Annotated in this window: 47 protein-coding genes and 4 pseudogenes (2 of these 51 running past the window's edge); 30 read left to right on the top strand and 21 right to left on the bottom strand. The window is 71.1% G+C overall.

Annotation, left to right across the window (positions count from 1 at the left end):
• Positions 1-307, top strand: partial view of a MazG-like family protein gene (locus tag RVR_RS16245; RefSeq protein ID WP_237404779.1) — the 3' portion only. Its footprint begins 41 nt before the window's first position; 307 of the gene's 348 nt are visible here — the last part of the coding sequence; its start codon lies off the left edge, out of view; it ends in the stop codon at positions 305-307.
• Positions 308-564: 257 nt separating this feature from the next.
• Here RVR_RS16245 and RVR_RS16250 read toward each other — a convergent pair whose 3' ends face one another.
• Both RVR_RS16250 and RVR_RS39150 read right to left on the bottom strand, forming a co-directional pair.
• On the bottom strand, positions 565-2,277 hold the full coding sequence (locus tag RVR_RS16250; RefSeq protein WP_202234545.1) for a LacI family DNA-binding transcriptional regulator: 1,713 nt from the start codon (positions 2,275-2,277) through the stop codon (positions 565-567).
• Positions 2,186-2,632 (bottom strand): helix-turn-helix domain-containing protein, encoded by a 447-nt coding sequence (locus RVR_RS39150; RefSeq protein WP_430393138.1) that lies wholly within the window; start codon positions 2,630-2,632, stop codon positions 2,186-2,188. The genes RVR_RS16250 and RVR_RS39150 overlap by 92 nt, the downstream gene beginning before the upstream one ends.
• Before the next feature lie 380 nt (positions 2,633-3,012).
• Here RVR_RS39150 and RVR_RS16260 point away from each other — a divergent pair, with 380 nt between their 5' ends.
• The 5 genes and pseudogenes from RVR_RS16260 (at position 3,013) to RVR_RS16280 (ending at position 8,095) form a co-directional block, all read left to right on the top strand.
• Positions 3,013-3,387, top strand: a complete 375-nt coding sequence (locus RVR_RS16260) for a hypothetical protein (RefSeq protein WP_202234546.1) — start codon at positions 3,013-3,015, stop codon at positions 3,385-3,387.
• 276 nt (positions 3,388-3,663) lie between these two features.
• Positions 3,664-4,581, top strand: a complete 918-nt coding sequence (locus RVR_RS16265) for a hypothetical protein (RefSeq protein WP_202234547.1) — start codon at positions 3,664-3,666, stop codon at positions 4,579-4,581.
• Positions 4,582-4,718: 137 nt separating this feature from the next.
• Positions 4,719-5,576, top strand: a complete 858-nt coding sequence (locus tag RVR_RS16270; protein ID WP_202234548.1) for a DUF2637 domain-containing protein — start codon at positions 4,719-4,721, stop codon at positions 5,574-5,576.
• A gap of 276 nt (positions 5,577-5,852) precedes the next feature.
• Complete coding sequence (mobC, locus tag RVR_RS16275) at positions 5,853-6,389, top strand: plasmid mobilization relaxosome protein MobC (protein WP_237404780.1); 537 nt, start codon at positions 5,853-5,855, stop codon at positions 6,387-6,389.
• Positions 6,390-8,095 (top strand): annotated as a pseudogene (locus RVR_RS16280) (relaxase/mobilization nuclease domain-containing protein).
• On the opposite strand, the gene RVR_RS16285 reads toward RVR_RS16280, so the two are convergent.
• The 7 genes from RVR_RS16285 to RVR_RS16315 form a co-directional block, all read right to left on the bottom strand.
• Positions 8,070-8,330 (bottom strand): helix-turn-helix domain-containing protein, encoded by a 261-nt coding sequence (locus RVR_RS16285; RefSeq protein ID WP_237404781.1) that lies wholly within the window; start codon positions 8,328-8,330, stop codon positions 8,070-8,072. The pseudogene RVR_RS16280 and the gene RVR_RS16285 overlap by 26 nt on opposite strands.
• Before the next feature lie 62 nt (positions 8,331-8,392).
• A complete protein-coding gene (locus RVR_RS16290) occupies positions 8,393-8,569 on the bottom strand; it encodes a hypothetical protein (protein WP_202234550.1) in 177 nt (58 codons plus the stop codon).
• Positions 8,566-9,144 (bottom strand): DUF6907 domain-containing protein, encoded by a 579-nt coding sequence (locus RVR_RS16295; protein ID WP_202234551.1) that lies wholly within the window; start codon positions 9,142-9,144, stop codon positions 8,566-8,568. The genes RVR_RS16290 and RVR_RS16295 overlap by 4 nt, the downstream gene beginning before the upstream one ends.
• A 35-nt stretch (positions 9,145-9,179) precedes the next feature.
• Entirely contained in the window at positions 9,180-10,061 is an 882-nt protein-coding gene (locus tag RVR_RS16300) for a helix-turn-helix domain-containing protein (RefSeq protein ID WP_202234552.1), read from the bottom strand.
• Positions 10,058-10,573 carry a DUF6907 domain-containing protein gene (locus RVR_RS16305; RefSeq protein WP_202234553.1) on the bottom strand — a complete coding sequence of 172 codons (516 nt, stop codon included), beginning with the start codon at positions 10,571-10,573 and terminating at the stop codon, positions 10,058-10,060. Before RVR_RS16305 ends, RVR_RS16300 begins: the two co-directional genes overlap by 4 nt.
• Positions 10,570-11,076 (bottom strand): hypothetical protein, encoded by a 507-nt coding sequence (locus tag RVR_RS16310; RefSeq protein ID WP_202234554.1) that lies wholly within the window; start codon positions 11,074-11,076, stop codon positions 10,570-10,572. The genes RVR_RS16305 and RVR_RS16310 overlap by 4 nt, the downstream gene beginning before the upstream one ends.
• A gap of 247 nt (positions 11,077-11,323) precedes the next feature.
• Positions 11,324-11,683 (bottom strand): ATP-binding protein, encoded by a 360-nt coding sequence (locus RVR_RS16315; RefSeq protein WP_237404782.1) that lies wholly within the window; start codon positions 11,681-11,683, stop codon positions 11,324-11,326.
• Between the two features lie 237 nt (positions 11,684-11,920).
• On the opposite strand from RVR_RS16315, the gene RVR_RS16320 reads away from it, so the two are divergent.
• The 6 genes and pseudogenes from RVR_RS16320 (at position 11,921) to RVR_RS16340 (ending at position 15,019) form a co-directional block, all read left to right on the top strand.
• Complete coding sequence (locus RVR_RS16320) at positions 11,921-13,186, top strand: helix-turn-helix domain-containing protein (RefSeq protein ID WP_202234556.1); 1,266 nt, start codon at positions 11,921-11,923, stop codon at positions 13,184-13,186.
• 28 nt (positions 13,187-13,214) lie between these two features.
• Positions 13,215-13,691 (top strand): hypothetical protein, encoded by a 477-nt coding sequence (locus tag RVR_RS16325; RefSeq protein WP_202234557.1) that lies wholly within the window; start codon positions 13,215-13,217, stop codon positions 13,689-13,691.
• A gap of 15 nt (positions 13,692-13,706) precedes the next feature.
• Positions 13,707-14,471 (top strand): creatininase family protein, encoded by a 765-nt coding sequence (locus RVR_RS16330; RefSeq protein ID WP_202234558.1) that lies wholly within the window; start codon positions 13,707-13,709, stop codon positions 14,469-14,471.
• An 86-nt stretch (positions 14,472-14,557) separates the two neighbouring features.
• Positions 14,558-14,650: pseudogene (locus RVR_RS37610) on the top strand (LLM class flavin-dependent oxidoreductase); the annotation flags it as partial.
• 6 nt (positions 14,651-14,656) lie between these two features.
• Positions 14,657-14,776 (top strand): annotated as a pseudogene (locus RVR_RS37615) (NUDIX domain-containing protein); the annotation flags it as partial.
• A 93-nt stretch (positions 14,777-14,869) separates the two neighbouring features.
• The gene (locus RVR_RS16340) at positions 14,870-15,019 is read left to right on the top strand and encodes a hypothetical protein (RefSeq protein WP_202234560.1); all 150 of its coding nucleotides are present in this window, start codon (positions 14,870-14,872) and stop codon (positions 15,017-15,019) included.
• A 130-nt stretch (positions 15,020-15,149) separates the two neighbouring features.
• Here RVR_RS16340 and RVR_RS16345 read toward each other — a convergent pair whose 3' ends face one another.
• The 3 genes from RVR_RS16345 to RVR_RS16355 form a co-directional block, all read right to left on the bottom strand.
• Positions 15,150-18,725, bottom strand: coding sequence for a DEAD/DEAH box helicase family protein (locus RVR_RS16345; RefSeq protein ID WP_202234561.1), 3,576 nt, complete (start codon positions 18,723-18,725; stop codon positions 15,150-15,152).
• Positions 18,726-18,911: 186 nt separating this feature from the next.
• Positions 18,912-20,111, bottom strand: a complete 1,200-nt coding sequence (locus tag RVR_RS16350; RefSeq protein ID WP_202234562.1) for a restriction endonuclease subunit S — start codon at positions 20,109-20,111, stop codon at positions 18,912-18,914.
• Positions 20,108-21,628, bottom strand: a complete 1,521-nt coding sequence (locus RVR_RS16355) for a type I restriction-modification system subunit M (protein ID WP_202234563.1) — start codon at positions 21,626-21,628, stop codon at positions 20,108-20,110. Before RVR_RS16355 ends, RVR_RS16350 begins: the two co-directional genes overlap by 4 nt.
• A gap of 538 nt (positions 21,629-22,166) precedes the next feature.
• Between RVR_RS16355 and RVR_RS16360 the strand changes: the two genes are divergently transcribed.
• From RVR_RS16360 to RVR_RS16370, 3 genes are all read left to right on the top strand, one after another.
• Positions 22,167-23,108: a DUF3800 domain-containing protein gene (locus tag RVR_RS16360; RefSeq protein ID WP_202234564.1), complete on the top strand. Its 942-nt coding sequence runs from the start codon at positions 22,167-22,169 to the stop codon at positions 23,106-23,108.
• A 509-nt stretch (positions 23,109-23,617) separates the two neighbouring features.
• The gene (locus RVR_RS16365) at positions 23,618-24,295 is read left to right on the top strand and encodes a hypothetical protein (protein WP_237404784.1); all 678 of its coding nucleotides are present in this window, start codon (positions 23,618-23,620) and stop codon (positions 24,293-24,295) included.
• 243 nt (positions 24,296-24,538) lie between these two features.
• Positions 24,539-25,510 carry an EcsC family protein gene (locus RVR_RS16370; protein ID WP_237404785.1) on the top strand — a complete coding sequence of 324 codons (972 nt, stop codon included), beginning with the start codon at positions 24,539-24,541 and terminating at the stop codon, positions 25,508-25,510.
• Between the two features lie 368 nt (positions 25,511-25,878).
• On the opposite strand, the gene RVR_RS16375 is transcribed toward RVR_RS16370, so the two are convergent.
• Positions 25,879-27,303 (bottom strand): hypothetical protein, encoded by a 1,425-nt coding sequence (locus RVR_RS16375; protein WP_202234566.1) that lies wholly within the window; start codon positions 27,301-27,303, stop codon positions 25,879-25,881.
• A 387-nt stretch (positions 27,304-27,690) separates the two neighbouring features.
• On the bottom strand, positions 27,691-30,276 hold the full coding sequence (locus tag RVR_RS16380; protein WP_202234567.1) for a GmrSD restriction endonuclease domain-containing protein: 2,586 nt from the start codon (positions 30,274-30,276) through the stop codon (positions 27,691-27,693).
• Positions 30,277-30,587: 311 nt separating this feature from the next.
• Here RVR_RS16380 and RVR_RS16385 point away from each other — a divergent pair, with 311 nt between their 5' ends.
• A complete protein-coding gene (locus RVR_RS16385) occupies positions 30,588-31,070 on the top strand; it encodes an MSMEG_6728 family protein (protein ID WP_202234568.1) in 483 nt (160 codons plus the stop codon).
• Between the two features lie 224 nt (positions 31,071-31,294).
• Positions 31,295-31,843 (top strand): SMI1/KNR4 family protein, encoded by a 549-nt coding sequence (locus tag RVR_RS16390; protein ID WP_202234569.1) that lies wholly within the window; start codon positions 31,295-31,297, stop codon positions 31,841-31,843.
• A gap of 90 nt (positions 31,844-31,933) precedes the next feature.
• Here the strand turns inward: RVR_RS16390 and RVR_RS16395 are convergent, their stop codons facing one another.
• A complete protein-coding gene (locus tag RVR_RS16395) occupies positions 31,934-32,512 on the bottom strand; it encodes a hypothetical protein (protein WP_202234570.1) in 579 nt (192 codons plus the stop codon).
• 114 nt (positions 32,513-32,626) lie between these two features.
• Between RVR_RS16395 and RVR_RS16400 the strand changes: the two genes are divergently transcribed.
• A complete protein-coding gene (locus tag RVR_RS16400) occupies positions 32,627-33,109 on the top strand; it encodes a DinB family protein (protein ID WP_202234571.1) in 483 nt (160 codons plus the stop codon).
• A gap of 96 nt (positions 33,110-33,205) precedes the next feature.
• On the opposite strand, the gene RVR_RS16405 is transcribed toward RVR_RS16400, so the two are convergent.
• Positions 33,206-34,342, bottom strand: a complete 1,137-nt coding sequence (locus RVR_RS16405) for a chitinase (protein ID WP_202234572.1) — start codon at positions 34,340-34,342, stop codon at positions 33,206-33,208.
• A gap of 472 nt (positions 34,343-34,814) precedes the next feature.
• Positions 34,815-36,101, bottom strand: a complete 1,287-nt coding sequence (locus RVR_RS16410; protein WP_202234573.1) for a Dyp-type peroxidase — start codon at positions 36,099-36,101, stop codon at positions 34,815-34,817.
• Between the two features lie 89 nt (positions 36,102-36,190).
• Here RVR_RS16410 and RVR_RS16415 point away from each other — a divergent pair, with 89 nt between their 5' ends.
• Positions 36,191-37,546, top strand: a complete 1,356-nt coding sequence (locus RVR_RS16415) for a right-handed parallel beta-helix repeat-containing protein (protein WP_202234574.1) — start codon at positions 36,191-36,193, stop codon at positions 37,544-37,546.
• A 174-nt stretch (positions 37,547-37,720) separates the two neighbouring features.
• On the opposite strand, the gene RVR_RS16420 is transcribed toward RVR_RS16415, so the two are convergent.
• A complete protein-coding gene (locus RVR_RS16420; RefSeq protein WP_237405321.1) occupies positions 37,721-38,533 on the bottom strand; it encodes a hypothetical protein in 813 nt (270 codons plus the stop codon).
• A 158-nt stretch (positions 38,534-38,691) separates the two neighbouring features.
• Here RVR_RS16420 and RVR_RS16425 point away from each other — a divergent pair, with 158 nt between their 5' ends.
• Together RVR_RS16425 and RVR_RS16430 are read left to right on the top strand one after the other, a co-directional pair.
• The gene (locus RVR_RS16425; RefSeq protein WP_202234575.1) at positions 38,692-41,166 is read left to right on the top strand and encodes an SdrD B-like domain-containing protein; all 2,475 of its coding nucleotides are present in this window, start codon (positions 38,692-38,694) and stop codon (positions 41,164-41,166) included.
• A gap of 347 nt (positions 41,167-41,513) precedes the next feature.
• Complete coding sequence (locus RVR_RS16430) at positions 41,514-43,115, top strand: alpha-amylase family glycosyl hydrolase (protein ID WP_202238702.1); 1,602 nt, start codon at positions 41,514-41,516, stop codon at positions 43,113-43,115.
• Positions 43,116-43,365: 250 nt separating this feature from the next.
• Here the strand turns inward: RVR_RS16430 and RVR_RS16435 are convergent, their stop codons facing one another.
• Positions 43,366-44,580, bottom strand: a complete 1,215-nt coding sequence (locus tag RVR_RS16435; RefSeq protein WP_202234576.1) for a LacI family DNA-binding transcriptional regulator — start codon at positions 44,578-44,580, stop codon at positions 43,366-43,368.
• 398 nt (positions 44,581-44,978) lie between these two features.
• Between RVR_RS16435 and RVR_RS16440 the strand changes: the two genes are divergently transcribed.
• The 9 genes and pseudogenes from RVR_RS16440 (at position 44,979) to RVR_RS37625 (ending at position 55,933) form a co-directional block, all read left to right on the top strand.
• Positions 44,979-46,631: an ABC transporter substrate-binding protein gene (locus RVR_RS16440; protein ID WP_202234577.1), complete on the top strand. Its 1,653-nt coding sequence runs from the start codon at positions 44,979-44,981 to the stop codon at positions 46,629-46,631.
• A 31-nt stretch (positions 46,632-46,662) separates the two neighbouring features.
• Positions 46,663-47,643, top strand: a complete 981-nt coding sequence (locus tag RVR_RS16445) for an ABC transporter permease (RefSeq protein WP_202234578.1) — start codon at positions 46,663-46,665, stop codon at positions 47,641-47,643.
• A gap of 5 nt (positions 47,644-47,648) precedes the next feature.
• Entirely contained in the window at positions 47,649-48,626 is a 978-nt protein-coding gene (locus tag RVR_RS16450) for an ABC transporter permease (protein ID WP_202234579.1), read from the top strand.
• Positions 48,623-50,467 carry an ABC transporter ATP-binding protein gene (locus tag RVR_RS16455; RefSeq protein WP_202234580.1) on the top strand — a complete coding sequence of 615 codons (1,845 nt, stop codon included), beginning with the start codon at positions 48,623-48,625 and terminating at the stop codon, positions 50,465-50,467. The genes RVR_RS16450 and RVR_RS16455 overlap by 4 nt, the downstream gene beginning before the upstream one ends.
• Entirely contained in the window at positions 50,464-51,429 is a 966-nt protein-coding gene (locus RVR_RS16460) for an alpha/beta fold hydrolase (protein WP_202234581.1), read from the top strand. Before RVR_RS16455 ends, RVR_RS16460 begins: the two co-directional genes overlap by 4 nt.
• A gap of 38 nt (positions 51,430-51,467) precedes the next feature.
• Entirely contained in the window at positions 51,468-52,643 is a 1,176-nt protein-coding gene (locus tag RVR_RS16465; protein ID WP_237404786.1) for a glycoside hydrolase family 1 protein, read from the top strand.
• Between the two features lie 159 nt (positions 52,644-52,802).
• A complete protein-coding gene (locus RVR_RS16470) occupies positions 52,803-53,312 on the top strand; it encodes a hypothetical protein (RefSeq protein ID WP_430393236.1) in 510 nt (169 codons plus the stop codon).
• Positions 53,313-53,413: 101 nt separating this feature from the next.
• A pseudogene (locus RVR_RS37620) lies at positions 53,414-54,814 on the top strand (alkaline phosphatase family protein); the annotation flags it as partial.
• Between the two features lie 318 nt (positions 54,815-55,132).
• On the top strand, positions 55,133-55,933 hold the full coding sequence (locus RVR_RS37625; protein ID WP_237405322.1) for a YVTN family beta-propeller repeat protein: 801 nt from the start codon (positions 55,133-55,135) through the stop codon (positions 55,931-55,933).
• Positions 55,934-56,046: 113 nt separating this feature from the next.
• Here the strand turns inward: RVR_RS37625 and RVR_RS16480 are convergent, their stop codons facing one another.
• Both RVR_RS16480 and RVR_RS16485 read right to left on the bottom strand, forming a co-directional pair.
• On the bottom strand, positions 56,047-56,865 hold the full coding sequence (locus tag RVR_RS16480; protein WP_202234584.1) for a DUF4232 domain-containing protein: 819 nt from the start codon (positions 56,863-56,865) through the stop codon (positions 56,047-56,049).
• Positions 56,866-57,093: 228 nt separating this feature from the next.
• A protein-coding gene (locus RVR_RS16485) for a cytochrome P450 (RefSeq protein WP_202234585.1) crosses the window boundary here: on the bottom strand, positions 57,094-57,671 show its end. The gene runs 853 nt beyond the window's last position; the window shows 578 of its 1,431 coding nt (coding positions 854-1,431); the start codon falls outside the window, past its right edge; the stop codon is at positions 57,094-57,096.

A 57,671-nucleotide genomic window follows, 5' to 3' on the forward strand; every position in this document is an offset into this window, starting at 1 on the left:
GAGCATCCGTGAGGGCCTGGACGAGAAGACCGGCGACCTCTCGCCGCGGGAGCGGATTCTGTTCCGCGTCCTGAAGATCGGCGAGGAGTTCGGGGAGGTGGCCGAGGCTCTGCACGGGGTGAACGGCACGAACCCGCGCAAGGGGAAGTCGCACACGATGGATGACGTGGTGAAGGAGCTGGTGGACGTCGCGGTCACGACGCTCATTGCGCTGGAGTCCGTCACGCCGGATGCCCGGAAAGAGTTCGAGGCGCGGCTCCAGCACCTCGTGGACCGGCCTCTGCGGCCGTCCGGCGGAGCTGGCTGATTCTGGGTGTGACACCCGGATTCGTCGCCCACACCCCGGGTGTGGGGGGTACCGTTGCACGGGCCCTGACCTGGACGTACTTGTCGGGTACTTCTCCCGATTCTGGGTGTGAGCTGGGTGTGATCTTGAAGAAGCGAGAAGAGATCGGAAGGTGTGTCAGGAGTGCGTGAGAAGTCGCCTCGTTGGGCAACAGCCCCACCGACACCCCTCTGACCTGGCCCTTTGAGGGCCTAAAGCGCAGGTCAGGGCCCCGTGGATCAGCCCTGATTTCGCCGCCGTCCTAATTCGGGACGAAGAGGCCGTGGGTTCAAATCCCGCCACCCCGACTGGTGAACACGCAGGTGAGGGGCGGTCTTCCGATCAGGAAGACCGCCCCTCACGGCGTTCCGAGGGGGTCTTGGGAGAAAATTGGGAGAAGATCTTGGTCGGGGGCTCTCTTCTTCCACCTTCTGGCCTGGTCTTTCCCCCGATCTCAGGAGCGCGTCGAGCGCCCCGACCGGGGAGCCGGGATTCATTGCGCGGCGCATGTCGAGTGCCTCCTCCCACTGCTCGGTGAGCGCGTCCATGAGGCGGTCGCGCATGCGCGGGGTGACGTGGGAGTAGCGGGCCTGGACGGAACCGTCCTCGTGCCCGAGACGTTCGTCCATGAGCTTGGGCGGGGTGCCGGCCTCTTCCATGATCGTCCGGTGGGTGTGCCGGAGGCCGTGGGGCGTCAGGCCCGGGGCGATCGGCACCCAGCAGGCCTGGGCGCGCTGGGCGGCGCCACGTCCCCGGGCCGGGATGCCGGGCCAGGGTTCGGCGAGCAGGGGGACGGGGTGGGCGTCGTAGGGGGCCCGGGTCGGGTACGAGCCGGTGGTCGCCGGATAGAAGAGCCAGGAGGCGAAGCCGCTGCGCCGCCAGTGGGCCGCGAGTTCCCCTGAACTGGCGTTGCGGACGTAACCGAGCTCGGCGATGGCAGCCTCCACCCGCGCCCGCCTATCCTCCGAAACGCTGTCGGGCCGGTTGAGGACGTTGGAGACGGTCCCGGCCGAGACCCCGGCCTTGCGGGCGACGTCCACGAGCTTCGCGCCGGGGCGGCGGGCGGCTCCGTTGGCGGCGCTGTAGCCGTTGAAGGCGTAGCGCAGTCCGTGGCAACGGCAGGGCTCCGGCCGCTTGGCGGCGACGTGCCGCGAGAGCAGCCCCGTCAGGAAGTCCGGGGTGTCGATGGTCCGGTAGGAGTCGTCCTTGGGCGGGCACCGGTGGAACTCGCCGCCGTCCAGCTCGTAGAGCTGCCACTCGACACGGAGTGAGCCGGGCCTGATGAACTGCGTCTCCAGGCCCATGAGTTCGCCCCACCGGACACCGGTGTAGCCCTTGGTGACGACAGCGACGAACTCGTCGTCCCGCCCGGTCAGCAGCGCGGCGCGCTCGGCGATGAGCAGGATGCCGAGCGCGTCCGTGATCACCTTCTCCGGCCCGCGGTTGCGCGAACGCCCGGCGCGCTTGCCGCGTCCCCTGCGCCTGGCGGCGGGGTTCGTCTCGCGCAGCCCGTCGTCCACGGCGTCGCCGAGGATCAGGTGCAGGGTGCTGCGCCAGGTCTTGAGGGTGGCAGGCGCGTATCCTCGCCCTCGCTCCTGGCGTTCCCACTGCTCGACGTGGTGCCGGTTGATCTCGCCGACCTCCAGGTCGTTGAAGTACGGGAGCAGGTGCTCCTCGATGTGCCGCCGGTAGTTCTGCATGGTGGAGAGGGCCAGGTCCTGGGCCGCGTACCAGCGGTTGGCGTACTCCCCGAAGGTGATCCGCGCCGCCGCCGGGTCATGCCACCGCCCACCACGTACCTTCGCCTCCTCCTCGTTGGCGGCCTGCTCGGCAGCCCGCTTGGTGCGGAAGCGCAGCAACTCACCGTTGGCGTCGGCGAGGGTGCGGTACTTGCCGGGCGCGATCTTGTAGCGGGCCCGCCAGTAGTCGCCGCGCTTCTCGCCGTATCCCATGTCTGGCTCCTTCTGGGGTGGTGGTCGTAGGTCCTGCGGGCGCCCGCCGTCGGCGCGGCGGGCGGGCGTTGAGCCGTGGCTCGGCGTCGACAGGCGCGGCGCGGGCCGGCCGGTGCGCCGACCGGGCGGAGGGCAAGGCGCCGGCGTCGGGCGGGGAGAGCGGCCGTTCCTCGAAGATGCGGATGATCTCCGCGAGGTGGTCGGCGGTGAAGCGGTAGCTGCCGCCGAGCCGGGTGAACGGAATCCGGCGCCGCCGGGCCTGCTCCTTGACCCACCACTCCGAGCAGCCGAGGACGTCGGCGATCTGGGCGGGCCGGTAGAGGACGGGCAGGTTGACGGGATCGGGAGGAGGCATGGTGGGGTCCTCGTGAGGGCGTGCGGATGCGTGCCGTGGGCCCCGGCGACCGGACGCGTGGGCGCGGCGCGGTCGGACCGGGTGATTACTCAGGCTGACGAAGTGTCAGTGCATCGCTCTACGAGACCGGTTGAGGGCCCAGCGGCGCGCGACTGGCGAATGCATGAGCCCTCCTCTCTCGGCTGGTCGGTCGCGGAGGTCAGGTGGCGGAGGTGCTGTTGTACCTCGTCGTCGCGGCCCTGCGGAAGCGTATTCATGTACGACTTCGCCCTGGTCGGGCGACTGCGCCGGGACGTTAGCACGGAATCGCGGACGCATCCTGGCGGACCATGACGAGAAGTCGGTTGAGCGCCAGGACCCCGGCTCGGCATACTCGCGCGATGACCGACGATGCGCCTTCCGAGGCAGCCGAGGGCTGGTGGGACGAGCCCTGGTACCGGGTCCGCACGGATCGCTTCGTGGCGTCCTTCCTGCCGAGTGCGGGCGAGGATCTGGACGCGGTGTGCAACGTCGACACCGAGGTCCGCCTGACGGACGGCTCACGCTGGAGCGCCACCGTGTTCACCGTCGCCGAGGTGCAGCGTCTCATGGAGAGGTGGGCTCAGACCGGCGAGGAGACAGGCGGCCGCTACTTCTGGTGCCCGGACGGGCTGATCGTCCGCGAGGCCGACATCGCCAACATGACCGAGGCGATCAGCGGCGTACTCGACGAAGGCGACTTCGAGCAGATCCTCCAGCGACTGGAGGATGAGTGAGCGCAGCCGAGGCTCATCCGGGAAAAGGGTGTACCGTCCGCTCCCACCGCCGGGCTCAGCTCGGACCGCTGACAGAGGGAGGACGCCGTGCGTACGCACCACGCCCGCGCCGACTTCCCCGTCCTCGGGAGGACCGTTCCGCCTGATCGCAAGTCGCCCAAGAGCAGTCGATCTTGGGCGAACCGCGTGGTACGTTCTGTCACCGACGAACTTAATAGGGTGACCCCGGCAGCGCGCCAACGCTCCGGGGTCCGGCACAAGGAGCCAGAACTCCCGATGCAGATTCATCGTAGCCGCCATGCGCGCGGCTTCACGGTCCTGCCCAACGCGGTGTTGCAGGACCGGCGGCTGTCCTACACCGCCCGCGGCCTGCTGGCCGACCTCCTCTCCCGCCCCGACGGCTGGCGCGAGGACGGCCGCCACATGGCCGACACCAGTCCGCAAGGCCGCCTCGCCGTGGCGAAGGCCCTGCGGGAGCTGACCGCCGCCGGGTACTACCGGGTCGAGCGGGTTCGGCGCCCGGACGGCACTTTCGTCAGCGAAAGTCACGTGTACGACACCCCGCACACCGCGTACGCGACCGCCCAGGTGGTGCCGGGTGCCGTACTCCCGGGCTCCGGTCGACCGGCCGACGGCGCGCGTGGCGCCCACCCCGTAAAGGACCGTGGGAAAGAACCCACCCTCCCCGCCCGGCGGATGGCCCAGGGCGGGCGGCGGGAGACCACGCCCGCACCCCTGAGCCCGGCACTCGCCGAGGCGGCAGCAGTGCTCCACACGGTGACCTCGGCGGAGCCCCGCCTGCGCCTCGGCGCGGCAGAGGCGATGACGCTCGCACCTCTCGTGGCACCCTGGCTGGAGCGTGGCCTGGGTCCGCGCGATCTCGGCTTCGCCCTGCTGGGCGGCCTGCCCGAACGGATCCACAGCGCGTCAGCCCTCCTGCGCGACCGCCTGACCCGCAAGCTGCCCCCGGCCGTCGAACCGGCCGCCGTATCGTCGCGGCCCCGCCGGTACGAGTGCACGGCGTGTGCGCGCCCGACGCCGTACGAGGGCGTCTGCCGCACCTGCGCAGGCGCGGACGCCGCACCGCCCGACGCCGTCGACGAGCGTGCCCGTACCGCCGTCCGAGGCCGCGCCTTGGTCCGCGCCGCCCTCAGCGACCGCCACCCGCGCCCGCTGGCCGGCGCGAGAGCCTGACCTCGTCTTTCGCGGCTGACGCCGCTCCGCGCCCGTCCCCGTCCTGACGCGCGCCCCTCCCCCGACCCACCGGGTGATGCCGCCTGCCCGCGCTGACGCGCGCGCCGCGCCGCCCACCGCCACGCCTGGAGCTCCGCATGCCCACGTCCACCCCGTCCCAGCCCGAGCGCCCCGCGCCGATACCAGACCAGCCCCGCCACCGTTCGCTCCCCTTCGACCGCCTCGTGATCCTCCTGCTCGGCGCCTGCGGATGCGTGCTGTCCTTCGACTCGCTGCGCCAAATCGCCCTGGCCACCCACGTCCGCCCAGACCTGAGCTACCTCTTCCCCGTCGTGATCGACGGCTTCATCGCGTACGGCGTCCGCGCGATCCTGCTTCTCCGCGACGCTCCGCGAAGCGCCCGCCTGTACGCCTGGACCCTCTTCGGCGCCGCCACCGCCGCCAGCCTGTGGGCCAACTCCCTGCACTCGGTACGGCTCAACTCCCCCGGCACCCACGTCCTGGTCCTGGGCAACCACACCGTCGCCGTCCTCTCGACGATCGCCCCGATGGCACTCGGCGGCGCCACCCACCTCCACATCCTGGTCACCCGCCACGGCCGCACGCAGCGGCCGGAATCGGCGACAGCCGGAACGCCGAGCGTGGCGCCGCCCATGCCGGACGGGCTTCCGGCCGCCGAACGGACCACGTCTCGCCCAGCCGTACCTCCGGCGGCCCCGGCCGCCGAAACCTCCGGCCGGAAAGCGCCCACGAGCCGTACGGGGCCGGGCCGTTCAGGTGCGCGGACCAGCACCGGCCGCCCCGGCCGCCGAGCCGACGCTTCCATCGACGAGCTGGCCGCCGTCATCGCCAGCGCCCACCCGGATTCCGGCCAGGTGAGCCGGGCCGCCGCCCGCGAAGCGATCCAGGCCGCGGGGTTGTCCGCCGGCAACGACCGCATCGCCCAGGCTCTCGCCCAGCTCGCCCAGGACCAGTCTCCGTCCGACGAGGGCTGAGCCGACGAGGCGGCGGGGGGTGCCCGTAGGCCCGGCGCAACCAGCCCGCAGAGCACTCCCGCCGCCGACCGTGCCAACGCCCCGGAGCCGCCCACAGCCACGGAGTCCGCCATGCCGACCCCTGCCAGCAGCCACAGCCCAGCCTCCTCCGCACAGCCCGTACCCACAGCTGCGTCGACGTCCGTCGACCACGGCGACAGGCCGCCGTCCGGCGGAGCAAGGTATGGCGCTGGACCGTCCAACGGCCGGTCCCGCGCAGGCTCCTCCGCCCCGGGGGTGGCGGAGGAGGAGCTCCGGCGCCAGGGGGCACCGGAGGGAGGAGCCGCAGGCGCGTCCGCCGTCGAGACGCCCACCGAACCGCCGAGCCTGACGCGCGCCTCCGCCGAAGCCGCCGTCCACCGCGTCGCCCGCCGTCGCCGCCGCGAACACACCCAGCGCACGTACCGCGTCGACGTCCGCTACAGCGCAGCCGAACACCACGCCATCAAGACCAAGGCGAAAACGATGGGAATCGCCGGCGCCCACCTCGTCGGCGCCGTCGTCATGGCGTTCGTCGAAGGAGCCCAACTCCTCCCCGGCCACCGCACGGCCACCGACGACCTCATCGACGAACTGGTCGCCCTGCGCACCCAGGTCGCCAAAATCGGCGGCAACGTCAACCAGATCGCCCACCGCCTCAACTCCGGCGGCACCCCACACCCCAGCGACCTCCCCCTCCTCGCCCAGACCCAACGCACCCTCGACACCGCCCGCGCCGCCGTCTCCGCCATCGAAACGGCCGCCCACCAGACGACCCGCCGGAAAGCCGCCTGAATGATCGCGAAGATCACCCGAGGCAAGACCATCCGCCGCCTACTCGGCTACCTCTACGACACCGTCCGCTCCCAGGACCACACCGACCCCCACCTCGTCGCCTCCTGGGACGGCTTCGCCCCCGACCCCGGCCGCGACACCAACCCCCAAGCCGCCATGCGCCAACTCACCCAATCCCTCGAACTCCGCCTCAACCAAGCCCGCCACAACGACGACCGCAACATCCCCGACCGGCCCGTCTGGCAGTGCTCGATCCGCGCCGCCCCCGAAGACCCGAACCTCACCGACGACCAGTGGGCCGCCATCGCCCGCCGCATCGTCCACGCCACCGGCATCGCCCCCAACGGAGACCCCGACGGCTGCCGCTGGGTCGCCGTCCGCCACGCCCCCGACCACATCCACATCGCCGCCACCACCCTCCGCGGCGACCTCCGCACCGCCCGCCACTGGAACGACTACCTCCGCGCCGACAGAGAACTCGAAGCCGTCGAACACGACTACCACCTCCGCACCGTCATCCGCGGCGACCGCACCGCCGCCAAACGCCCCACCCGCGCCGAAACGGAGAAGGCCCACCGCGCCGGCCGGCCCCGCACCCCACGCGAGCAACTCCGCACGATCGCGCGGACCGTCGTCGCCGTGTCCACCAGCCCCGAGGAATACCTCCACCTCCTGGCCGACAGCGGCGTCCGCATCGAGGTGCTCCGCTACCCGTCCGGGGACGTTCGCGGCTACAAAGCCGCCCTCGACGGCGACACCAACGCCGCGGGCGAACCCGTCTGGTTCTCCGGCTCCACCCTCGCCCCCGACCTGTCCTACCCCCAGATACGCGACCGCCTCACCACGACCGAACCCCCAGCACTTGTTGGCCCTGGCATCCGCCGCACCGACCCGTGGCACCAGGCCACCGCCGCCATCGAACGCATCCCCCACCACCTGGACGGAACCGACGACGCAGCGTCCCAAGCCCACATCGCCGCCTTCGCCGAAGCCCTCGACGCCCTCCCCCTCACCGCACCGGTGAACCTGCGGCCCCAACTCCGGCAAGCCGCCCTCGCCTTCGAACGCGCCAGCCGCTCCCGCATCCAAGCCGACCACCAGCACGCCCGCGCCCTACGAACAGCCATCCGCGCCATCGCCCGGCAGCCCACCACCAGCGACAGCACCGGCCTCGCGATGTTCCTCGACGCCGCGATCCTCGCCGTCATCGCCATCCAGCGCTGGCACTCCACCCGCCACCACAACCAGCAAGTCACCGCCGCCCACCAGGCCCCCGCACATCTGCAAGCCGCCTACGACCACGCCGCCGCGACACCCCTGACCACCCTCACCCACCGCACCCCCGCGCAGCCGATCGCCGACCGCCACGCCCACCGCATACGCCAAGCCATCCCCACCCACGCCGACCAGATCCTGGCCGACCCGGCCTGGCCACCACCCTCACCGACGCCGAAACCGCCGGCCACGACCCCACTCGGCTCCTCCAACTGGCCGCCGACGAACGCGCCCTCACCGACGCGCGCTCACCCGCCCACGTCCTGATCTGGCGTCTCCAGCGCTTGGCCCAACGTCCAGCGCCGAGCCCGCGGGCCCGAGCCGCGATGGCCCGCACCACCCTCACCGCCCACCGAACCCCGCCCACACCCAGCACGACACCAACCTCCACCGGCACGAGCGACGTCAACCACCAGAACCGGCGTCGTTGAGCCCGCGCTTGCGTTCCAGGACCACCAGGGGGCAGTTCAATGCCGCAGCGATCTTGACCAGGTTGGTGGGTGTGGCGTTGCGCCAGCCCGACTCGATGTCTCCCATGAGCTGCTCGGAGATCCCCACCCGCCCGGCCAGGGCCCGCTTGGTCAGCCCTGCCTTCTCGCGGGCCCACGTGACGGCCTCCGGTTCTTGGCACAGCCTTCTGGGCCGAGCCCGAGCACGTGACGGCATTCCTGCTCCCCCGGTGATCGATCGCGGACCCACGCGCAGCCGGTCTGCCGTGCGGAACAGGATCACGGCGTGGGCTGGCTGGCGATGGCCAGGCCGAGGACGAGGCCGCAGGCGAGGGCCAGGAGCGCGATGAGCGCGATGAGCGCGATGAGCGCGATGAGCGCGATGAGCGCGATGAGCGCGATGAGCGCGATGCCGGTCCAACCGGCGACGATGGCGGTCTTCCAGTGGCGGATCACGGCGGCTCGGCCTTGCTCGGGCTGCTCGCGGGGGCCGCGGGATGACGGGCGGCCCAGTCCTCGCGGGCGGTGATCAGGTCGGGGAGAACGGTGCTCTCGAAGTAGTCGGCCTGGGTGCGGATCTGGGTGGCGAAACGCGCCAGGTCGGCGGGGGTCAGGCCCTCGAAGTCCCACGCGTCGACGATCGTCAGCGAGGCGGTGGGCACTCGTTCGTGCGGCTGCTGGGCGTAGGGGTGGCAGGCGATCTGGGCGGCGAACATCATGCTGGTCGACTCGCGGACGCGGGTGCCGTTGATGTCGGTGTCGAGGGTGGCGGGCGGGAGGACCGGGTCGACGGGCAGCATCGTGTAGTGGGCGTAGCCGCGCAGGTAGTCGATGGCCTGGGCGAGCGTCATGCCGGTGTCGCTGGGGTTGTCCATGGACCAGTCGGGCTGCGTGCCGGTCAGGGTGATGCCCTCAACCGTGGTGACCGTCCAGGTGCACGGCGCGTGTTCCGCCGGTGGCGGCGTCATGGTCGAGTCCGGTTCGGGGGGCCGTGTCGTGGTGGGGTTGGTGAGCAGGGTCGTGGGGCTCATGGGCGGCGGCTCCTGGGCGCGGTGGCGTTGGTTGGTCAGCGGGTGGTGTTGCGGAGGGTGTGGAGGTGTTCGATGGTCTGGGCGGGGGTGAGGGCGAGGTCGCGCACCTGGTCGTACTGCTGGCTGAGCTCCTCGATGTCGTCGGGGTCGTCGGTGATGTGGTCGGTGAGGGTGCCGTGCACGTACGCGAGGGTGGTGCCGACGCGGAAGGACAGCAGCTGAAGCGAGCCGCGCAGGTCGTAGGGGCCGGCATGCAGGGGGAGGAGTTGGAGGGTGATCGCGGGCTCGTGGGCCGTGGCGATGAGGTGGTCGAGTTGGCCGTCCCAGGTCGCCTTGTTGCGGGCGCCGCGGTGGAGGACCAGTTCGTCGAGGACGGCCCGGTAGCGGACCGGATGAGGCACGGTCCCGGTGAGGCGGGCCTGCCGTTCGCGGAGCACGTTGACCTGGGCGGCCAGCACCTCCGGTGACTGCGGGTGGGTGGTGGCGAGGTGCTCTTCGGCGTACGCGGGCGTCTGGAGCAGAGCAGGGACGGTGGTCAGGGCGTATGCGCGGATGCTGGTCGCGGCCGCCTCCAGGGCGGTGAGTCCCCCGGCCGCGCGTTTGGCTTCGCGCTTGGCCAGCAGCCACAGCCCGGCGAGCAGGTCCCCGGTGCCGTAGAAGCGGTCCAAGGTCTCGGCGACGAGCATGTTGCCCAGCCGCCCACCAGTCTCCAGGCGGTGGAGATAGGACTGCTCGTAGTGACACCGGTCGGCCAACTCGACCAAGGACAGACCGGCCTTCGCACGCAGGAACGCGAGATGGTGGGCATACAAGGCGCGAGCGCTCACCTGCCCGGAGGCGATCGCGACCCGGAAGGCAGCGAGCCGATCAGCGCTGGTCGTCACGGAGTCCACGACGGGCGTGGCGTCGGTGCTCACGGGCGCGCTCCCGCACTGTGGTGGGCGGTCCATTCGGCGCGGACGGTGTTGAGCTGGGGAATGACGACACCGTCAAGCCGATCGGCCACCGCGCGCAGGCCCACGACCAGGCCCGCCACTCCCGCCGGGTCGAGGTCGGTCATCCAGTACTCACCGGCGACCCGCACCGTGACGACCGGGACAGCCAGTTCGGGAGCCGGGGCGTAGGGCGTGCAGGTGATGCTGGAGGACATGACCTCCAACTCCTCGGGCTCGTCCGTCACGTTGCCGGGCGAGTACGCCTGCAGGACCTGCCCCGGGAACTCGGTGTAGTGACAGACGTCGGCCAGCCGCGCGGCCAACTTCTCCGGCTGCACGTCCGCCTCGCTGGGGTCCTCGGTGGCCCAAGGAGGCAGGTATCCGGTGACCTTCTCGCCGGTGGTCGTAGTGATCGCCCACCGCCGGGCCGGGCGGGCAGCGTCGTCGGGCTCGGTGGCGGGTAAGGCGGCGGGCGAAGGGACTGCGGGCTTCATCGTGCGGGGTTCCTGTTCGTGGTGGGGCGGTGGAATCGGGTGGCGGCGTCGAGCACGCGTCCGTCGAGCGGCCGGTCCTGCTGCGCGAGGAGCGGAGCGAATGCCGCGAGGAGGGCGGGCGGCAGGGCCGGGTCGGCCAACTCCCAGCTGTGGACGCCGGGGTGCCCGACGAACTCGCTGCACGCCTCGTCACCGTCGGCGGTGGTGACGGGGCAGTCGGGAAGCAGGAGGGCGAGGCAAGGCTCGATGCCGTCGCGCCAGGCCGCCCAGACGGCACCGGCGTCCGGACCCCGCAGGTTCAGCACCACGCCGTGATGCACCGGCCCACGATGGGCCTGGAGCGTGCAGACCAGCAGCGTCGCCGCGTCCTCCGCCACGTACACCAGCCCGTCCCACGCCGGTTCGATGGCGTTGGCCATGCCCAGGGCCACGGTGACGAGGTGGACCGGCACCACGGTCCGGCAACCGCAGATGAACCGCTGGGCGCGGGTAAACACGTTCATCAATTCCTCCCCTCTCAGGGGATCGTCGATATGCGCTGAACAAGTGGCCTGCTCCTGCTCCGACCAGCAGCGAGTCCGCCGTGAGTCCGTGCGGAGAGGGCCAGATCAGCGCGAGCGGCAAGGGGCGTCATCGAGAGCTGTCGGCCACAGAGAAGGTCACGTGCAAGACCTCCCATCAACGTCGGCACGAGCGCGTGACGATTCCGTTCCGGCAGCTCGCGAGCACCGTGTCCGGGGCGTGGATCGTTCAGTCGCCGCCGCCGAGGACGGCCCACACGCTTTTGCCGGAGGGCAGTTGGGTGACGCCCCAGCACTGCGCCAGGACGTCCACGACAGCCAGGCCACGGCCGTGCTCGTCGTCCGGCACCGAAACCCGAGGTACGGGAAGGACGCGCGAGCGGTCCACGACGCCGATCCGCACCGTTCCGGGGCCCGGGCGAACGACCGTGACGCGTACCGGCTGACCACCCGCGTGCTCCACAGCGTTGGAGACCAGTTCGGTGACGACGATCTCGGCGTCGTCCGCGAGTGGCTCAAGTCCCCACGCGCACAGGGCGATACGTACCAGCCGCCGAGCGGTACCGGCACTGCCGACAACAGAAGGCAACTGTGCGGAGTAGCCAGGGTGTCCTCGGGGGCGTGCGACGGTTCTCACGGTCATCACCGGGCCTCGTTGGGTAGCGGGCTGCCTTGTGGCCGCCCTTCCGTAAGGTGACTTGACTTAACCGCGGGTCACCGTTGCAGTACCAGGAGTCATCCGGCAGGCGCATACCGCTATGCATGCGCTGCATAGAAGTGGAGGATCAGAGCGAATGGCGAGGTACCAACAGATGCGGGAGCGCCGGTGAACTGGACAGCTGCGGCAGTTCGGGAAGCCTCCAACAGCGGCAACTACGGGCAGGTGGTGAAGCTCGCCAGGATCGATGCCCGGCTCTCCCAAGCACAGTTGGGCGACGCATGCGGTCTGAGCCAGTCGGCCGTCTCCAGACTGGAGGGCCGCGGCGTCGCCACCTACGACATGAGCCTCTTGGCAAGGGCGGCCACCCACCTCAAGATCCCTATGCGGATGGTCGGCCTCGCCGACCAATCGGCGGTCGCTGCCGCCCAGGTGGGAACAGACGTGGAACGACGCAGTTTCGTGAAGGGCGCGGCGGCCGTGGCGGTCGCGCCGGTGCTCTCCCCGGCCCTCGCGGCTCAGCCCGCCCAGGCCGGAGACGCCCAGACCGCTCCTCTGCGCCTGGCTACCACCGCATTTCGGCGGCTCGACGGTTCGACGCCTTCCCGCCAGTTGCAAGAGGCGGTCCTCGCCCACTTGCGGCTCGCTCAGACGATCGCCGGCGAAGCGGAGGACCGGGCGGTCAAACTGCGCTTGGCCGCCGTCGGGAGCGAGGCCGCAAGCCTGGCCGGTTGGCTGGCATGGGACATGGGCGACTACGGCTCGGCCCGTACCTGGTACGGCAACGCCGTCAAAGCAGCCCGGTCCTCGGACGACCGCCTTCTGACCGCCTACCAGATGGGCAGCCTCGCGCAGTTCGAGGCGAACACCGGCAACGTCGTGCAAAGCCTCAACCTCCTCCACCAGGCCCGTCGACAACTGCCCGGTGACCGCCCCTTGGCCATCGCCGATGCCTGGCTACTGTCGGCCGAAGCCCTCGCCCACGCGGTGGCCGGCGACGCGCGGTCGAGCGACCGCGCTCTGACGCAGGCGGCCCGCGCCGCCGAACTCGTCGCCCACGAGGACCCCGCACCCTGGCCGTGGCTCTTCACGTTCAACGGTGCCAAGGTCGCAGCAGCCCGCATCTCCTGCGGGGCCCGCCTCGGTCTCCCACAGTGGGTGCAAGCCGCCCAGGACGAAGCAGGGGAAGCGCTCTCCTCCGGTCACGCGAAGCAGCGCGCGCTCCTTCAACTCGACCTCGCACAAGCACGTTTGGCATCCGGGCGGGTCGATGGCGCATTCGCCCTCGCAACCCGGGCGTTGGAGACAGGCGTGCGCTACCGTTCCGGTCGGATCGTGGAGAGGGCGCGAGCTGTACGCCGCTCCCACACGTCGTCCACCCCGCCGAAGGTCGTCAGGGATTTCGACGAACGACTCCACGGCGTCTACCTCTGATCAGCGACGAACGTAAGGGCAGGTCAACGTGCGATTGGGCATCACCGGCCACCGCGGGCTGCCGGACCATGCGGCGCGGCTCGTCCGGGCCGCACTCACCACGGTGATCGAGCAGTACCCGCCGACCGACCTGATCGGGGTCAGCTGCATCGCCGACGGCCCCGACGCATGGTTCGCGGAAGCGGTACTCGACCACGGCGGGCAGATCGAAGTCGTCATCCCGGCCGAGGAATACCGCGAGAACCTCCCCGAGTCCCATCACGCCACCTACGACGCGCTTCTCCGGCGAGCCTGCGAAGTCCACGTCACCGGGCTCAAGGAGTCCACCTCCGAAGCCCACCAGGCCGGCAGCGAAATCCTCGTCGGCGTCGTCGACCTGCTCCTGGCCGTCTGGGACGGCCAGCCCGCCCGCGGCTACGGGGGCACCGCCGACGTCGTCGCCTACGCGAAACGCACCGGCGTGCCCTACTCCGTCATCTGGCCCGAGGGCGCCACCCGGGACTGACGCCAACCGAACGCGATGCGGGCAGCAGCTGAGTCGTACGCGAGGAGAACCGTGAACCTGCTCCCCACCCTGACCACCACCGACGTCCAGCAGCAGGCACCGCAGGTCGCCGTCCTCCCCGTCGGCTCGTACGAACAGCACGGCTCCCACCTGCCGCTCGTCACGGACACCGCCATCGCCTGCATCCTCGTCCGGGAGATCGCCGCCGCGTACCCCGTCCTGCCGCTCCCACCGGTCACCATCGCGTGCAGCCACGAACACGGCACCTGGCCCGGCACCGTCAGCATCAGCGCCCGCACCCTCCACGCCGTGATCACCGACATCGCCCAATCCCTCGAAGCATCCGGCATCCGCAAACTCGTCGTGGTCAACGGCCACGGCGGCAACTACGTGCTCTCCAACGTCGTCCAGGAAGCCAACCTCACCGAACCCCGTATGACCCTCTTCCCCACCGCGGCCGAATGGACCCGCGCCCGCGAACACGCGGGCCTTGCCACCAACTCCCACGACGACATGCACGCCGGCGAGATAGAGACCTCGATCCTCCTGCACGCCGAACCCGACCTCGTCCGCCCCGGCTACGAAACCGCCGACCACGCCGCCCCCGAGCGCCCCTTCCTCCTCACCCACGGCATGCGCGCCTACACCGACACCGGCGTCATCGGCTTCCCCTCCCACGCCACATCAGCCAAGGGCAAAGCCGTCCTGACCAGCCTCACCCACGACTTCGAAACCCACCTCCACGCCCTCAACGAAACAGGGCCGACCACCAACGCGTAGGAGGTCTACCGGCATCAAGCCCGCCACGCAGCGCGAAGGACAGCTGGACAGGTGCTGGCGGCCATAAGCTCCCGGACATGAGTCCGCGCCTGAGCACCGTGATCCTGCCGATCTACCGTTGGGCCGAGGGTCGAAAGGTATGGCAGGGAGCCGAGGAACTCGGCTCCCACACCGCCTACAAACCCGGCTGGGAGATCCCCGGCGGCTACCTCCACCCCGGGGAGACCCCGAGCGAAGGTGCCGCCCGCGAGCTCAAGGAGCTGGGCCTCACCACCCCCATCGGCCGCCTCCACGTCGCCGATTAGGAACCCCACCCGAGCGAGGGCGACAAGCTCCTCTTCGTCTTCGACGGCGGCCTTATCACCGACGCGGACCGCGCCCGGATCACCCCGGACGGCGTGGAGATCGGTGAGTACGCCTTCCACGAAGAGAATCAGCTCGACGCCGTCCTGATCCCTCGCCTTGCTCGTCGGATTCACGCAGCATTCGCGGCGAAAGCAAACCGAAAGACCGTCTACCTGGAGCACGGCAGCATGAGCGGATCATGACGTTCGCCGGTCTGCAATCGAGCGAGCGCAAGCCATCCCCCAGTCCGAGTGCCACGATCATCGAAACTCGGCAGCAGGACACGTTCTAATCGACGTTCAGGCGCCGTTCTTGATCGCCGCGGCGCCGAGCCTATGCCGCGAGGGTGATGGGCTTGGCCGTCTGCTCCAGTTCCTTGAAGATGACCTTGAGCCGTTCGAGTTCGTCACCCGTGAACAGGTCGTCCGGCCCCCCGGGGGCGAGGTCGGCAAACGAGTCCTCGTAGAGATCTCCCAGGCTGAGGATTCCGCGCCTGACAACCGCGTCGATAACCAGTGTCAGGAAGTCGAATTGGCGGGAGCTGAGCTCCTTGCCCGCGCAGAATGCCTCGAATGCCTTCTGCGCGGCCTGCCGATCCAACCCGCACAGCCCGCGCACGAAGAGACCAAGCCCTCCGGATGAGCGCACCTCGTCCAGGTCTTCGGGTGAGGCGACAGCCTCCGCGAGGAAGACCTCCTCCAGACTTGCAAGATCGAGCTCGGTGATCTGCTCGTTGAGACGCAGTTTGCGCACCACCGGCTGATCTTCATGGCGAAGGAGATAGGCCCGCGCCTTCTGCTTGAAGCGCTGCTCGTCCGTGCCTTGGGGCATGCCCTCGATCTCCGCCTCACTGATGTCGCCGAACTCGTCGACGAAGTCGGTGTAGACGATGTTTCGCTTGACAGCGGGGTCGGTGAGCCGAGCGAGCTGGCGCAAACGACGCCGCATATCCTCCAGCATCGGGAGCGTCACGTCGTTCCACCACTCCTCTCCGGACACCGCTTCCAGAAGTTCCGCTTGCTCGCGGACCACGGGGATGTTGGTCTTGGTCAGCAGGTTGGAGGCGATGTCCTGGATCTTCGTGCGCAGCTTGGCGAACTCATTGCCGCCTTCCAGCGCGGCGAGCTGGAGACCATACGCCATCAGGTCGAACCGCCTGGCCTCCTCGCCCGTCTCTTCATCGGGACGGAACTCGCTGGGGAGACCGAGCAGGTGGTCACGGATCTCGGTGTCCGCGGCGTCGTCCACCCGGTGCCAGCTGCCGAACTCGCCGAAGGTCTCGATCTCCCTACGGTGCGGGCGCACCAGGAAGTTGTCCAGGTTCATACCGGTGACAGTCCGATGCAGCCGGTGGGCGAGCGCCCAGCGGATCTCGGCCTCAGTACTGATCGCATCGGGGCCAGCATCGCGTGCAGGATCGGGCTGCTGCCGCTTGTCCAGGACCCGCACCAGGTCAAGCTGGCGCCGTAGGAGCTGTTCGGTGAGGGTGACGGCTCTGCGTCCCTCTGACCGGTCGAGTTGGCTGTTGAAGAAGTCGATGTTGCCGCAGAAGTCGAAGACGTAGAAGTTCTGCTTGTTGTGCGCGGGGTTGGTGGAATCGGGACCATAGAGGGCCGGACGCAGGCGGGTGCCGCGACCGATCATCTGCCAGAACTTGGTCCTGGAGAAGACCGGCTTGGCGAAGACCAGATTCACCACCTCGGGCACGTCGATACCGGTGTCGAGCATGTCGACGGAGATGGCGATGTCGGGAGCGTTCGGCGGGTTCTTCGGGTTGGAGAAGGCGTCAATGAGGGACTGTGCGTAGGTCTCTTTGTACGTGATCACACGCGCTGTATGGCCGGCACCCTTCGGATAATTGGCGTTGTAGCGGGCCTCGATGTAGCGGGCGTGTTCGTTGTTCTTGGCGAAGATGATCGTCTTGCCGAGCCGGTCACCGCCCTCGACGCGGTGACCACGCGTCATGAGCGTCTCCAGCATCTTGTCCACGGTGTTGTCGTTGAAGAGGTACTTGTTCATCTCGTCACGGCTCACCGCGTCCGGGATGTCACCGTCCTCGGTCCACTCCATGGCGTCCCACTCGGCCTTCTCCTCGTCCGAGAGGTCGGCGTAACGAATGCCGTGCTCCATGAACTTCAGCGGTACCTTGACCGCCTTGGGCAGGACGAGATAGTGCTCGGCGGCCGCTTCCTGGAGGTCGTACGAGTCGGTCGGGACCCCGTCCTCCATGGCGAACAGCTTGTACGTGTTGTGGTCGATCTCGTTCTTGGGCGTGGCGGTCAGGCCGAGCAGCAGCGAGTCGAAGTAGCGGAACAGCTCGCCGTACTTCGCGTACACGGAGCGGTGTGCCTCGTCGATCACGATCAGGTCGAAGTGGCCGGGACCGAAGCGGCGACGGCCCGCGCCGTCGATGACATCGATCTGCTTCATCATCGTCTGGTACGTGGAGAGGTAGACACGGGCCGCCGCACCCCTGTCGTCGAGGAGGCTGGCCACCGGGGTGTTCGGCAGGTTCTCCTTGAACGCCTTCATCGCTTGGGTGACCAATGCCTGCCGGTCGGCGAGGAACAGCACCCGCTGCGCCCACCCCGCCTTCATCAACTGGTCCACGAGGGCCACGGTGGTACGGGTCTTGCCAGTGCCAGTCGCCATGACGAGCAGCGCCTGCCGCCCCCGGTCCCGCTCGAAGGTCTCGCCCACACGCTTGATCGCACGAAGCTGGTAGGGACGGCCGGCGATCTTCTCGTTCACCGGTGTGGTCGTCAGGGAGAGGCGCCCGGCACGCTGCCGGATGTGCCAATGCAGCTCGTCCCTCGTGAAGAAACCCTGCACCTGGCGGGGCGGGTAGCCAAGGCCGTCGTCCCAGAGATAGGTCTCGTATCCGTTGGTGTAGAAGATCACCGGGCGGCGGTTGAACTGGCTTTCCAGCGCGTCCGCGTACAGCTTTGCCTGCTGCTGCCCGTCCCGGGCGTCACGCCGGGTCCGCTTGGCCTCGATCACGGCGAGAGGCTTGCCATCGTCGCCCCAAAGTACGTAGTCGACGAAGCCCTTGCCGCTCTTGGTGGGCATACCGGAGGCGATCGGGTACTCCGTGTCCTTTCCGGGAGTGAGGAGGTCCCAGCCCGCTTCTTTGAGGAGCAGGTCTATGAACGCGTCGCGGGTCGCCTTCTCGTCGTAGTCGTGAGTGTCCTGCACAGCCTGGTTGGCGGCCTTCGCGGCGGCGATCTGTGCCTTGAGCTCTTCGAGTTGCCGGGCCAGGTCCGCGTTCTGGGCGCGTTCAGCCGCAAGTTGCTCGGCTTGCTGCTTAAAGCGCGCCTCGTCCTCTGCCTCTTTGGCCTTGAGCTCGGCCTGCCTTAGGGCGCGCGCCTGAGGGGAGAGGGGACGCGGTACAACGCTGGTGTCGAATTCCAGGCCGGCGGGGGGCAGTGCGGCGGGCCGGAGTGCATAGGTCCGGGCGAACCAGTAGAGGGAGTGGAACAGCTCCCTGACACTTGCCTCAGCGATGGACTTCGGGACCGGGGCGGCCTTGTGCACGGCATTGTTCCCATGCCGGCGGATGAGGTCCATCTTGGCGTTGACCCTCGGCCCCACGAGCTGCCGAAAGGTCGGCTCGTGGAGCATCGCCGCGAGGTCCTTCTTGTAGGGCTGGCTGAGGCTGCTGTCCTTGTCATACATCCAGCGGGCCGCGATCTCGATGGCGCGGCGGGCGTAGAAGCAGGCGGCTCGGGGATCGTGATGGATCAGCCGCTCGGCGCGGGTCGCTTCATCGTAGAGGGCGGGCCATTCGGCATAGAGGAAGGCGAAGTTGCCACCTGCGGCACGGCCGATGCTACCGGCGGCGGCGCGGTCGCGGGCGGCCCTGTCCTGCTGGGTCCGTCCCTGGCCGTCGCAGTTCTGCAAGTCACCCATGCCGGTGCCCCTCCCCTGTTACGCAGCTCAATCGTACGGGTCCGGGGAGCCCCGGACCCGTACGAGGTCGACAGATCTTGTCCGTCTCCTACGGCAGAGCCGCCCCTGGACCCGGGCTCCCCTGCTCGACCGCAGGGGCGGCGTGTGGTGCGGTCGGCGCTATGCACCGGGTACACCGGAGGCGGCTTACGCCGCGCCGCCGGTCGCCTCATGATCCCAGAGGGCGCCGGAGAAGGCACGGTGTTGCAGGGAGGTGAAGAGTTCGTCGAGGGTGGCGAGGTGGGTCAGGTGACACTGTTTGACCTCCTGCAAACGGTTCAGCCGGCTCAAGAACGCGTGCTGCCGGCCCAAATCCGGCACTGCAATCGGGCTTTCCTTCACAGCGCCCGTACTAATGGTATTGAGTCCAGAAGTCGTGTTCGCCGACCTCAGCAAGTGACGTCTACCCACCGCAGAATTCAGATACATCTCCACATATTCGGGAACGAGATACTGACGATCCACTCGAATCCGGATCAAGTGGTTCTGGTGCGTACAGACATCAATTGAACCGTCCCATAGCGCAACACGTCCAACTTCGGAAGGATTTCCGTGCCCTTCCACAACTAGCAGATCGCCAGCCGCAAGGCGAGTGCGCTCGATTTCTTGCGGACTCGCCTGCAGCGTTTTGATCACATCCAGTTTCAAATAGCCCCTGTAAACATTCGCTACGCGAAGGTAGGGCACCTCCTGAGGCTTGGAAGTCCGGGCGCTTGAAAGCTGGAGTCCTCCCTGCACTTGAGCGAAGTCGGCCAACCTTGCCGACTTCGGCAGATCGCCGAACGTGTCGAGGAAGATGGACTGGGCGAGGTCGTCGAGGAGGTCGATAGCCTCGTGGCGCTTGATACGGAGGGCGTCCACCTGGTCGAAGAAGGCGGCGATGCGCTTCTGCTCCGCAAGTGGGGGCAACGGGACCATAAGGCGTCGCAAGTAGGATTCTGGAACCCGCCTCTGACCGCCACTGCCAGTCATCCGAAGCTCACCCTCGACACGGATCCAATGCTGTCGAAGAAATCTCAGCAAGTATCGTGCGTCCGCGTCTTGCTTAGGCCGAATAACATGGAATTCCGTAGAACCTGCACCGATTTCGTGCTCAAGCCGCGCCTGCGCGATCTTGCCATTTTGGAAACATGGCGTGATTTTCGCGACAAGAATATCTCCGGTGCAGAAAGGCGTGTAACCGGTACGCACTTCACCGTACCGCCGCGTCACACCAGGAGCCGTAGTTCCGAGCTCAGAAACATCCGCCATACCCAGAAATGACACCTCGGTTTCAGGATCGATGGGTTTTTTATGCGACGGATTAATCTCAGCAATATCACCCAACGGCAGGGATGCGAAACTCATGCGAACATCCCTTTCAGCTCCGCCGTGCCCTTAGCGATTTCTTCGTTGAGTTGCTCCAAATCAGCCAGGACCTCCACCGGGGTCCGCGTCACGATCTCCTGGTAAACGATTTCCTTGTATCGGTTCAGGGAGAGGTCGTAGCCCTGGGCCGCGATATCCGCCTTGGGTACGCAGAAACTCTGCTCGGTCCGTGCCCGGCCTCGCTCCGCGCCATCCCGTTCCTGCCAGCGGGCCAGGATGTCGGGGAGGTTATTCCTCAAGAGTTCGTCGGCCGTCAGCGGGTCGCCCTGCGGGCGGACTCCTAGGCGCTCCTCGGGAAGCAACGGGTTCCGCTTGTCATCTAGACTCAGACCGTCCGCTTGCATGTCGTAGAACCAGACATGGTCCGTGCCACCCGAGTCCGTCTTCGTGAAGAACAGGATCGCCGTCGATACACCCGCGTACGGCTTGAACACTCCGCTCGGTAGCTTGACTACCGCTTGGAGCTGCTGCTCCTCCACCAGGATGCGGCGCAGTTCCTTGTGTGCCTTCGTCGAACCGAACAGCACCCCATCGGGGACAATGACGGCCGCCCGGCCACCGGGCTTAAGGAGCCGCAAGAAAAGGGCCAGGAACAGCAGTTCCGTCTTCTTCGTTTTGACGATGCGCTGGAGGTCCACCGCCGTGGACTCGTAGTCCAGGCTCCCCGCGAAAGGTGGGTTCGCGAGGATCAGGGAGTAGCGTTCGGCCTCGTCGGCCGCGCTCTCCGCAAGCGAGTCACGGTGCCGGATGTCCGGGTTCTCCACGCCGTGGAGCAACATGTTCATGGAGCCGATGCGGAGCATCGTGTTGTCGAAGTCGAAGCCGTGGAACGTCTTCTCGTTGAAGCGCTTGCGCTGCTCGGCACCCAGCAGCGACTCGCGGTGTACCCGCTGCATGTACGACGCCGCCTGCACCAGGAAGCCAGCCGTGCCGCACGCCGGGTCGCAGATCTCGTCGCGAGGTCCAGGCTGGGTCATCTCGACCATCAGGTCGATGATGTGCCGCGGCGTGCGGAACTGACCGTTCTGGCCTGACGTGGCGATCTTAGCGAGCAGGTACTCGTAGATGTCGCCCTTAGTGTCGCTGGTGTCCATGGAGATGCCGTCGAGGAGGTCGACGACCTTCGCCAGCAGGTTCGGCCCGGGAATCGTGAACCGGGCGTCCTTCATGTGGTGGGAGTATGTCGATTCGTCCCCGCCCATGCGGCGCAAGTACGGGAAGGCGCCATCGGCGACGACCCCGTACATGATCTCGGGATCCTTGACCTTGAAGTTCTGCCAGCGTAGATCCTGCTGGTCGTCCGTGAAGAAGGGGTCCGGGTCAGGCTTGCCCGTTGCTGTCGCCTTGCGGTCCTTACGGGTCTGGATCTCGTCCAGCCGCTTGATGAAAAGCAGATAGGTGATCTGCTCCATCACCTCCAGTGGGTTGGAGATACCGCCGGACCAGAACGCGTCCCAGACGCGCCCCACCTTGCTCTTCAGTTCGCCCGTAATCACACCGTGGATCCTACGACCACCAAGCCCCCGGGAGGACCATCTTGCGGTCTCCCAGACAGCCCCCGCCCGTTCAGACCCCAACGTCCGCACGCCCGGTCGTGCCCGAACCGCCAGCCAGACGCGGCCCCACCGCAGAGCCGCCAGCCAGGGCCGATACCAGGCGCAGGCCGTACAGCCGGGCTCCGCGCTCCAGCTCGGGCGGCAGCGAGGGTGACTTCGGCAGGATGCCGCCGTCCCGGGTGTCCGTCATTTCCGCCTGCACGAGTCCTACAGCTGGTCGAACCACGGGCAGCTCAAGATCTTCCGCAGACCGGCCCAGCACACTTCCAGGCCGCCGTGCACTTGGATGGCGTTTTCGGCTTCGCCGCCAGAGCAGGCTGAAACCCGCTCACCAATCAACCGACGGTGACGCCCGTCTTGACTGCCCGTCGCTACCTTGGCAGGATCGGACTCAGCAAGCAAAACATCGCGCATATGGCTGCGCAGACCCTGTGGCCGTCCCTTCGGGGGCGGCCACAGACGTGTTTACGGAGGTTCGGTGCATCTTTGCTACATCGACGAGGCGGGCAACGGGCAAACACTTGATCCCGCGCGGCCTGATGCCCCTCCGGTCCTCGTCGTCGGCGGATTCACCGTGCCCCGGAACCACATCAAGTCCCTCACCTGGGCCTTCCTCGACGTCAAGAAGCATTACCGACCGCAGCTTCGGAACGCGGACCAGCTCTCGGACGTGATCCAGCACGAGATCAAGGGCGCGGACGTTCGCAAGAACCTGCGCGCCGGCAACCACGGCTGGCGGCGTGCGGCCATGGAGTTGATCGCTTCACTCCTCGACATGCTGGAGGCTCACGAAGCGCGTCTCCTCGCTCGTGTGTGGATCAAGGAAGAGAGGCTGGCGTTCGACGAGTCCGGAGTCTACCCGGCCTCCGTCGCCGCGCTGAACGAGACCTTCCAGGCGCAGCTCGCCCACGAGCACTCGCGCGGCATGATGGTGCTCGACAGCCGTACGAAGGTGAAGAACGCCCCCAACGTGCACTGCGTGACCACCCGCAAATACCGCACGGGTGGGGACAGCCTGCGCGGGGTCATCGAGTCCCCGGTCTTCGGGCACAGCGACACTCACACGCTCCTCCAAGTCGCTGATTTGGCGGTGTCCTCCCTCCTGTTTCCGATCGCGTGTCATGCCTACCTGAGCGACGTGACGTGGAATGTGCACTGCGACGATGCTTATCGGCCACTGCGAGAGCAGTTCGGTCAACGGCTGAAGAAGCTGCAGTTCCGTTACCAGGACGCCGGAGGGAAGTGGCGGGGTGGGATCGTGGTGTCCGACCGACGGACGCAGCAGCCGTCGAATCTCATGTTCGGCCCCCGCAAGACTCCTGCCCTTCCTTCGGCCTCCATCCCCTACCAGCAGGGCATGCGGTACGGCGATACTCTGCCGGGGGCAGGAGCAACAGAGGGTCTGCCATCCGCGCCCTGATCGAAGCATGTGAACGAAGACGAGGAGACGGGGTGGTAGCCGCGTCAGCTGCCACCCCTGTCGAGGCAGCGCAGCGTTGCTGCAGGAAGAGCCCGCCTTCTCTGGGAGAAATTTGGGAGACGATCATGGAAAAACGGCCTCCCGAGACCCGCTCAGACCAACCCCCACCCCACCCCCTGACCTGCGGTTTCCCGAATCCCGCAGGTCACGCCAGGGCCTCAACTGCCTTCGGGACGAAGAGGCCGTGGGTTCAAATCCCGCCACCCCGACTCCAAAGCAACAGGTCAGGGCCCTGATCTTTTCGAGGATCGGGGCCCTGAGTCGTTCCCGGGGTGGCTTGGGGGCCATGTGGAAGCCAGCCTCGGCATCCCGCTTCCGGGCGGGAACAACCCGACTCGGGGGAACGCCTGAGACGGGCCCCCGGACGGCGCTACCGTCGCCTCGACGGATTGCCGGCCCGGGGGGGACGCCACATGCAGGAAAGATCAGCGGAACAAGGCTCGGAGGCCGTGCCGACGTCCGGACCTCTCATCGCCGGCGAAGTCTCGCTGCCGGAGGTCATGGCCCGGCTCCGGCACGATCGCCCGGTCTTCCACTCCGAGGCGGACCTCCAGCACAGCTTCGCGCGCGTGTTGTGGGAGTTGGCGCCCGAGGTCAGCTCTCGACTCGAAGTACGCCAGGACGTCCCGGACACGACCGGCCGAAGATACCTCGACCTACTCTGCATCGGACCCTCCGCCCGCACCGCCATCGAGTTCAAGTACCGCACGGCCAAGTGGACGGGTACGGCCGGACCTGACCAGGAGCAGTACGCACTACGGTCTCACTCGGCCGCCGACCTGGCCCGGCTCGGCTTCGTCTCCGACATCGCCCGCCTGGAGCGCTTCGGCAACCGCCCCGACCAGAACGGCCTGGCCCTCCTCATCACCAACGAAGCCGGCCTGTGGCTGCCCTCGAAGCAGAACGACACCCGGGACCGTGAATTCCGCCTCCACGAGGGCCGCACCCTCCCGAACCGACTCCTCTGGGGCGGCGGCGACTACCCACGGAACACGCGAACCCTGCACGGCGCCTACACCCTCAACTGGCAGCCCTACTCACTGCAAGACGGACCCGGGGGCGAGTTCCGCTACCTCGCCGTCGTCACCGACCCGGTACCCGTTCCGGATCTCACGACCCGGCCGTAAGGGCCCGAAGGCTGTTCCGTCGTCGCGCAGGCAACACGCCGTTGCCTCCTCGAAGTCGGTACGGCGTCGCCCGGGTGGCCTGGCCGGGTTGCCAGCTCATGGAGGAGCCACCGTAGTTGAGCCCTACGGGCCAGCTCAGCGGCTGTCCGACCTGGGCGGTAGGGCTCCATTGAACAGCACAGTCGACATGGGGGACCCCATATGAGCGCTCAAGCAGATCCATTCCTCAACGGTGTGCCCCCGATGAGTGACTACGAGGGGCAGGTGTGGGCCGCGCTCAACGCGCACTGGGAACGTCGCGACAACCGTCGTGGACTGCCGAACTGGGCGAACGCCGCGCTCGGTCGCACCGGTGAGGCCGCGGGGAGCGCAGTGGGCCGGGTCAGGGGCGCTGTGCCGGAGGCGGTCAAGGCACCGATCCGTCGCGCGGGTGACGCTGTCGCCACCAAAGCTGCCCGACCGGCGCTCGCAGCCGCTACCGCGCTGCTCGAGATGGTCAACGAGTGGGCCTTGGAGCTCAACGACCCGAAAGGCGTCGAGAAGCTCGCCCGCAAACGAGGTGTGGAACTGGACAGCTTCACCGAGCTTCGGCAGAAGGATCTCAAGTCCTGTGACAGGCTCCTGACCTTCAACACCCTCACGTGGCGGACCGCCGGCGCGGTCGAAGGCGGTGCGATGGGGCTGCTGGCCATGGTCCCCGTCGCCGGCATCCCCGTCGCGATGACAGCGGACATCCTCGTGGTCCAGGTCCTGAGCACGTCGATCGCGGCGCGCATCGCGTACTCCTACGGCTACGACGCCAAAGATCCCGACGAGCAGACCTTCATCCAGCGTCTCGTACGCCGGTCCTTCATGGCCCAGGCAACCAAGGTCGAGCCGTTGCGCGACACCGCTCGGGCGGCGGATGCGCTCAGAGGACGGATACGGTGGTCGGACAAACTCCGCCAAGACCATCACCTCGTGGCCGCCCTGGAGAAGCTGCTGCAGCAACTCGGTCCGGCCGGCTCCAAGGTGTCGGTCCAGGACGTCGCCAAGGTCGTGCCGGTCGTGGGTGTCCTTGTCGGTGCCGGTATGAATGCCGCGATCCTCGGCAGGGTGGCCGCTGACGCCCAGCGGTACTGCCAGACGCGATTCCTGTGCGACAAGTACGGACTGCCGCTACCGATCGCGCTCGCAACGGACCGGGGCGACGACCTCGACGACCACGCCATCTAGCCAGGCCAGCCCGCACGACGACGATCCGGAACTTGTCACATCGACGCCTGCGAGCACCCCGTCCTCAACCCCACCGAGCAGGTCCTCCGCTAGCTGCAGGCCGGCGAAACGGTCCCCTCGAAGCAGTTGATGTCGGATGGACTGTCCGTCGCCGGCGACACGCACCGGCGGATCTACGGCCGGCAGGGTCACCCTTTGCACTGCGGGCGTCGGCATCCGAGGCCGATCGTCAGACCTGACGATCGGCTACCGCACCGCGTCAGAGGCTCCCGACCCGGCGGCCCAGGTCGCCCACGGCGCCACCTGCGACGACCTCGACGACCTCGACGACCTCGACGACGGCACCCTCGTACCGCACGGCTCGCGGGTCACTCGAAACCACCGCCGAAACCGCTGCCGTCTCCGCCACCGCCGCCGCCGAAGTCGCCCGGGTCGAAGTCGGACCCGGAGTAGTCGCCGCCCTCCGGGCCGCCTCCGCCTCCGCCCTCGCCCCCGCCCCCGCCCTCGCCGTCGTAGCCGTAGCCGTAGCCGGGCCCGAAGAGCGACCCGCCCAGCAGCGTGCCGACCAGCAGGCCGGGCAGCAGACCGCCGCCGAAGTAGCCGCCCGCATAGGGGGCGTACGCCGAGCCGGCGTTCCAGTACGGCCGCGGGCCGCGGGCGGTGTCGACCGTACGGGCCAGCGGCGCGTCGCCGTCGTCGATCCGAGCCGCGTCCGCGGCGCAGGCGGGCACGTCGCGAGGGGCTCCGCCGGGCGGCGCCCAGGACACGTCGCGTACCGAGGGACCGTGCCGGGGGTCGAAGAAGCACGGCGGACGCCGTTCGGGCAGCGGCTTGCCGGCGCGGCGGGCGTCGAGCGTCGCCAGGGCGAAGCGCCCCTCCTCCAGGGCCTCGGTGACGGGCTGCACGTCCTCCGGGCGGCGGGCCGCGCCCATCAGCGACTTGGCGCGCTCGTACGCGTCGAGGGCGTGGGAGTAGTCGGCGCGCATCAGGTCGTCGGACGACGGGTCGGCGGGCTGGAAGTCCAGCCGGTCCACCTCCTCACCGAAGGCCGTGATGTCCTCGTCCACGACCTCGCGCAGTCGGCGCAACTGGTCCCGCCGCTGCTCCTCGCGCGCCTTGCGCCGCCGCCGGACCAGCAGGTATCCGCCGCCGGCCAGGAGGACCACGACCACCCCCGCCACGATCGCGCCGGTCGCGCCGCCACCCCCGCCACCGCCACCGCCGCTCCAGGATGCCGGAGCCCGGCCGTCGGTCTGCGGCAGGGCTCCCTTGACGAAGTCGTCGAGTTGGGTGGCGGTACTGCCGCCGGAGGACCGCTGGACCTGCCCGACCAGGTTGTCGACCGCGGCGGGCGACATGACCTGCGGGTCGGCCCCGGCGTCGAACCGGCTACCGAGGTGGAGGGCGTAGAGGCCGGTGATGCCGACCGCCGAGCGGAGGTCCTGGAGGACGGTCCGCGCCGGGAACTGCGCGGTGGCCGGCAGGACCGCCACGAAGAGCGGTTTGTCCGCCGACCTGATCCGATCGGCCAGCGTCTTCGCCTGGCTCGGCGTGAGCTGGTCCGACACGCGCGGATCGACGTAGACGGGCCCCTTCCTGAGCTGCTCGGCGACGGTACCGATGGCGGTCGCGGACTGCGCGGTCTGCGCGAAGGGCGCGGACGGCGCGGAGGGCGCGGCCTGCGCGGGGGTCGCGAGGGACGTGCCCGTGAAGGCGATGACGCCGGTGAGAGCCGCGGCGACGGCGAACGGCACGGCGCGCCGCCGGAGAAGCCGTCCAGGACCGTAGCTCATGATGGCGTCTCTCCTCGCTGCCGTCCCACTCGCGGCCTTCTCGCCGCCTTCTCACCGCACATCGGCAGATTACCGGACATAAAGGCACGGAAGGTCCAGCGGCCGACGCGACTGACGCACCATCAGCCTTCTGCCCCACATACTCCGGGCCGGGCCGTCGGACGTCTCCGTCAGGACGATGTCCCGCCGGTGGAGGCGTGGGCGCCCGGCCGGGACTCCGGCTGCCATGACTGCGATACGTCTTCAGGGTCTCCGCGGGGATCGGGCCGTCAGCGGCCGCGTTCCCGAGCCCTGTCGGCCCCCCGGTAACCAGCCCTGTCGGCCCCTCGGTACATAGCCGTGTCGGCCCTTCGGTAACCAGCCCTGTCGGCCCCTCGGTAAGCGGCGTCAGAGCGTGTCGGCTCCTTCCCCCGCCACCCGGCGGCGGTTGGTCCGCGCGACGGTGTGCGCGAACCACTCCAGTACCGCGCAGAGTTCCCCGGCGTGTTCCGCGAAGACCTCCAGCGGGAAGGACGGGCGCAGGTCCAACTTGGCCTCGGCCAGGCCGATGCCGTCGATGGCGTTCAGCCGGTCCAGCAGTTCGCGGCGCAGGGACTCGTCGTCGAACGGGGGACGTCGCTTCAGGTACTGGAAGACGACCTCGACCGTGCCGGACACCGGGTAGATCCCCAGGGGCCAGGTCGTACGGAGATCCGGAGTACCGTCCAGCCGTGCCGTGGGGAAGCAACTCGTCTCGTTCGCCCGGCCGTAGGCGAGGTGGCCGCCCTGTTCCTCCCAGGAGTGGAGGGCGCGCAGGACTCCGCCGGCGGTCTGCTCGGTCTGGTTGTCGCGCAGTTGCGCCTCGAACCGGGCGGCGGCCGATGACCGTGCGCTGTCGCCGGCCGGAGCCAGGTCCGCGGAGTCCTCATCGGAGTCCCTGCCCAGAAGTGCCGCGAGGTCGGACGTCGTCAGCCGGTGGGAGCGTCGGGCCCGGCCGACCTCGTCGAAGGGAACTCCCTCTGCTTCCAGCCGGGTTCGCGCGTCACCGGACTCCTCGCCGTCCGGCCGGCGGAATCCCGCGGAGACGCGGCCGTCCGCCGTCAGCACGCGGTAGGCCCCGTGGAGCCCGGCCTTGGTCGCCAGGTGCTGGCCGACGGGGACCGCGTGGGTGCCGATCAGCGCCGCGACGTCACCGTAGGTGGTCCAGGTGCCGGCGGGCATGGCGAGGAGAGCCCCGCGCAACTCCTTCCAGCCGGACCACTCGTCGTCGGCCAGGGTCGTCCCGGCGATCGGGCCGGGCCACAACCGCACGGCACGCTCCGCGAGTTCGCCGGCGCGGGCCAGGACCTCGGCCCGGCCCCAGCGCTCCTGTCCGGCGATGGCCTGGTTCATGCGCAGGGCACTGGAGTCCAGGATCTCCTGCTTGCGGCGGAAGGGGTGGTTGGACAGCTTCGCGTTGTCCGCGGACAGCGTCAGGTTTCCCAGCGTGTGGACGAGCGAGGCGTGGAGTTCCTCCGGGGTCTGCCCGTCCTGGGTCTCCTCGGCGAGCAGGTCCAGCCACTGGTGGGCCGGGTGCTGCGGGAGGACGTGCTCCACCGTGAGGTGGGCCTTGGCGTAGTCGACCGGCTCGCTGCTCCCGTAGCTCTCCTCCAGCCTGCGCAGCACCTGGAAACGCTGGTTGCCGCGGCCGGCCTTGTAGAACGGCCGGGTGCGGACGGCCTCGCGGACCGCGTCGTCGTCGGGCCAGACGCGGGCTCCCACCTGGTTCTTGGACAGGAAGCGGCGGACCGCCTCCGCGGGGTCGTCGTCCTTCTCCAGTTCCTTGGGGATCTCCATGAACACGCGGTTGCTGCCCATGGTGGAGTAACCCGCCAGCAGCCGCCGCACCATGTAGCTCTCGGCGTACGCGAGCGCCTGGGCCGCCTGGCGGCCCGTGGCCCGGCCGGCGTCCACCCGGTCGAGGAGCACGAGCGCCAGCGGGTAGTGGGTCTGGCCGCCCCAACGGGACATCCGCTCCAGGACTTCTCGGAGGTCGGGGTCCGGTTCGCGCTCGGGCTGGAGGATGCGCACGAGGCGTTCGGCGCGTCGCGCGAGAGCCGCGATCTCCTCCTCCAGGGCCGCCTCGTCGGCGCTGATCGGTTCCAGGCGCCGCTTCTGGTCGCGGTAGATCTCGCTCTGCTTGGCCCTGTTGTTGCCCGCCACCACCAGGTCCAGCCACACCAGGAGTTCCAGGTTGGCCGGCCCCAGGAGCTCCTGCATCGGAAGCCAGCGGCTGCGGTAGACGTGCTCCCCGCGGGTCGGCAGGCACATGAAGAGGTAGTTCCGCAGCAGGTCGCTCTGGCTCAGGCCGACGCCGGTGTTGTTGATCGACTCGAAGATCCGGTAGACGTTGTCGCCTTCGGCCGCCGTGATCTCGACGATCGACAGCAGCCCGCCGAGGACGGCCTCCACCGTGTCCGTCCACGCCTCGCCCCCGCTCTCCTCCCCCTCGGTCAGCGCCGACAGGAAGAAGCGGTAGGCGGCGCCCACGTTGCCGGGGCCGCCCGCCTTCGGGGAGTTCTCGATGCAGGCGGTGAACGCGTCGCGGTCGGCCTGCGTCGGCAGCAGGCGGTAGTGGTCGTCGCCGCTGCGGTACTTGTTGACGAGGACGAGGTCGTGGATACGGTCGGCCTTCTGCTCCGCTCCCCGCGCGCGGTGCCGGTCGCGCAGCGCGGTGAAGGCGAGCATGAGGGTGGTCAGCCGCTGCTGCCCGTCGACGACGAGCCAGCGCTGCATCCCGCCCGCCGTGATCCGGCCGGGCGCCAGCACGACGGACCCGAGGAAGTGGGCCGCGGGAGCACGGTTCTCCGACTGGTCCTCGACCAGTTCCCGGACGTCGTCCCAGAGTTGCCGAAGCTGCTCGCGCTCCCAGCTGTACGTCCTTTGGTACAGGGGCACCTGGTACTGCTTCTCGCCCTGGACGAGGTTCTTGAACGTGGTCTCCTGAGCGTGCACGCGCGCCTCTCCCCCAAGGTCGGTCGATCGGCTCCCATGCTGCCATCGCCGCTGGGCAGGGGTGTCGATATCCGGGCACCGAGGCACGAGTCGGCCTCCCGGAGCGGGAATCCGCTCCCGTGGGCCCGCTGCCCGGACGGGCGGTTCAAGAACGGCAGCCGGGACGCGTTGCCGTGGGGACGATCGTTCTTCCGATCGGCGCGGCGCACGGCTGATGATGCTTTCGGGGACCTGGGACGCGTCCACGCCCGACGCGGTGGGTCCCGCGTGTCGTCGGCGGTCGGCCGGGCGCGCTCGGCTAAGTCGTACAGGTGCAGACATTCCTTCCCTACGAGGACTTCGAGGCCGTGGCGCGGGTGCTCGACCCGCTGCGCCTCGGCAAGCAGCGGGTCGAGGCCATCCAGGTGCTGCGGGGGCTGACCGTGCCCGGGTACGGCTGGCGCCATCACCCGGCGGTGCGGATGTGGACGGGGTACGAGGAGGCCCTGGTGCGCTACGGCCTGGAGATCTGCCGGGTGTGGACCGAGGCCGGCCGGGCCGACACGTGCGCGGAGACGCTGCGGCGCGACCTGCCGGCCCGGGCGCGCGCCTCCCGGAAGGCCCGCGTGCGCTCCGAGGCCGAACTCGCGCGGGACGGCGACCTGCCGCCCTGGCTCGGCGATCCGGCCTTCCACCTCAGCCACCGTTCGGCCCTGGTGACCCGGGCGCCGGAGCACTACCGCCGCCACTTCCCCGACGTGCCGACCGGGCTGCCGTACGTGTGGCCGTCCTCGGACCGGGACCCGTCGCTCTGAGTCCCGCGGGACGGAGGTCCACCGCGTCCGCATGACCCGAGCGCGCCGAGACGGTCGGCGAAGGGGCCGAGGCCGTACGGGGCGCTGTGACGGGAAGGGCGCGGGTGTCGGGGGGCGTCGCTAGGGTCGGGGGTGCGGCGGGCTTCTCGACCGTCTAGGGGGGTCAACCGCTCGGCCACGGGGCTCGGTTGTGGCCCCCGTGCACCTACGACGAAAGGCGCAGCGTGACCGACCACCGCACGCTCCTGGACCGGGTACGCGGCAGGGCCGACGAGCAGACGGCGGACCTGCCCCCGTGTGTCGGTGAACAGGACGTCGCCCGGGCCGAGTCCGCGCTCGGGTTCGTCCTGCCGCCGCTGCTGGGCGGGTTGTACCGCCAGGTCGCCAACGGGGGTTTCGGACCGGAGTACTTCCTGCTTCCGCTGACGGGTGAGGGGCGGACCGTGGTCGGGGAGTACGGTTCGCTGCGCACGAGCACGTCGGAGAGCTGGCCGCACGGCGTCCTGCCCGTCCTGGACTGGGGCTGCGGCATGTACGCCGCCGTCGACTGCCTGCGCCCCGGGGCTCCCGTCCTGCTCTTCGAGCCGAACGCCGTCGGCGAGGACTGGGCCGACGCCTGGTTCGAGGACTCCCCCTCGCTCGCCGCGTGGCTGGCCTCGTGGGTGGAGGGCACCGGCTGGTGGGAAGAGGAGGTCATGATGTCCGAGGACGCCAGAGAACTCGTCCCCTGGCCCGACGCCGCCCGACGGATCGCCGGGAGCGGCCGGGACTGAGCGGGGACGGAAGAACCGTCCGGTGCACCAGCGGAGGGTCCCCCGAGCAACCGGAACGCGTGGACGGAGCGGCGCGACGGACCGCGCCGGTCAGTCGTCGGCTGCGACGAGGAGCGTCAACGACCCCTGAGCGTCGTCGATCGCGAGGAACTCGTGGAACGCGCCGTGCACCCCGCCCCAGTCGTGCACCGCTTCCGCGCCGAGATCGCGCAGGCGGTACAGGCGCGAGGCCGCGTCCACCACGGCGAACAGGACGGTGTCGAGCGTGCGTTCCAACTTCCGCGGGAGCGCGCCGTACTGGTGGGCCCAGGCCCGGAGCACCCGGATGGCCTCCTCGCGGCTCACCGGCCGGTACGCGTCCGGTCCGCACGAACGGAGCCAGTAGGGGCCGTGGCGCGTGCCGTTCGGGTCCACGCCCCCGCCGGCGTAGTCGTCACGGAACTGCTCGTGGGCGGTGACGGCCGCCAGCAGTTCCCCGTCCCGAGCGGCGCCGGGCCGCGCAGCGCCGGGACCCGCGGCACCGGGTCCCGCGGAACCGGTCCCCGTGGAGCCAGGCCGAGGACGGAACGACCGGAGGTCGACCCACCGGTAGCCGTGCCCGCCGCCTTCGGGAAAGGCGTGGTCCCTGAAGTTGACGAAGGTCAGCCCCGCGAGGTCCAGCTCGGTCACCCGGGCAGGGTATCCGGGGCCCGCGTCACCGACGCGCCCGGTGGGCCGGGGCGGCACGGCCGGCATCCGTACGGGACGCTGGAGGACGGGAAGTCGCGAAGGGGGAGGGCAACCATGACGGGACCGTTCGATGTTCCGCTGGAGGGCGAGCGCGTCCAACTCGACGCTTTCGTCGAGGAGTACCGCGGCGCGCTCGAACGCACGCTCGACGGGCTCACCGAGGAGCAGGCGCGCCGGCGGCTCGTCACGTCGTCGACCACGCTGCTGGGGCTGCTCAAGCACGTCACCTGGATGCAGCGGGTCTGGTTCGAGGAGTGCGTCGGCGGCACACCGCGTGGTCGACTCGGCCTGGTGCAGGGCCCGGAGGAGTCATTCCGACTCACCGGTGACGACACGGTTGCCTCCGTCACGGCGGCCCACCGGACGGCCTGCGCGACGGCCCGGGCGGTGGTCGCCGGCATGCCGCTGGACGCCGTCGTCACCGGCCACCGGGCCGGCCCGCGCACCCTGCGCTGGGTGTACCTCCAGGTCCTGCGCGAGTTGGCCCACCACTGCGGGCACGCCGACATCCTGCGCGAGCAGGTGCGGGCCCGCTGAGCAAGGAGACGGACGAGCCCCGGCCGGCACCGGGGTGATCGGTGCCGGCCGGGGCCGTCGGAAGGGCGGGGTCCGGTCGGGCGCCGGACCCGGAGGTCACATGCGCCGGCCCCGACCAACCTGGTGCGGCGCGGACTTGTGCGCCGGACCGGTGGAACGGCCGTTGTCCCAGTGCCAGGCGGGGTGCGCGAACGCCTCGAAGGTGTGGCTGAAGAACCAGTCGCTCTGCGCCACACCGGAGCAGACACCGGCGCCGGTCGTACCGGGGCAGCCCCCGTTGTCCCGCTGGAGCGCCCAGAACGAGAGGGTGTTGATCCCCTTCGCCGCGGCCCAGTGCTCCACCGTGGCGGCGTCCGCCGTGGTGAACGTCTCCGCCGGACCGTAGTCGTCGATGCCGGGCATCTCGGTGACACCGATCCGCCCCCACAGCCGCGCGGACGGCACCGACGGGTAGAGCGCGGCCAGTTGGGCGTGCAGGCCCGCGGCGGCCGTCTCGGTGTCGGTCGCCATCTCGTGCGCCGCGCCGTCGTAGTAGTCGAACGTCATGATGTTGACGACGTCCACCCGGGCGTGGTTGGCGACGGCGTTCTGGAGCACCGCGAGGCCGGTGGCGCCGAGACCGGACGTGGTCGACGGGAGCGTGTACGAGAACTGCACGGTGCGGTGCGTGCGCTGCGCCCACTCCTCGACCAGGGCGACCGCCTTGTTGCGGCGGTCGATGCCGGCCGTGTCGGAGAGCGCGTCGACCTCGACGTCGAGGTCGATCCGGGTCACGCCGTAGGTGGTGACGAGGCTCTCGTAGACCTTCGCGATCGACTGGACGTCGGTGCAGCTGTCGGCGATGTCGGTTCCGGTGGAGTCCGCCGCGTAGCCGCCGAACGACGGGATGGCGTCGCCGCCGCGGGACTGGAGGGCGGCGATGTCCTTGCCGTAGACCGACTTGGACACCGGCGTCGTGGGGTCGCCGTTCCAGGTCGCCGTGCAGGAACCGGCCGCGGGTGTCTGGAGGAACGCCAGCGTCAGGTACGTGTTGTGGGACTGGGCCGCGAGGGCGGCCGGGCTCCCACCGTTGTACGTCTCGTAGTACGGCGCGACCACGTGGGCCGGCATGGGCGCCCGGGAGGCCGGCGCGGCGGCCTGCGCGGTGCCTCCCCCCGCCACCACCAGTCCGGCGGACACGGCGGCGGCCGCCGCTGCGGCCAGCAGCGCGCGAACAGGTCCAGATCGTCTCATCAGTGCTCCCACCAGAGGAATTGAGCAGCAGAACACCAGCACCAGCGGAACAGCTTGGGGCCCGCCCGGGTCCAGCGATGTCCGGGCGCGCTCGTCCGGTCACGACGCCTTTCCGGGGCACGGGAAAGGCCCCGCCGGGCCAGGGAATCGACCTGACGCGCATGACTGGGCCCATATTTGGTCTAGGCCAATGATCTGTCAAGAGCGAGCCCCGCACCCGCGAAACCGAGCCTTCACCCGGTCCCCCGCCGACGGATGCGCACGGGACGGGAGGGGCTGCGGGGGCGGGCGCCGGGGTCGGGAGCGGGGCCGCGGGCGGGCGCGGGGCCTTGGGCGGGCGCGGGCGAAGGGGGCCCGGGGTGAAGGGGCCCCGGGTGAAAGGGGCCCCGGGTGAAAGGGGCCCGGGGTGAAGGGGCAGGCCGCGTCGGCGCGTTCGCCGGCATCGACGAGCGCGCGCCGCGCACAGGCGGCGTCAGGGGAAGAGGGTGGAGCCGAGGGGACGGTTCGGGGTGAAACCGGGCAGGACGAGGAAGGTCGCGCTCGCCGTCGCGGTGGTGAACCCGAGGAGCGCGTCGGAGTCGTCCATGTGCGCGAGAGTGCTGGTGAAGGTCCGCAGGTCGTTCTGGAAGCTGACGAACAGCAGCCCGGCGGTGGGGTCGTCGATGCTGTACGAGCGGCGCAGCATGAGGCCGGCGCCGACCGCGTTGGCGTTCGCCCTGCGGACGTGGGCGTCGGCCGGGACGAGGTAGCGCCCGTCCGGGGTCTTGGCGCCGAGGGCCGGGTCCGCGGCGACGGTGCCGCCCGACAGGGGCGCGCCCGTGGTCCGGCGGCGGCCGAACACCGCTTCCTGCTCGGCGACGGACAGCGCGGCGAACCGCGGCAGGTCGAGTTCCATGCGGCGCACCACCGCGAGGGTGCCGCCCGCCACCGGGGCCGGTCCGGCCAGCCACAGGTCGCGCGCCTGCGCGGCGGCGGTGTGCGGACCCACGATCCCGTCGATGAAGCCGAGCAGGTTGCGCGGCGCGGTGAGGGTCCGGTCCACGGGGACGTTCGCCCCGCGGCGCGCGGACTGGCGCCAGCGTTCGCGGAGGCGGCCGCCGGCCCGGTCCAGGAGCGCGGTGGCGACGACCGCGGGCACCAGCGCGTCGCTCGCGCAGATCTGCAGCAACAGGTCGCCGCCGCGCGCCTGGGAGGTGATCCGCTCGCGGGAGAAGCGGGGGAGGTCGGTGGCGCCGGGCAGCGACGGACCGGCCGCGCGTACCAGGCGGGGCCCCACCCCGATCGTGACCGTGAGGTCGCCCGGCGGCAGGCCGAGCAGTCGGGCGTCGGTCCCCGAGGCCAACGCACTGACGGTGGTGCCGAGTTCGGCCAGCAGTGACCCGACGTCCCCGGTGAATGTGGTGGACGTGGTGGACGCGGCACCCCTCGTGGAACCGGTGGACGCGAGGTCGGCGACCACCACCAGCAGGTTGCCCTGCGCCGGCTGCGGGAGGACGACACCCGCCTGGTGCGCGCCCGTCGGCGGAACCGCCCGAACCGGCCCGCCCGGCAACGCCGTTGCCGCGCCGGAGGAACCCCCCGCACCGGCGGGCGGTGCACCCGAGGCGGTACCCGGAGCAGTACCCGACGCGGAGCCCGAAGGCGCCCCGTCCGACGTGGCCGCGTCCGACGTGCACCCCGCGGCGAGCCCGAGGGCCACCATGGCCCCGGCCGCATCGAGGAACCCGCGGCGTGACGGATGGTGATCGGGCGGACGCATGATGTGCAGCGTGCCACACCGGCAACCCCGTCTGCTGCCCAACTCCGCTATTCCCGCGGAGCCTTCACCGCCGTGTCAGACTGTCCCCCATGCCTCGACCAGCACGTCGCGTGACGGCCGCCTTACTCTGCGCGCTGGCGCTCCTCGCCGGCTGCAGCGGCGGCGGCAGTGGCAGTGGCAGTGGCGACGGATCGGACAAGGGCCGGCGGCCCAGCGGCGCGCACGTGGCGATCCGCGTGCCCGCCGACGCCCCGACCATCTCGGCCGCGGTGTCCCTGGCCCGGCCAGGTGACCTGGTGCTGGTCTCGGCGGGTACGTACCACGAGTCGGTGCGGATCGACACCGCGCGCGTCACCCTCCGCGGCACGTCCCGGCAGAAGGTCGTCATCGACGGCCGGCTGCGCCAGGCCAACGGCGTCGTGGTCGCCGCGCCCGGCGTGGCCGTGGAGAACCTCACCGTGGAGAACAACACCCAGAACGGGGTGCTGGTCACCGGTTCGGCGGCGGCCGTCGCCGGGCTGCCGGGCAGCGGCGGCTACGACACCGGCGACGAACCCGTCACCCTCCTCAGCTCGTTCCTGGTCTCCTACGTCACCGCGACCCGCAACGGGCTCTACGGCATCTACGCGTTCTCCGCGCGCGACGGCGTGATCGAGCACTCCTACGCCTCGGGTGGGGCCGACTCCGGGATCTACGTCGGGCAGTGCAAGCCCTGCGGCGTCGTGGTGCGGGACAACGTGGCCGAACTCAACGCGGTCGGCTACGAGGGCACCAACGCGAGCGGGGACATGTACGTGGTGGGCAACCGCCTCGTCGGCAACCGCGTCGGCCTGACCACGGACTCCGACCACCAGGAGAAGCTGCTGCCGCAGCGCGGCGCCGTCGTGGCGGGCAACCTGGTCGCGGACAACCAGCAGCCGCTCACCCCCGAACAGGCCGACGGGGGCTGGGGGATCGGCATCGGGGTCGACGGCGGAAGCGGCAACGAGTTCGTCCGCAACCGGATCACCGGCAACGCCGACGCCGGGTTCGTGATCACCGCGAGCGCGGACCTGCCGCCGGACGGCAACCGCGTCACGGACAACGTCTTCGCCGCCAACGGCGTGGACGTCGGCTGGACCTTCCCCCACGCCACCCGGGGGCAGGGGAACTGCCTCCAGGGCAACACGCTCCGCACGACCGTGCCCGCCCGGCTGACGACCACCGCGTCCTGCCCGCTCCCGGCGTCGTCACGCAGCCCGTCGGGCACGTGGACGAGGCCCACGGCGCCCGCCGGCATCCCGTTCACCGACGTGGCCGCGCCCGGCCCGCAGCCGGAGTTCCCGCACGCGACCACCGCCGGCGCCACGCTCGTGCCGTCCGCTCCCGAACTGCCGGACACCGCGCGGATCGCACTGCCGTCGCCGTCGCTGCTCGCCGGCGGCGCGCGGGTGCGGATCGCGTGAACCGGGCCGCCCGGCACCGGACATGACGACTTCGGCGCCCCGGCCAGCCGGACACCCGGCCGCCCGGCCGCCACCCGAACGACCGGCCACCCGGTCGACCCGACCACCGAACAACCCGGCGGCGTACGGGAACCAGGGCGGTGCCCACCCCCACGGCCGCGCCCCCAGGACGCGCTACGACGCCGGCGTGACCCCCGGCAGCGGCCGGACGGACAGGTACGCATGTGTGTCGAAGTCGATGACCACCGGCTGCGCCTCGGAGGCCACGCTCGCCCGTACCCGGTACATCGTCCCGTCCGGACCGACCCAGTAGCGCACGCTGCCCGAAGTCCCCTTCCCGTCCCGGTCGTGAGGGCCGTTCATGACGGTGACCCGATGGCCGCGCACCGTGGCCCGCCCGACGCGGGCGGCGCCGTTCTGGGGCAGCAGTTCCGCGTTGTCCGGCCGGTCGCTGCCGAGGCCGAGCACGATGGCCAGCGAGCTGTCCAGCGAACTGCCGGCCGTCGTCAACGGGCGTCCGTACCAGCCGGACCCGGGCGGGGAGGCGGGCGCGACGGCCGGGGCGTCCGCCATCGGGTGGACGAAGACCCTGGTGGCCGTCCACTCGATCAGCCCGTCGCTGGACGCGTCGCGCCCGCTGCCGCGCACCACCCCGTAACCGACGCCGGCGCGGTAGTCGACGGACCCGGTGACGGCCAGCCCGCCGGCCGTGCTCGGCACGGTGACCGTCACCGCGCGGCCCCCGGCCCGGTAGTTGAGGAACCGCGTGATCGCCAGCCGGTCGGCCTCGTCCGCGCTCAGCGCGCGCCGTCCGCCCGAACCGTCACCGCTGCCGCCGCCGGCAAGGACGAGAACGAGGACGAGGACGACGGCGAGCGCGGCCGCCGCGGCACCCGCCAGCGCGAGGGCGACGGCCGCCCCGCGCAACCGCGGCCGGCCGGAACGCCGGCCGGGCGGGCGCCGCGGGACGACCCTGGTGACTCTCATGCTCCCCACGCGGCGCGATGCTAACAGCCCGCGACTCGAACACCCTTCGAAACCGCGTGTTTCCGATGCGTGACGAAGTGTCAACTTGTAGCGTGGGCTGTGAGGTTGCTGTGGCGGTACCGGTGACCGGTGTCGCGTGGGACGAACAAGGGAGTGCCATGCCATCACACAGGCTGGTCCGGGTGGGGCTCTCCGGCCTCCTCCTGGTGGGCGCGGCCACGGGCACGGTCGCGGCGGGCGCCGGTACCGCCGGGGCCTCGACCTCCGACGGCACCCTGACCGTCGAGGTGTTGCGCGACTTCCTCGGCACCGGCGTGATCAACGCGACCACCGACGTGCCGCAGCGGGGGATGAAGGTCGACGTCGCCGACGCCGGCGGGCACCACGTCACCGGGACCACGGACGCGACCGGGAAGGTCGTGGTGCCGGCCTCGGACCGGCTGACCGGCGGCCGCTACCGCGTCGACGTCACCGTCCCGGCGGCCTACAGCGGCTACCTGCGGGCGGCGCCCGCCTCGACCGCGGCGGACCACTTCGACAGCTTCACCAGCTTCGTGGACGTCTCGGACGGCAAGGACGCCTCGGTGATCACCGGGGTCTGGGACGCGGCGGACTACACGCTGCCGGACTCCCGGTACTTCGTTCCGGTCCAGAACGGCGCGAACGGCACCGACACCCGGGCGCTGGTGTCCTTCGGCACGGACGCCCGCGGCACCTGTCCCACCGACGCGTCCTGCCCGACCACGCTGGACACCCAGGCCGAGGTGGGCACGACGTTCGGCCTGGCGTACGACCGCTACCGCGGCCGGCTGTTCCAGAGCGCGTTCGCGCGCCGCTACGCCCCGTACGGGCCGGAGGGCGGCGGCGCGATCTACACCGTGCCCGCCGACGGCGGGGGCGCGAAGCCGTTCGCCACGGTGCCGGGCGCCGCGGTGACGCCCCACGACACCGCCGACATGATCAAGGACCCCGCCTTCACCGAGGCGCCGGGCGAGGAGAGCATCGGCGGCCTGGCCCTGTCGGAGGACGGCTCGACGCTCTACGCGGTGAACCTCCTCACCCGCTCCCTGGTGAGCTTCGACGCGACCGGCTCCACCGCGTCGAAGCCCGAGGCCACCGTGCCGATCCCCGACCCGGGCTGCGCGGCGCCCGGCGACTGGCGGCCCTTCGCCCTCGCCGTCCACGACAACAAGCTGTACGTCGGCGGCGTCTGCGACGCGGAGAGCACGAAGCAGCGCGCGGACCTGGAGGCCGTCGTCGCCACGTACGACGGCAAGCGGTTCGCCACGGTGCTCACCCAGCCGCTCACCGCCGCGCGCGGCACCGTCTTCACCGGCATCGGCACCCCGGACCAGGCCACCCACTGGAACCCGTGGGACACCTCGCTGGCGACGTGGGACCAGCGGAAGGTGGGCAACAGCTTCATCGACCCGCAACCGGAGCTGTCCGGACTGGCGTTCGCCGGCGACGGCTCGATGGTGCTGGGCTTCCGCGACCGCTTCATGGACGTCCTCAGCGCGAAGGGACTGGACCCGCGCCCAGGGGACGACACCGCGGAGTTCGGCATGTCCGGTGGCGACATCGACATGGCCTGCGCCGACCCCGACGGCGGGTACGCCTGGGAGGGCACCGGTGACTGCCCCGACCACGCCACGCCCGCCGGCGACGACAACGAGGCCGCCGGCGTCGTCGAGTACTTCCCCGGCGACTTCTACGCCGGCGGGCACCAGGAGACCGCGCTCGGGGCCGTGGCCCACATCCCGCGCGAACCCTCGGTCGTCAGCACCGAGTTCGACCCGACCGTCCACGTGGAGACCGCCGGCACCGGCTACTACGACCTGACGACCGGTCAGGGACCGGGCAACGACCCTGCCGCCAACGCCTACCAGTTCGTCGGCCAGGAGCAGAACGGCTTCGGCAAGGCGGGCGGCCTCGGCGACATCGCGTACGCCGCGGCCAACGCGCCGATCCAGATCGGCAACGTGGTGTGGTTCGACGGCGACCACAACGGCGTCCAGGACCCCGGTCAGCCGCTGCTCCCGGGCGCCACGGTCAGCCTGCTCGACGCGGACGGCGAGCAGGTCGCCACGACCACCACCGACGCGGACGGCGAGTACTACTTCGGCGGGGTCGGCGCCGACTACCGGTTGACGCCGGGCGCGAAGTACACCGTGCGGTTCGACGTGTGCACCGCCGACACCTCCGGCGTGCCGGGCGAACCCGGTGCGGACAGGCTGCGGTTCACCCTGCCGCTGGCCGGCGGCGACCGGGCGCACGACTCCGACGTGGTCCCGCCGACCACCGGCCGGCTGTGCGACGGCTCCGCGCCCGTCACCGCCCCGGCGGACCCGGGCGGCGTCGACCACACGATCGACGCGGGCGTCTACGTCCCGCAGAAGACACCGCCGACGTCCGCCCCGCCGACGTCCGCGTCCCCGTCCCCGTCGCCGACCTCCGCGCCGCCGAGCGGCCCTGCACCCTCGAACTCGGCCCGGAGCGGATCGGGTTCGGGCTCCCTCGCCGACACCGGCCTGTCCGGCGTCGCGGAGATCCTCGCGGTCGTCGCGCTGCTGGTCGGCACCGGCGCGGTGTTCGCCTACGTGAGCCGCAGGCGGCACGCCGGCCACCACTGATCCCCGACCACCCCGGCGGGGCGGTGCACCGACGCACCGCCCCGGCATCCGGCACCCCGGCGCGGCCCCTCCGCTCTTCAGCGAGGCGGCCGCGTCGGCGCGTGCACCGCGAACAGGGCGGGCCCACCGGGCGCGTCCACGTGCGCGCGGGCCGGATAACGCGCGCAGGCCGCGCGGGCGGAGACCCGGAGACGGGCACCGCCGCGGGAAGCGGTGCGCGACCGGGGGTGCTGGTGCACGGGGTGGCGGAACACGCGCTTGTATGCGCTTACATAGGGTCGTACAATCGCCATCCCGACGAAAGGGCTCCCGTGGGGTTCAACGGACAACCGATCGGCACGGCCCCCGTGCGCGCGCACCGGCGGCCGCCGTCGTGGCTCTCCGAGGCCGTCGTCTACCAGATCTACCCGGCGACCTTCGCCGACTCCGACGGCGACGGCATCGGCGACCTGCGCGGGGTGCGGGACCACCTCGACCACCTGGACTGGCTCGGCGTGGACACGCTGTGGCTGAGCCCCTGCTTCGCCTCGCCGTTCGGGGACGGCGGGTACGACGTCAGCGACTACCTGACCGTCGCACCCCGCTACGGCAGCAACGAGGACGCCGACGCGCTCATCGAGGCGGCCCGCGCCCGCGGGATGCGGATCATGCTCGACCTCGTCCCCGGACACACCTCCCACCAGCACCCCTGGTTCCAGGCGGCCGTGCAGGACCCGGACGACCACCGGTACATCTGGTCCGACCGCGTCGCCTCGCCGGTGCGCGGCTGGATCCCCAACCACGCGGCGCGCGGCGGCTACTACCTGGCGAACTTCTATCCGATCCAGCCCGCCCTGAACTTCGGCTACGCCCGCCCCGACCCGGCCGAGCCGTGGCGGCAGCCGGTGGACGCGGCGGGGCCGCGGGCCAACCGCGCCGCGCTGCGGGAGATCATGGGGCACTGGTTCGACCGCGGTGTCTCCGGCTTCCGCGTCGACATGGCCGCCTCGCTGGTCAAGGACGACCCCGGGTTCGTCGAGACCGGCCGGCTGTGGGGGGAGATGCGGGAGTGGATCGACCGGGAGCACCCCGGGCGCATCCTGCTGTCCGAGTGGGGCGACCCGAAGACCGCGGTCCCGGCCGGGTTCCACGCGGACTTCTTCCTGCACTTCACCGGCCCCGCCCTGCGCTCCCTGTGGGACAACGGCACCGGCAGCCAGGGCCCGTGGGCCGACGGGCGGCCCTGCTACTTCGACCCCGACGGCCGGGGCTCGATGAGCACCTTCCTGGAGGCCTGGCGCGAGGCCGACGCCGCGATCGACGGCACCGGCCACGTCGCCCTGCCCACCGCCAACCACGACTTCTCCCGGCTGGCCTGCGGTCCCCGCACCCGCGACATGGTCGCGCCCGCCTTCGCCTTCCTGCTCACCTGGCCCTCGGTGCCGGTCGTCTACTACGGCGACGAGATCGGCATGCGGTACGTCCCCGGGGTGCCGGACAAGGAGGGCAGCCAGCTCGACTCCGAGGCGCGCCAGGGCTCCCGCACCCCGATGCAGTGGGACGGCTCCGCGGGCGCCGGCTTCTCAGAAGCGGCCGAGGACCGCTTCTACCTGCCCCTCGACCCCGACGGCGACCGGCCCGACGTGGCCGCCGCCCGGGCCGACGAGGGCTCCCTGCTGCACCACGTGCGACGGCTGATCGCGCTGCGCAGGCAGACGCCCGCGCTCGGCACCGGCGGCACCGTGCGGGTGCTGCACCAGGACTACCCCTTCGTCTACCTGCGCGGCGACCGCCACCTCGTGGTGGTCAACGGGCGCCGCGAACCCGCGACCGCGCCCTGGCCCGCCACGGGCTCCGCGCCGCGCGCGCTCGCCGCCCACGGCGTGGAGGTGACCGGCTCGGACATCCGGGCGGCGGGGTTCTCCTACGGCGTCTACGAACTCGCTCCGGACGCGGCGGTGCCCGCGTAGGGCCCGCGTAGGCCGGCATCCCCGGCCCGCCCGAGCGCCCCGCCGCCCGGTGTCCGTACGGTCCGAACGGGCCCGGGCCGTACGGAGGTTCGCGGCGGGCCGCAGGGGCGGCGCCTCGCACAACGGTCCACCGTCGCCCGAACGGACCTGCCGGGCGGACCTGCCGCACACAGGAGTTCACCGTCGGCCGGGCGGAAGGGCGCCCGACCCGACACCCCGGTCCGTCACCCCCGGCGCGGCGCCGTGTCCGTCACCCCCGGCGCGGCGCCGGCACCGGCTCGACGCAGCCGCAACTGGCCCGCAGCACCAGGGTCACGGGGAGCACCACTGCGTGCGGTTCGCGCGCCGGTGCGCCGATACGGTCCACGAGCAGCGCGACCGCCTCCTCGCCGATCCGCCGGCTGGGCTGGCGGACGGTGGTCAGCGGCGGCTGGGCCATCGCGCCGAGCGGGATGCCGTCGAACCCGGTCACCGCGATGTGCTCGGGCACGCGGACGCCGTGCGCGGCGAACTCCTCCAACGCCCCCACCGCCATCTGGTCGTTGGCGAGGATCAGCGCGTCGGGCAGCCCGGCGGCCGGGTCCGGCCCGCCCCCGGAAGCGGCCCCGGAAGCGGCCCCGGGAACGGCCCCGGACGCGGCTGCGGACCCGGAGGCCGCACCCGCCCGGGAAACCGCCCCCGACGCCGCCGCGTCGATGAGCACCCGCGCCGCGTCCCGCCCGGCGGTCCGCGTGAGGTCGCCGCGCAGCGCCGGCTCCGCCGGGACCGGCAGCCCGGCGTCCCGGCACGCGTCCCGGTACCCGAGGAAACGCGCCTCGGCGTCGGGCGAGTCCGCCGGTCCGCCGACGAACGCCAGGTCGGCCAGGCCGTGTTCCTCGATCAGGTGGCGGGTCAGCTCCCGCTGCCCGTCGCGGTTGTCGACCTGGACGTTGTCGAGGTGGTCCAACTCCGGCGGCCCGGCCAGCATCACCACCGGCATCCGGCGGGAGACCGTCTCCAGTTCCCGGGCGGCCACGGTCCGGGACATGACCGCGAAGCCGTCGACGTGGCCGGCCACGGTGGCGACCAGGCTCGTCGGGTCGTCCCGCAGCGAGGCGGCGACCAGCAGGGCGAAGCCGCGGCTGCGGGCGGCGCGCTCCATGCCGCGGATGATGTGGTCGGCGTAGAGGGTCGCGGCGTTCTCGTCGCCGTCGCCGGGCGCGTCCGTCTCGGGGTCGGCGTAGTCGGGGATGCACAGGCCGAGGATGCCGGTGGTCCGGCTGGCCAGGCCGCGGGCGCTGCCGCTGGGGACGTAGCCGAGGTCGCGGGCGGCGGCGAGCACCTTCTCCCGGGTGGGCGCCCGGACCGCGTCCGGGGAGCGGTAGACCCGGGACACCGTGGCGATCGACACGCTCGCCCGCTCGGCCACGTCGTAGACCGTCGGCGTCCCGGTCGTGCCGGTCGCCGGTTTCCGCGCAGTGACCACCTGGTGCTCCTCTTCCCGCGAGCGCGTACCCGCCTGCTCCCCGTATGCGCATACACGCCGGAGCAACACCGTACCTCCCCTGATCAGGGCACGATCTCGCCGCGCGGGCCCCTGGTGATCGCGCGCAGCGCCCGGCGGGGCACCGCAGGAGGTCCGCGGAGCGCCCGCCCGGACCCCGCGGGAGGCCCGCCCGGCCCCCGCGGGACCGCCGAAGGACGCCCGGGGGACGCCCGGGAGACGCCCGGGGGACGCCCGGGGGACGGCGGCAGACCGTACCCGGTTCACAGGACAGGAACCTTGCGGAAACGAAATGTATGCGCATACAGTGCGGAAAGCGCAGGCAGGAAGCCTGTGCCCTCCCTTCTCGGAGGCGCCTCAAGGGAGAGGAACGCTCCACCATGACGCGTGCCAGCGGGAGGCGGCTGAGGGCCGCTGCCGCTTTCGGGGTCGCCGCCATGCTCGTCGCCACCGGGTGCTCGGTCTCCGTCAGGTCCGGCACCTCGAACGTCGGCCCCACCACCCTGCTGGTCGGGGGCGCCGACAACGGCACGCCGGCCCTCTTCCGGAACTTCAACCCGTTCTCGCCGAACAAGCGCAACCTGACGACGTGGATGTACGAGCCGCTGGAGGTCGTCAACAACCTCGACGGCGCCGAGACGCCGTTCCTGGCCACCGGCCACACGCAGCCGGACGCCCGGACCGTGGACTTCCACATCCGGCAGGGCGTGCGCTGGTCGGACGGCACGGCGTTCTCGGCGGCCGACGTGGCCTACACCTTCGAGCTGCTGCGCAGCCACCCGGCGCTGGACACGGCCGGCGTGTGGCAGCACATCAGCTCGCTGTCGGTCAGCGGCGACCACGTGGTCTTCCACCTGAAGAACGCGGACGTCCCCGCGGCGAAGGTGATCGAGCAGACGCTCATCGTGCCGGAGCACGTCTGGCGCAAGGTGAAGGACCCGGTGACGTACACCGATCCGAACCCCGTGGTCACCGGCCCGTACACGCTGGCGCGCTTCACGCCCAACCAGTACACGCTGGCCAAGAACACGGCGTACTGGCAGGCCGACAAGGTCGAGGTGCAGAAGGTCATCGTGCCGGGCTCCAGCTCCGACCTGGCCATCGCCACGCAGGGCTACGACTGGGCCTACTCCTTCTTCCCGAACGTGGACAGCACCTGGGTGAAGGCGGACGCGCAGCACAACAGCTACTGGTTCCCGCCCGGCGGCATCGTCGGGCTGCTGCCCAACCTCACCAAGGCGCCGTTCGACGACGTGGACTTCCGCACCGGTCTGTCGCTGGCGCTGGACCGCCAGCAGATCGCCGACAAGGCGGAGCAGGGCTACGTGAAGGCGGCCAGCCAGACCGGACTGCTGCTGCCGAACGAGAAGGCGTCGCTCAACACCTCCATCCCGGACCAGGGGATGGTGTCCCAGGACACCTCGGCCGCGCTGGCCGCGTTCGCCAAGGCCGGCTACACCCGGCGCGGCGGCAAGCTCGTGGACCGCGCGGGCAAGCCGCTGAGCGTGGGCCTCACGGTGCCGGACGGCTGGTCGGACTGGTTGCAGGGCGCCCAGGAGATCATCCAGCAACTGCGCGCGGTCGGCATCACCGTCCGGCTCGACAAGCCGCAGCCGGCCGCCTACCAGCAGGACCTGCAGAACGGCGACTTCGACCTGGCGCTGGGCACCGTCGGCGGTTCCGGCTCGCTCTACCAGGACTACAACAACCTGCTGAACTCCGCGTTCAAGAAGGCGGTGGGCACCTCCACCGCCTCCAACTACGAGCGCTACGGCGACGCGACGACCGACGCGCTGCTCAACCGGTTCCGGACCACCACCGACCCGGCCGAGCAGAAGCGGCTCGCCGACCGGTTGCAGAGCGTCGTCTACGCCCAACTGCCCGAGATCTCGCTCTTCTACGGCGGGCTGTGGGGCCTGTCCAGCGACAAGAAGTTCACCGGCTGGCCCAGCCAGAAGAATCCGTACGCGTCCTTGATGACCTGGGGTTCCACCCCGCTTCTGGTGATGACGCACCTGCGGTTGGCGCAGTAGGCGACCGCGGAAGGGACGAGGAGAACCCCTCATGCGCTACATCCTGCGCAAGTTCGGGCTGCTGCTGCTCACCTTGTGGGCGGCGGTCACGCTCAACTACGCGCTCCCCCGGCTGATGCCGGGCTCGCCGGCCGACGCGGCCGTCGCGAAGCTCTCGCAGAACGGCCCGGTGGCACCCTCCACCCGGGCCGCGATCGAGGCGCAGTTGGGCGTGCCCAGCGGCAGTTGGTGGCACCAGTACGTGCAGTACCTGAACACCGTCGTCCACCTGCGGTTCGGGGTGTCCTACACCTTCTTCCCGCAGTCGGTGTCCAGCATGGTGGGCCAGGCGCTGCCCTGGACCCTCATGCTGGTGGGCCTGGTGACGGTGCTGGCGTTCGTCGTCGGCTCGCTGATCGGGGTGGCCGCGGCCTGGCGGCGGGGCACCTGGCTGGACTCGCTGCCCACCCTGTCCGGCGCGTTCCTGGCGGCGTTCCCGTACTTCTGGACCGCGCTGCTGCTGGTCTTCTTCGCCGGCTACGTGCTCGGCTGGTTCCCGACCTCGGGGGCGTACTCGGCGGACGCGGTGCCGAACTTCTCGGCGGGGTTCGTCCGCGACTCGCTCTACCACGCGGTGCTGCCGGCGCTGACGATCCTGGTGACCTCGCTGGGCGGCTGGATCCTCGGCATGCGCAACTCGATGATCGGCACCATCGGCGAGGACTACGTGACCTTCGCCGAGGCCAACGGCCTGCGCGGGCGCACCGTCGCCCTGCGCTACGCGGCCCGCAACGCGCTGCTGCCCAACCTCACCGGCTTCGGCATGGCGCTGGGCGGCGTGGTCGGCGGCTCGCTGCTGGTCGAGCAGGTCTTCAACTACCCCGGTGTCGGCCACCTGCTGTACAGCGCGGTGACCAACCACGACTACCCGCTGATGCAGGCGCTCTTCCTGATGATCACGGTGTGCGTGCTGGTCGCGAACTTCATCGTGGACGTCCTCTACGGCGTCCTGGACCCCCGGACCAGGCGGTGACCGAGATGACCTCCCCTGCTACGAACCCGCCGACGCCTCCGACGCCCCCGACGCCTCCTGTCCCGCCGGCACCGGCAGCGGCCACCGGGCCCGCCGCTCCGCCGAGTTCGGGTGCGCTGCGCGCGCTCAAGGTCTTCGGCCGCAGCTTCGGCACGGTGTGGAGCAACGGCAAGGCCCGCCTGGGCCTGGTGATCCTCGCGCTCTTCGTCCTGGTGGCCGTCCTCGCGCCGGTCATCGCGCCGTACTCGCCGCACGCCAACGACTTCACGCCCGGTGCCGGCAGCAGTTCCGCACACCTGCTGGGCACCACCGGCGCCGGCGAGGACGTGCTGTCCCAGCTCCTGTACGGGGCGCGGGTGTCGATCGTGGTCGGGTTCGTCGCCGGCGGGCTGGCCACGCTGGTGGCGGTGGCCGTCGGGCTGTCCTGGGGCTACCTGCGCGTGTGGCTCGGCGACGTGGTCAACTTCGTCGTCAACCTCTTCCTGGTCGTCCCCGGCCTGCCGTTGATGATCATCATCGCCGCCTACCTGCAGAACGGCGGGCTGAAGATGGTCGTGCTGGTGGTCGTGATCACCGGCTGGGCGTGGGGCGCGCGCGTGCTGCGGGCGCAGACCCAGTCGCTGCGCAGCCGGGACTTCGTCACCGCGGCGCTGTTCAGCGGCGAGAGCGCCACCCGGGTGGTGTTCCGGGAGATCCTGCCCAACATGACCTCGATGATCGCCGGCTCCTTCTTCGGCGCGGCCACCGCGGCGGTGCTGTCGGAGTCCGGACTGTCCTTCCTCGGGCTCGGCGACCCCTTCACGGTGAGCTGGGGCTCGATGCTCTACTGGGCACAGAACTCCAACGCCCTCCTCACCGGCCAGTGGGTGCTGCTGTTCGCTCCCGGCCTGTGCGTCGCGCTGCTGGCCACCGCGATGACCCTGGTCAACTTCGGTGTCGACGGGCTGAGCAACCCGCGGCTGCGGGAAGGGAGCACGCGATGAGCCTGCTCGACGTCAGGAACCTCAGCATCGTCTACGAGCCGCGCGGCGCCGAGCCGACCACCGCGGTCAAGGACGCCTCCTTCCGGCTCGCGCAGGGCGAGTTCGTCGGCCTGGTCGGCGAGTCGGGGTCGGGGAAGTCCACCCTGGGCTTCGCGCTGACCCGGCTGGCCAAGCCCCCGGCCCGGATCTCCGGGGGCAGCATCCTCTTCGACGGCACGGACATCGCCGAACTGGACACCGAGCAGGTGCGGTTGCAGCGGCACGGCGGCTTCGCCATGGTGTTGCAGTCCGGCATGAACGCCCTGAACCCGGTCCGCACCATCGGCCACCACTTCGGCGACGTCTTCGCCGCCCACGGCCACGTGCCGCGGGCGCGCCGGCGCACCCGCGCGGTCGAGCTGCTGGAGAAGGTCGAGCTCACCGCGGCGGTGCTGGACCGCTACCCGGGCGAGCTGTCCGGCGGCATGCGGCAGCGCGTGTCGATCGCGCTCGCGCTCAGCCTGGAACCGCGGCTGATGGTCTTCGACGAGCCGACCACCGCGCTGGACGTGATGGTCCAGCACGCGGTGATGCGCACCATCCGGGAACTCCAGGAGAGCGAGGGCTTCACCGCGGTCCTGATCAGCCACGACCTGGGGGTGGTGCTGGAGTCGACGGCCCGGGTACTGGTGATGAAGGACGGCGTCATCGTGGAGGACGCCCCGTCCCGGGAGGTCTTCGAGCGCCCGCGGCACCCCTACACGCGGACGCTGCTCGGGCACTACGCCGACCCGCGCGCGGAGGTGGTGGAGCTGCCGGGCCTGCCGGCGGCCGCGCCGAAGGCGGCGGGCGGTGACGGGCCCGCGGGCCCGGACGACCGTACGGGTACGGGTACGGGTACGGGCGGGGGCACGGGTACGGGTACGGCTACCGGTGACGGCTCGCGTACGGGCGAGAGCTCGGACCCGCGGGAGCGTGCGCGCGGTGCCGGCTCCGCCGGCGGGCACCCGGGCGGCCGTACGGGGACGCGCGCGGCCGCGCAGGACGCGATCGTCGTCACGGACGTCGGCCGGGTCTACCCGGGGCGGCGGCGCGGGGACGCGCCGGTGACGGCCGTGGAGGGGGTCTCCTTCCGGCTGGAGCCGGGCGCGTCGATGGCCCTGGTCGGGCAGAGCGGATCGGGCAAGTCCACCCTGGCCAAGCTGGTCACCGGGGTCGAGCAGCCCACCAGCGGCACCGTCTCCTTCGGCGACCTGCGGGTGGACCGGCTGCGCCGCAGGCAGCTCCACCGGCTGCACGCCGACGTCCAGATGGTCTTCCAGGACCCGTACGCCGCGCTCAACCCGCTGCACACCGTCGAGTACACGCTCACCCGGCCGGTGGTGAACTTCACCGGGCGCAAGGGCGCGGAGGCCCGCCGGCGGGTGCTCGAACTGCTGGAGATCGTCGGGCTGACCCCCGTCGAGCAGTTCGCCGCGCGGCTGCCGCACGAGCTGTCCGGCGGCCAGCGCCAGCGCGTGGTCATCGCCCGCGCGCTGGCGAGCGACCCGCAGGTGCTGATCGCCGACGAGCCGGTCTCCATGCTCGACGTCTCGCTGCGGGCCGGCGTGCTGGCCCTGCTGCGCGACCTGCGCAGCGACTTCGGGGTGTCCCTGCTGTACATCACCCACGACCTGCTCTCGGCACGGGTGGTGACCGACCGGATCATGGTGCTGCACCAGGGCCGGGTGGTGGAGTCCGGGCCGACCGCTCAGGTGCTGCGCTTCCCCGAACACGACTACACCACCCGGCTGCTGGACTCCATCCCGCAGCCCGCACGCCGCTTCGCGGACACCGCCGGCAGCGGGGAGGGGGCGGCATGAGCGCGAACGGCACGGACGCGAGCGGCGTGAGCGGCGTGAGCGGAGGGGACGCGCGGGCGCGGGCCCGGACGGAGGCGGCCCGGCGGGTCCGGCCCGGGCAGCGTTTCAGCGTGCTCCCGGTGCCGGACACGGTCGAGGTGCTGGAACTGGACGTGCCGGTGGGCGCGTTGACCGCGCTGCGGGCGCGCCCGGCGGACCGGGCCCTGGGCACCGCCCTGCTGGTGCCCGGGTTCACCGGCTCCAAGGAGGACTTCCTCCCGCTGCTGCCGCTGCTGGCCGACCGCGGCTTCGACGCCTGGGCGTTCAGCCAGCGCGGGCAGGGCGACTCGGCCGCGCCCGCCGGCGAGGAGTCGTACACCCTGGACGCCTTCTCCGGCGACGTCATCCATGTGGCCTCGCTCCTGGCCGACCTGACGGGACGCCGGCACGCGCACCTGGTCGGCCACAGCTTCGGCGGCACCGTCGCCCGGGCGGCCGCGATCAGCGGCGGGCGGGAGGCGTTCGCCGACCTGACCATGCTCTGCTCGGGCCCGCACGGCTGGCCGGGCCGCAAGGCCGCCGAGGAGGCGCGGCTGCGCGGCGCCGGCAAGCGGACCGACCTGTGGACCCTGGACCGCCCCGAGGCGGCCCGGACCGCCCGGCGCGCCCCCGAACAGCTCAGCCCGGCCGAGCGGTTCCTGCGCGAGCGGTCGCTGCGCACCAGCGTGGACAACCTGCTCGGGGCCATCGGCGTGCTCGCCGACCCGTCGGACTCCACGCCGCTCCTGGCCGCCACCGGGCTGCCCGTCCTGGTCGCCCACGGGCGCCACGACGACGCCTGGCCGCAGGAGTGGCAGCGCACGATGGCCGAACGCCTCGGGGCGCGCCACGAGATCATCGCCGACTCCGGCCACCTGCCCAACCAGGAGAACCCGGTCGCCACCGCCGACCTGCTCTCCGACTTCTGGTCGCACACCCGCTGACCGGTCGTCACCTGTACCGACACGAACGAGGTTCCTCCGTGCTGCACTTCCCCGACGGTTTCCTGTGGGGCGCCGCCACCGCCGCCCACCAGATCGAGGGAAACAACATCAACAACGACTGGTGGCCGCGCGAGCACACGCCCGGCACCAGCATCGTCGAGCCCTCCGGAGACGCCTGCGACAGCTACCACCGCTTCCGCGAGGACATGGCGCTGCTGCGCGACGCGGGCCTGGACACCTACCGGTTCAGCATCGAGTGGAGCCGGATCGAGCCCGAGGAGGGCGTGGTCTCGCGCGCCGCGGTCGACCACTACCGCCGCATGGTGGACACCGCGCTGGACCTGGGGATCACCCCGATGGTGACGCTGATGCACTTCACGGTCCCGCGCTGGTTCGCGCGGGAGGGTATGTGGCGCAGTCCCCGGGCGGCCGACCGCTTCGCCCGGTTCACCGAGCTGGCGCTCCCGGTGCTGGGCGACGACGTGAAGTGGGTCTGCACCGTCAACGAGCCCAACATCGCGGCGATGATCGCCGGCGGGGAGGACCCGGCGAACCTCGTGGCGTACGGCCTGCCGGCGCCGGACCTCCAGGTCGCGGACACCCTGCTGGCCTGCCACCACCGCGCGCGCGAGGTGCTGTCCGGTGTGGGCGGGGTGCGCTCCGGCTGGACCGTCGCCACCCAGGCGTTCCAGGCCGAGCCGGGCTGCGAGCAGGCCGCGCACGCCTACGGCCACCACCGCGACGACTGGTACCTGGAGGCCGCGCGCGGCGACGACTGGGTCGGCGTACAGGCCTACACCCGTACGATCATCGGTCCGGACGGCCCCCGCCAGGTGCCGGAGGGCGTGGAGACCACGCTGACCGGCTGGGAGTACTACCCGCGGGCGCTGGAGCTGGGGGTGCGCAGCGCGTGGGAGAAGACCGGGGGCGTGCCGGTGTTCGTCACCGAGAACGGCATCGCCACCGCCGACGACGCCCGCCGGATCGACTACACCCGCGACGCGCTGGCCGGCCTGCACGCGGCCGTCGCGGACGGCGTGCGGGTGGAGGGCTACCTGCACTGGAGCCTGCTGGACAACTACGAGTGGGCGTCCGGTTTCCGGCCGACCTTCGGCCTGGTCGCCGTCGACCGGCAGACCTTCGTCCGCACCCCCAAGCCGTCGCTGGCGTGGCTGGGGCAGGTCGCGCGCGAAGGCGGGCTCACCCCGCGGTAGCCGGTCCCGACGCGGGGGACGGGCGTACGCAGGGGGCGGGCCCGACGCGGGCGGCGAGGGGACGGCGCGGGCGGCGGGGGGGACGGCGCGGCGGCGACCGGTCTTGTCATGTTCACGAATCGGGCTAGCCTGAGAACCTGCCCGGCCCGCACGCCCCGCCTGTCCCCCACGCCACAGGAGGCCCCCGTGTCCGTCCACCCCCGCCGACTCGCCGCCGCCGCCCTGATCGCGGCCGGCGCCCTCGCGGTCGCGGCACCGTCCGCCCAGGCCAGCGGCACCAAGATGACCCAGGCGGCGGCCGCCGCCAAGCTGTCCGCCGCGGGCGTCACCTGGAGTTCGAGCGGCAACTGCACCACCCGCTCCAACTCCACCTGCACCTCCTTCGACCAGATCAACTCCGGCACGGTCGACGCCGTGATCACGCTGAAGGGCGCCAGCGGCTGCGCGATCAACATCACCGGCGGCACCGAGGTCGGGCACGCCTCCGGCACCTACAGCCACTACAACGGCTACAAGGTGGACCTCGCGCACAACGCGTGCATCGACGCCTACGTGCACAACAGCTTCACCTACATCGGCTACCGCAGCGACGGCTACCCGCAGTGGCAGGCCGCCTCCGGCAACCTCTACTGCGACGAGGGCAACCACTGGGACGTGACCGTCTACTGACGGCGGCCCGTTGGGGCGACAGCGCGATCTCCCACCGCCGTACGGCGGCACCCGTGGTGTGTCGTACGGACGTTCACGATCTTCGACGGTGAAGGTGTGGCATGGCTGATTTCTCGCGTAGACGGCTCCTGAGGTCCGCGTTCGGCGTCGGCGGCGCCGCGGCGGCGATGTCGCTGCTGCCGCCGAACCTGCGGCGCGCCATGGCCGAGCCGGCCACCGCCCCGGGATCGCTCGACGACATCGAGCACGTGGTGATCCTCATGCTGGAGAACCGCTCCTTCGACCACTACTTCGGCACCCTGCCGGGGGTCCGCGGCTTCGACGACCCGGACGCGGTGACGCTGTCCACCGGACGGTCGGTCTTCTACCAGCCCGACCCGGTCAACCCCGACGGCTACCTGCTGCCGTTCCACCTCGACACCAAGGCGAGCAGCTCGCAGGCGATCCCCTCGACCAGCCACGCCTGGTCGGTGCAGCACGCGGCGGTCAACGGCGGCCGGATGGACCAGTGGCTGCCCGCCCACCGCGCGGCCGACGGCCAGGCCAACGCCCCGTACACGATGGGCTACTACAAGCGCGACGACATCCCGTTCCACTTCGCGCTCGCCGAGTCGTTCACCCTGTGCGACGCGTACTTCTGCTCGCTGCTCGGCCCCACCTGGCCCAACCGCCTCTACCACTGGAGCGGCACCATCGACCCGGCGGGGCTGGCCGGCGGCCCGGTGATCAGCAACGTGATCCCCGCCCCGTTCCGTTGGACGACCTACCCCGAGCGCCTCACCGCGGCCGGCGTGTCCTGGCACGTCTACCAGCAGGAGGACGACTACGGCACCAACCCGCTGGAGTGGTTCCAGGCCTACCAGGACGCGAAGCCCGGCGACCCGCTCCACGAGCACGCCCTGACCATCGGCCCGGCCGACCAGTTCGTGCGCGACGCGGTCAACGACCGGCTGCCGACCGTCTCCTGGATCATCCCGACCTCCGAGCAGAGCGAGCACCCGGACTACATGCCCGCCGCCGGCGCCGACTTCCTCGCCCGCCAGCTCGACGCGGTCGCGGCCAACCCCGACGTGTGGCGCAAGACCGTCTTCATCGTCAACTACGACGAGAACGACGGCCTGTTCGACCACATGGTGCCGCCGATGCCGCCGGCCGGCACGCCGGGCGAGTTCGTCGGCGGGCTGCCGATCGGCGCCGGCGTGCGGGTGCCGTGCCTGATCGTCTCGCCCTGGACGCAGGGCGGCTACGTCGCCGGCGAGCCCTTCGACCACACCTCGGTGCTGCGCTTCCTGGAGCGGGTCACCGGCGTGCGCGAGACCAACATCTCCGACTGGCGCCGCGACACCTTCGGCGACCTGACCTCGGCGCTGGGCCTGCCGAGATCCCGGCCCTTCCCCCGACTGCCCGACACCAAGCAGCAGTTCTGGGCCGCCGAGAACGAGGTCGCCACGCTGCCGCCGATCACCCTCCCCGGCGCCGACCAGACCCCGCCCCACCAGGAGGCGAAGGGCCAGGTGGCCGAGGAGGAAAAGGCGTCGCCGAACGCGCCGTTGGGGCCGACCTCGGCGCCCGTCTCCGGGTCCGCGCCGCACCCCCGCAACCGCCCGTACGCCATCAGCCGGATCGTCGAGAACGCCACCACGCACCGCTCGGACTTCCCGCACGGCACCGAGGGCACCAACTTCCCCGGCATCCAGGAGGCCGTCCCCGGTGTCGGCCCCACCACCGGCACCCACGTCTACACCGTCGGCGTGGTCAGCTTCACCCTCGCGGTGATCGACGCGTCCAGCCGGCAACTCGTCGCCAGCATCAGGGCCGGCGTGAGCCCGTACGGCCTGGCGAGGACGAACGACGGCGCCAAGCTCTACTTCAGCAGCTCCGGCGAGAACTCGGTCTCCGTCTACGACACCACCACCGGCGTGGTCGGCGCGAGCATCGGCGTCGGGCCCTACCCGCACGGCCTGGCCACCTCCCCCGACGGCCGCAGCCTCTACGTCGCCAACACCGGCCCCGACACCGGGTCCGGCGGCTCGCAGACGCTCTCGGTCCTCGACACCGCCTCCGACACCGTCACCGCCACCTGGAGGACCGGCACCAGCCCGCACTCCATCGCCCCCGGCACGGACGGCAGCACGCTCTACGTCTCCTGCCAGGACGGGCTGTCCGTGGTGGACACCGGCACCGGCGGTCAGCGCGCCCTGCTCGCCGACCAGGCCGGGTCCAGCGGGGTCGCCGTCCACCCCGACGGCAGCCGCGTGTACGTGGTCAACACCTGGCAGGACACCCTGTCGGTCGTCGACACCCGCACCCACCGGGTGCTCGCCCGCGTCCGCGTCGGCCGCACGCCCTGGCAGGTGGCCGTCAGCCCCGACGGCTCACGGGTCTACGTCACCAACTCCCGGGACGACACCGTGTCCGTGATCGACGCGGCCCGCAACAGGGTGGTCGGCACCGTCGGCGTCGCCCACGTCCCGACCACCGTCACCGCGACCGCCTCCACCGTCTGGGTCGCGACCAACGCGTCCGCGACGATCGACGCGATCGACGCGAGGTCGCTGGCGTTCCTGGGCAGCACGCCGCTCGGGCTGACCACCAGCCCGGCGGGGTTGCTCGTCGCGTAGGGGGGTGGAACGGCGACGGCCGCCGCGGGCCGGGCCGGTCGGTTGGCCGGTCGGCCGGCCTGGGACTGCCGTTCGTTCCGTGCGGCTCGGGGCGCGGCCCGGCGCGCGGCCGGTCACCAGGTGAGGGCCTCGTCCATCGTCTGCTGCCAGTAGGTGGTGGTGAGGGTGTCGTCGATGTAGACGCCCTCGGCCGGCAGCGCCGGGTGAGCGGCGGCGCCGACGCTGCCGGCGCCGGAGCGGCCGGAGAAGAGGACGGCCAGGGTCTTCGCGGTGTAGCCGTACCGGCCGCTGCCGTCGGCCGCCGACAGTCGGACCGAGGCGTAGCCGGACTCTCCCGGGAAGAGGGTGACCACGGCCTGCGGGTGGGACTCCTCGACGACCGGCGGCACCGCCTGGGCGCCGGTGAAGTCCAGCGCGGGGTAGCCGTAGAGGTAACAGGTCCGGTCGCCGGTGTTGGTGACCGTGAGGAGCATGTGGTTCACCGGGCGGTTCAGCGGGGCGGCCGTCATCTTGGTGGTGGAGCCCTCGCAGGTCACCGCCCCGCCGGCTGCCCCGCCGCTTCCTGTCCTCCCCGACGCGCCGGCCGCCTTGCTCCCTCCGCTCTGGCCCGCCGTCCCGCCCGCGGCCGGCGCCTTGCTCGCCGCGTCGGTCTCCGGAGTCCTGGCGGCCGGGGCCGTGGGCGTCCCCGAGGGGTGCGGGGTGCCCGCGGGGGCCGGAGCCGTCGTGGACGGGCCGCCGTGCGCGGCCCCCTCGTCCCTGCTGCCCGTGCCGTCGTCGGTGCAGGCGGTCATGGACAGCGCGGCGACCACGACGGCGGCGGCGGTGACGGCGAGACGGGCGCGGGTGCCGCCGGTGCGGGTGTGGCCGGTGGCGTGGCTGCCGCCGGTGCGGGTGTGACTGGTGCGGGTGTGACTGCTGCGGGTGCTGGACATCTGGGGTCCCTCTCTCGCCGGTTCGAGCCGGTGTGCCGGCCGGACACCCCGAGCCTGTGGCGCGATCCGTCCCACCCGCCACGTCCGCGGGCCGGTTCGGGACACTGGAACGCCGGAACGGCCGGTGACCTGGGAGGACACCCTCCCCCTGGAACGCCCGAACGGGACGCCCCGGCGTGCCCGCGCCCTTTCGACGGCATGCTCCGCGCCGCCGGCGCGGCCCCCGCGCTACCTTCCGCCGGGCCGCAGCCGGCGGTGGAAGCGGACGCGGGCGCCGCGCGCGGGCACGAGGGTGACCGAGAGCAGCCGGGCCGGCTCGGGCGGGCCCGCGGGCGCGGGGACGGCGCGGGCGAGGACCTCCCTGAGCACCGTCTCGACCTCCAACTGGGCCAGCGGCACCCCGATGCAGCGGCGCACACCGCCGCCGAACGGGGTCAGGGAGTACGCCGCCGGGTCCGCGTCGAGATGGCGTGCGGGCCGGAACGCGTGCGGCTGCGGCCACAGCCTGCGGTCGAGGTGGACCGGCGGGAAGAGCGCGGCGACGAAGGCGTGCCGCGGCACCGGGCGGCCCGCGAGTTCGGTGTCGCGGGCGGCGGTGCGGATCGCGTAGTACACGGCCGGGCGCAGTCGGCCGGACTCCCTGACGGTCGCCTTGAGCAGGCGGTCGGAGCCCGCGTCGAGGTCCGCGATCAGCGCGTCCCGCTCGGCGGGGTGGTGCGCGAGCAGGTGCAGGGTCCACGCGATCGTGGTCGCGGTGGTCTCGTACCCCGCCAGGAGGAGGCCGGTCAGCTCGTCCAGCACCTGCT

The organism is Streptomyces sp. SN-593 (genome assembly GCF_016756395.1).
GTDB classification, from domain to species: Bacteria; Actinomycetota; Actinomycetes; order Streptomycetales; family Streptomycetaceae; genus Actinacidiphila; species Actinacidiphila reveromycinica.

Bases quoted from the DNA above. Each gene is read 5' to 3' on its own strand.
- RVR_RS16370 (WP_237404785.1), top strand. From the start codon at position 24,539: ATGAGTGACTACGAGGGGCAGGTGTGGGCCGCGCTCAACGCGCACTGG.
- RVR_RS16250 (WP_202234545.1), bottom strand. From the start codon at position 2,277: ATGGGATACGGCGAGAAGCGCGGCGACTACTGGCGGGCCCGCTACAAG.
- RVR_RS16265 (WP_202234547.1), top strand. From the start codon at position 3,664: ATGCAGATTCATCGTAGCCGCCATGCGCGCGGCTTCACGGTCCTGCCC.
- RVR_RS16295 (WP_202234551.1), bottom strand. From the start codon at position 9,144: ATGAGCCCCACGACCCTGCTCACCAACCCCACCACGACACGGCCCCCC.
- RVR_RS16270 (WP_202234548.1), top strand. From the start codon at position 4,719: ATGCCCACGTCCACCCCGTCCCAGCCCGAGCGCCCCGCGCCGATACCA.
- RVR_RS16440 (WP_202234577.1), top strand. From the start codon at position 44,979: ATGACGCGTGCCAGCGGGAGGCGGCTGAGGGCCGCTGCCGCTTTCGGG.
- RVR_RS16375 (WP_202234566.1), bottom strand. From the start codon at position 27,303: ATGAGCTACGGTCCTGGACGGCTTCTCCGGCGGCGCGCCGTGCCGTTC.
- RVR_RS16460 (WP_202234581.1), top strand. From the start codon at position 50,464: ATGAGCGCGAACGGCACGGACGCGAGCGGCGTGAGCGGCGTGAGCGGA.
- RVR_RS16450 (WP_202234579.1), top strand. From the start codon at position 47,649: ATGACCTCCCCTGCTACGAACCCGCCGACGCCTCCGACGCCCCCGACG.
- RVR_RS16305 (WP_202234553.1), bottom strand. From the start codon at position 10,573: ATGAAGCCCGCAGTCCCTTCGCCCGCCGCCTTACCCGCCACCGAGCCC.
- RVR_RS16415 (WP_202234574.1), top strand. From the start codon at position 36,191: ATGCCTCGACCAGCACGTCGCGTGACGGCCGCCTTACTCTGCGCGCTG.
- RVR_RS16400 (WP_202234571.1), top strand. From the start codon at position 32,627: ATGACGGGACCGTTCGATGTTCCGCTGGAGGGCGAGCGCGTCCAACTC.
- RVR_RS16350 (WP_202234562.1), bottom strand. From the start codon at position 20,111: ATGAGTTTCGCATCCCTGCCGTTGGGTGATATTGCTGAGATTAATCCG.
- RVR_RS39150 (WP_430393138.1), bottom strand. From the start codon at position 2,632: ATGCCTCCTCCCGATCCCGTCAACCTGCCCGTCCTCTACCGGCCCGCC.
- RVR_RS16310 (WP_202234554.1), bottom strand. From the start codon at position 11,076: ATGAACGTGTTTACCCGCGCCCAGCGGTTCATCTGCGGTTGCCGGACC.
- RVR_RS16455 (WP_202234580.1), top strand. From the start codon at position 48,623: ATGAGCCTGCTCGACGTCAGGAACCTCAGCATCGTCTACGAGCCGCGC.
- RVR_RS16445 (WP_202234578.1), top strand. From the start codon at position 46,663: ATGCGCTACATCCTGCGCAAGTTCGGGCTGCTGCTGCTCACCTTGTGG.
- RVR_RS16285 (WP_237404781.1), bottom strand. From the start codon at position 8,330: ATGCCGTCACGTGCTCGGGCTCGGCCCAGAAGGCTGTGCCAAGAACCG.
- RVR_RS16410 (WP_202234573.1), bottom strand. From the start codon at position 36,101: ATGCGTCCGCCCGATCACCATCCGTCACGCCGCGGGTTCCTCGATGCG.
- RVR_RS16480 (WP_202234584.1), bottom strand. From the start codon at position 56,865: ATGTCCAGCACCCGCAGCAGTCACACCCGCACCAGTCACACCCGCACC.
- RVR_RS16260 (WP_202234546.1), top strand. From the start codon at position 3,013: ATGACCGACGATGCGCCTTCCGAGGCAGCCGAGGGCTGGTGGGACGAG.
- RVR_RS16330 (WP_202234558.1), top strand. From the start codon at position 13,707: ATGCGGGCAGCAGCTGAGTCGTACGCGAGGAGAACCGTGAACCTGCTC.
- RVR_RS16420 (WP_237405321.1), bottom strand. From the start codon at position 38,533: ATGAGAGTCACCAGGGTCGTCCCGCGGCGCCCGCCCGGCCGGCGTTCC.
- RVR_RS16345 (WP_202234561.1), bottom strand. From the start codon at position 18,725: ATGGGTGACTTGCAGAACTGCGACGGCCAGGGACGGACCCAGCAGGAC.
- RVR_RS16425 (WP_202234575.1), top strand. From the start codon at position 38,692: ATGCCATCACACAGGCTGGTCCGGGTGGGGCTCTCCGGCCTCCTCCTG.
- RVR_RS16405 (WP_202234572.1), bottom strand. From the start codon at position 34,342: ATGAGACGATCTGGACCTGTTCGCGCGCTGCTGGCCGCAGCGGCGGCC.